Source organism: Vibrio sp. 10N.261.55.C5, assembly GCF_041470505.1.
GTDB lineage: Bacteria > Pseudomonadota > Gammaproteobacteria > Enterobacterales > Vibrionaceae > Vibrio > Vibrio crassostreae_C.
Genome location: NZ_JBFRMS010000039.1, coordinates 1 through 57,303 on the forward strand (window position 1 = coordinate 1; position 57,303 = coordinate 57,303).

Genomic DNA, 57,303 nt, shown 5'->3' on the forward strand with positions numbered 1-57,303 from the left:
TTAATTTTCCGGATTGGTATGAGTCTTATTATTCGTCTCAGAGTTTGTAGAGGCGCTTTACGTTGATCACGAGCTCTGATATTCCGACACTTATTATTAAGCTCTGCTCTCTCTAGCAGCGCTTGATTACGTAAGTTTATACTTGTGGCTATTGGTTCGTTGATTAACTTTTCCTGAGCGTCTTGAGAGCTCTATCTCCTACTAATTTGAACTGGCTGATAAAGATGCCTCGTTTCTAATAACAAGGTTTTGTTGGTCGGTAACTCTTGCTATCTCCCTCTACTTAATAGATTAATCTACAGGCAGTTACGTGAACTCCCCGGTTATAACGGTTTATAGTTGGAACGTTGATGGCTATTTAATTGTTAATTCAACGTGACTTTAAGTGGGCATCTGTCTGCGGGTAAATATCTTTAAGCGCCTTCTCTCAAGCTGATCTCCATTTGTTCTTGAACTTCAAGGTATCACTTTTCTCTATGACTCCTCTCGAACCTCTTATAAGGACTTGTTTATAAGAATGGTAAAACTACGTACAGACACAACTAAAGTCGTTCTCCGTGTGTTTGAGAAGCCCAGTTGAGCAATTTCATGGTTAGTTGGTATTGGGCAGGTAAGTGTTTGATGAGCTTGGTTTATAGCTATTGTAGAAGTTATCTAGGGTTAAATAGCAGATACAAAAAAGCCGATGCTAGACATCGGCTTAGTTTGAGTCGCTTAGAGTTAAGCGGGTTGAACTAGAGCGAGCGCTTTACGAGAAACCTCGTGAGCTGCTTTCGTTAAGTTTTGCTTCTCTAGTGCGTCAGATAGGTATCCGTAATCTGAAACATTTGAGCGAAGTGCTAGGGCTTTTTCGAAGTGGCTTTGTGCTTCCGCCCACTTCTGCTCTCTTAAGTAGAACTGAGCCAGCGCGCTGTGTGCTTCGGCATTACCACTGTCTTTACTAATTGCACGTTCTAGCATGACCACTACTGGGTGGTGATCGGATAAGTTCAGCTCTGGAAGCAACATGTAGAGTTCATTTGAACCACTCTTCGCAATGTTCTCTTTGATCACTGTGAACGCTTCTGAGTCAGCTTTGCGAGCGATCAGTTGCTTCACAAAGCAAGATACAAGGTGCGAACTTTGTTTCTGCTTTCTTGAAAGCTTGTTCCAATGGCTGATTAAACCTTCGCTACCTTGTTGTTGAGCTACATCATGAAGTAATCCACATTGTGCTTTCTGTTCTAATTCACGTTGCTCATCAGCTGTTAGAAGTTTGTTCTTAACTAATTTAGGCGTTAACTCTAGCAATGGCTGCCATAACTTCAGTTGCAAGTAAGTGGCTTTTAACAGGCCAAGTACAGCAGTGTTATTAGGGTATGTGCCTTTTAGGGTAGAAAGTGTATCGAATGCAGCTTCGTAGTTTGACTCGCTGATTTGCTGTTTAGCTTTAGTTAGCTCAACCGCCAGTAGAGAGTCGTCCTGTTGGCTAGCAAGCTCGATGTACTTATCTCGCTCACTCGTATTACCTTGTTCGTGCGCCGCTTGAGAAGCGACTAAATAACAAAGTAGAGGCATGTCGTGATGGTTAGCCCAACGTGTTACCTTCTTCTCAGCGCCTTTCCAGTCACCTTCAAGCAGCTTGATGATGCCTTCATTGGTATAACGACGAGAGCGTTTCAATTTACGAACACTGAACCAATTCCAAGTTGTCGAGCTCGCGTACATAAGCTTTTTAAATAGGTACTCTAAGCCGAATAGAGCCGCTAGAAGAGCGATGACGAAGATAACCAGTGTTGTCACGCTCATCTCAATGGTCTTATTCGCAATTGAGATCAGAACGTAGCCTTGTTGACCAGAGAACTGAGTACCAACAATTAACCCAGCACCTAGAACGAGAAAAAGAAAAATCCAACGAATCATTATTTTTCCTCCGTGGTCATAACGGTGACTTCACGACGTAGGCGCTCACGTATCACATCTGACAACTCATTTTGAGATTCAAGCTTTACAGGGTATTTCACAGAGATGTTCTGTTCACTTAGCTGTTTAATCGCTTTCTCAAATTCAATCACTGAGTTGTTATCTTGGTTTAGATACGCTTTCGACCACTCGCTAGCGGTATTAAGAGCTGCGCTATAGAGTTCACCTTGTTCTTTGTAGACGGCGCGAATCGCGGTTTCTAATTTACCTTTGATGTTTTCACGCAGGTAGAAGTGTTGTTCAGGAGAGAGTAGAGGGATAACTTCGCCATCACGACTACGGAAGGTAATGAAGTTTTCTGAGAAGTCTTTCATCGACGTCATCAGGTTGTTCTGCCAATCATTAATATCTTGCGATACCGCTTTTTTCTCAACAACCGCAGCTTCCGGAAGAATCGCATTGGCAAGCGGCAGTGTATCGACTTGCTGTTGCAAGCTTGTGATACGCAGAACTAAGCCGTCACGGTCGATCAGAGGAATAGTGCGAAGCTTGGTAATGTCATTGGTCATTGATTGACGCAGTGACACTAAGCTCGGGTCATTCAGTGCTGCGATACGTTGATCGGCGCTTTCCATTAACTTGGTTGCGCTAACGGCATCATGCTCGAGGAACAGTTTACGTCCTGCTAGTTTCACAAGGTAATCGGCTTCGGCAAGTAACCAGTCATTCGGGCGGCGACCTTTCACGTCAGCCACTGCTAACTGCAGGCTTTGAATGCTCTTCTGCTGTTGAGATTGCACGACCTGAGTTTTCTCCACCGCGTGTGAGGCTTCTTGGATAGTCTCTTGCTTGATGGTTTGTAGGTCTTTATTTACCGCAGATTGGGTATTTTGAAGTTGTGCTTGAAGAGCGGCTATTTGAGCCGAGTATTCAGCGCTCTTTTGCTGCATTTGAAATGCGATACCGCCACTGAAGATAATTGAAATAGCGATCGCAATAGCGCCTAGTTTGACACCGCGCTTACCTTGCTTTTCTGCTTTCTCTATTTGCTCTTTATGCTCAGCTTGAGGCTGCTCATTTTTAGTGGTATTTGAAGCAGAGGCATCAAGCTTCTGTTCAGGTTGTTTTGTCTCTGTAGAGTCAGCTTTTTCGTTTTCAACAACTACTGGCTGAGTATCTTGTTTCTTTTCAGGTTCAATATGCTCATTATTTTTTTTGCTTGTCATGCTTATTTCCTGTTTCTAGCTAGGGCCGGAGAGCAGCCAGTAATATTTGGTTCGTAGCACTGTGAGTATTGGTCACATTCGAGAAGCCGAGTTGTTGTGCTCGTTCTACAATGCGCTGGCTTGGGACAAATAGATGTCTTGTTGAAAGCCAAGCCAAATACTCATCAGGGGTAATTGAGCAGAGATACTCCAATTGTTCCTGACTAGTGATGACAACTTTGGACGTTTTTTTGTTTATCCATGTTTGATAGGTATTGTGGTCGCTAATAGGAATATATTCTCTACGGTAGGTCTCACAATAAGAGACTTGTGCACCTCGATTGAGTAGAGAATCCCTAATGAGCTCACGCCCACCATTGCCACGTAGTATCAAAATGGACTTATTTTCTACGCCATTAAGTTCAGTAAGTTTAAGAAGATGTTCACTATCACTAACTTGAGGATAGTTTACTTTTTGTTTACAGACTTTGCTTAAAACGTGCGCAGTTTTTTGACCAACGCCAAGATAAAGCGGCGAAGTAGGCCAAATGGATGAGGTTTTTGAAAGGATGCTTTGGGCAGCCGCCACGGCGTGGTGACTGACTGCAATAATGATATCGCTGTTATTAAGCTGGGTGCTTAAATCCGCAGAGTTGGGATTATCCACGATACGAATCAGCGGATGATGGATTGCTTGAACCCCTTCATCCGCTAGTTGTTGGCAAAGCGATTGTCCCTCTGAACCGGGACGAGTCACCAACACTGTCATGATTATTCTTGGTCAACGTAGAGCTTGGTTAAGATTTCTCTCGCGCCATCATCCAGCAATTGATTTGCCAGAGTCACGCCAAGTGCTTCTGCATCTTTGCGAGGGCCAGAGATCTCACCACGAACCATCTTAGAACCGTCCGGTTCACCAACTAATGCACGTAGCCAGATGTTTTCGCCATCTAATAATGAGTAGCTGCCGATAGGAACCTGACAGCCACCTTCTAGGGTAAGGTTCATTGCACGTTCGCACAGTACACGATCAGCCGTGTCTTTATGATTCAGTGGTTCAAGGAGTTTAATCAGACGCTCGTCATCAAGGCGACACTCAATACCAACAGCGCCTTGGCCAACAGCAGGGAGAGACTGCTCTGGTTCGATGAAGCTACGAATACGCTCTTCTAGCTCTAGACGTTTAAGACCTGCAGCAGCCAGTACGATCGCATCGTATTGACCATCATCGAGTTTACCTAGACGAGTACCAACGTTGCCGCGCAGCTCTTTGATGATCAGATCTGGACGGTATTCTAACAGTTGGCATTGGCGACGCAGACTGCACGTACCCACGACAGCACCTTGTGGGAGTTCGTCGATGTTGTTGTAAGTGTTTGATACGAAAGCGTCACGCGGATCTTCGCGCTCACAAATTGTTACCAGACCTAGACCTTCAGGGAAGTCGACAGGTACATCTTTCATTGAGTGAACCGCTAGGTCAGCACGACCTTCTAGCATGGCTACTTCAAGTTCTTTAACGAACAGTCCTTTACCACCCACTTTAGCAAGCGGAGTGTCTAGGATGATGTCACCTTTGGTCACCATAGTTACCAACTCAACCTCTAAACCAGGGTGAGCAGCTTGCAGTGCATCCCTTACAAAGTATGCCTGCCAAAGGGCAAGAGGGCTTTTTCTGGTCGCGATACGGATTGGTGCTGAATTTGTCATGGTGTTTCCGATATAGGTTCTGTAATAGCCTAATCCTACCATTATGAGGCGAGAATTCTTACTGTTTGATCATTCCATACTTTGATAGCTGAGAGATTTTCATGAGTTCACCAAAATAGTGTGATTAGTATCTCATTTGAAACATGGGCTATTATTAGAAATAGTCAATAAAGAGGACACTACGGCGCCGTGAGTTTAACTTTCTGTCATCAAGGAATTGACCAGTATGACGGGTTCCTTTGCTTTACCATTAAGGGTAAAAGTGTTAAATTGATCACGTTTTGTTGCTCCTTTCGTTCAGTAACTAAACAGAACTGCACTTAACCTCAAACCAAGGACTTACCTTGCAGGCTTACACTCAAACTTTGATTCAACGATTAGACAATCTAAATCAGCAGCGCATTGATCGTGCGTTGGCGTTGATGAATGTGCAAGGCCAGCGAGTATTCAACCTTATTCCCGCACTGCTTCACTTCAATCACCCGATGATGCCTGGTTATTATGACCAACAAGTTCCTTTTGGAATTCGTAGCTTCACGCTTAATGAATTCCAAAAGCAATTTGTCTCTGATACCGAATTAACGCTGGGTGGCAAACTCACCGAGACGGATGAACCAGCAATCCTTGGCTTGTACACCATGGGTAGTACTTCTTCTATTGGTCAAAGCACTTCAAGTGATCTTGATATCTGGGTGTGTGTTTCCCCGGATATGGATGGCGCCTCTCGCGATAGCCTAACCAACAAGTGTCTCTTGATTACTGATTGGGCTGAAACCTTAGGGGTTGAAGCGAACTTCTTCTTGATGGATGAAGAGCGTTTCCGTTCGAACCATTCAGAAGAGATGACAGGCGATAACTGTGGTTCTTCACAGCATTTATTACTGCTTGATGAGTTCTATCGCTCTGCGGTTCGTTTAGCTGGTCAGCGTTTGTTGTGGCAAATCATTCCGCCAGAAATGGAAGAGTGTTACGACGAGTATGTTCAAGGTTTGTGTCAGGATGGTTATCTTGATTGCTCGCAGTGGATCGATTTCGGCAAGCTGAATCGTATTCCCGCTGAAGAGTACTTTGGTTCAAACCTGTGGCAGCTCTATAAGAGTATCGACTCACCGTATAAATCGGTTTTGAAGGCGATCCTGTTAGAGGCCTATTCGTGGGAATACCCAAACACCCAACTGCTGAGTATTGATACCAAGCGCCGCTTCTTTGCGGATGAACCGGATCTGTATGGCATGGATAGCTACTATCTGATGCTTGAAAAGGTAACGCGCTATCTAGAACGCATTAACGACCACACTCGATTGGACTTGGTAAGACGCTGTTTTTATCTTAAGACCCACGAGAAGCTGTCACGAGATGCGGGCATTGGTTCTGTTGCGTGGCGTCGTGAAGCCTTGACTGAGATGACTAAGTCTTGGAATTGGGGACATGAAACCATTGCTGAGCTCGATAACCGCCGTAACTGGAAGGTTGAGCAGGTTAAAGTGGTGCACCATGCACTGCTTGATGCCTTGATGCTGAGCTACCGTAATCTGATTCAATTTGCGCGTCGTAACGACATCACTTCGGCAATCAGCCCACAAGATATCAGTATCTTGGCACGTAAGCTTTACGCTGCGTTTGAGGTATTGCCAGGTAAAGTGACACTGCTGAACCCACAAATCTCTCCGGATCTGCATGAACCCGACTTGAGCTTCATCGAAGTTCGTCAGGGTCAGTCGAATAAAGCAGGTTGGTACTTGTATAAGCAGCCACTGGTTGCACACCGCATTCTTGGTCAGCCTTCTCTAGAGCACCATGAGTACTTGAGTAAGTTGGTAGCATGGTCGTTTTTTAATGGCTTGATTACCGAGTCGACACGTTTGCACTCTGTGGTACGTGACGCTCACATCGATATCGATAAGTTCTATCAAATGGTGAGCGACCTGCGTAATACGTTTTCTTTGCGTAAGCGTCGCCCAAGTATGCAAGCACTGGCGAGCCCGTGTGAGATAAGCCAGCTAGCGATGTTCATCAACTTTGAAAATGACCCGACGTCTGAATTAAGTGGTCGTGCATTAAAAGTGGACCTCAAGAACGCCGATATCTTCAGCTTTGGTGAGGAAGGTAAGAGCTTAGTCGGCAGTGTCGACTTAGTTTATCGTAACTCTTGGCATGAAGTACGTACGCTGCATTTCCAAGGTGATACGGCAATGCTGGATGCGCTGAAGACGGTACTTGGCAAAATGCACCAAGATGCTTTACCGCCAGAATCGGTTGATGTGTTCTGTTACAGCAAAAACCTGCGTGGTGTGATGCGTAACATGGTGTATCAACTGCTTGCTGAGTGTATCGATTTACGATTGAAACCGATTGAACCCGAGAAGCGCCGCCGCTTTAAGGCTATTCGTTTAGCTAATAAGATGTTTGGTCTGTTCTTCGAACGTCGTGGTGTGTCGGTACAGATGTTGGAAAACTCGGTCGATTTCTACCGTAGCATCTCAACCAATAAGCTCAAAGGCTCACCTTTACTGATGCTCGATAAAGAGCAAGAGTATCAGCTACCAGAAGTGGTGGATGGTTTTGCGAGTGAGGGCTTGATTCAGTTCTTTTTCGAAGATACCGACAAAGGCTTCAATATTTATGTATTGGACGAGTCGAACCAAGTTGAGGTCTACCACCAGTACAGCGGTGAAAAAGATGAGATGATCGCGAGCGTGAATTCTTTCTACACATCGGTAAAAGATGAGTCGAAGATGTCGTCTAAGTTGATTAACTTTAACCTACCTCAGTACTACCAAATCGTTCATCCTGAAGAAGGCAATTCTTACGTTGTGCCTTATCGTAACGATGCAACTTTAGCTTCTCGGAGCTCAAAGATAGTCAACATCTAGTCTTACTAAGCCCGATTGATATTGAAAAAGGAGTGATTGATTCACTCCTTTTTAGTTTTGCTTACAAATGATTAGACCCAATCGATCGCTTCACCTGCGTGCTTCACGCATTCTTCTTTAACCATCTCAAACAGCTCCATGCCCGTCTTTGAACATGTCCACTTGTCGTCAACTAGCTTGAAGTGAAAGCCACCAGATTTAGACGCTAACCAGATTTCTTTCATTGGTTCTTGGCGGTTAATGATGATTTGGCTGCGGTTCTCAAACTCCAGCGTCATCACGTTACCAGTCACTTCGTAATCAATATCTGCCTCTGATTCATCGATAGCTTCTTCGATGTTTTGCATCTGTATATCGACCAGCTGATGAAATTCAGTCTCGTTCATCCTTTCTATCCTATTGCTTTTCCTGAGTGTGGTGCGATTATAGGGGGCATTGAGTTAATAATCACGATATGCAAAATGAAAAAATTAATTGCTGCTCTATTTATGATGTCCGTTATTGGACTTTCTGGTTGTGGTCAAACGGGTCCTTTGTACGATCCTGATGAAGTTCAGCAAACCGAACAATCACAATAAGTGAAAACACGCAGAAATCGTTATTTATAAGGGATAAGAACTTTGGATTACTTCAACTATCAGGAAGATGGCCAGCTTTGGGCTGAGGACGTCGCACTTTCACAACTAGCAGAGCAATATGGTACACCGCTGTATGTATATTCTCGTGCAACATTAGAACGCCACTGGAATGCGTTTGATTCATCGGTTGGTGAGCATCCGCACTTGGTGTGTTATGCCGTTAAAGCTAACTCAAACCTTGGCGTGTTGAATACTTTGGCTCGTTTGGGCTCTGGCTTCGATATCGTTTCTGGCGGTGAGCTAGAGCGTGTGGTTGCTGCCGGTGGCGATCCAGCAAAAGTTGTATTCTCTGGTGTCGGTAAAACAGCCGCTGAAATGAAGCGTGCGCTTGAGTTGAACATTAAGTGTTTCAACGTAGAGTCTGAACCAGAACTAGAGCGACTGAATAAAGTAGCTGGTGAGCTTGGTGTTAAAGCGCCGATTTCACTGCGTATCAACCCAGACGTTGATGCGAACACTCACCCTTATATCTCTACTGGTCTGCGTGATAACAAGTTTGGTATCGCTTTCGACCGTGCTCCTGCTGTCTATGAGTTTGCAAAAACACTCGATAACTTGTCTATCCATGGTATTGATTGCCACATTGGTTCTCAGTTAACGGATATCGAACCTTTCATCGATGCAACCGATCGCCTACTTGCGCTGATCGACCAGCTACGTGTTAACGGTATCAACATCAAACACCTTGATGTCGGTGGCGGCTTGGGTGTGGTTTATCGTGATGAATTACCACCACAGCCTTCTGACTACGCGAAAGCCTTATTGGCTCGCCTAGACAATCATTCTGATCTAGAGCTGATTTTCGAGCCTGGAAGAGCGATTGCTGCTAACGCTGGTGTATTATTAACGAAAGTCGAGTTCCTCAAGCCAACAGAGCACAAGAACTTTGCCATCATCGATGCAGCAATGAACGACCTAATGCGCCCAGCACTTTATCAAGCTTGGCAGGATATTGTTCCTGTTAGCCCTCGTCAGGGTGAAGCTGTGACTTACGATTTGGTTGGCCCAATCTGTGAGACAGGCGATTTCCTAGGTAAAGATCGTGACCTTGTTCTTGAAGAAGGTGATCTGCTAGCAGTTCGTTCAGCGGGTGCTTATGGCTTCGCGATGTCATCTAACTACAACACTCGTTCGCGTGCGGCTGAAGTGATGGTGGATGGCGATAAAACTCACTTGGTTCGTCAGCGTGAAGAGCTTACGAGTCTGTGGGAACTTGAAAACATTCTTCCGGAGTAATTTTAAGCGTTATGCACTTCCACTTTTCTAAAATGCATGGTTTGGGCAATGATTTCATGGTCGTGGACTGCATTACTCAAAATATTTTCTTTTCTCCAGATTTGATCCGTCGTTTGGCGGATCGTCACACTGGTGTGGGCTTTGATCAGCTACTTGTGGTTGAGGCTCCCTATGATCCAGAAACTGATTTCCATTACCGCATATTCAATGCGGATGGCAGTGAAGTGGAGCAGTGTGGCAATGGTGCACGTTGTTTTGCACGATTCGTTCGCATGAAAGGCTTAACGAATAAGTACAGCATCAACGTGAGTACCAAGAAAGGTAAAATGGTTCTCAAGATTGAAGAGAATGACCTGATCACGGTGAACATGGGCATTCCTGAGTTCGAACCCGGCAAGATTCCATTCAAGGCCAAGCAGCCAGAGAAGACGTATATCCTAAGAACGGATGTACACACCTTATTCTGTGGTGCGGTAAGCATGGGTAACCCACATGTGGTTACCGTGGTTGATGACGTCGACACGGCTGATGTGGACACCTTAGGCCCACTACTTGAATCACATGAACGTTTCCCTGAGCGTGTTAATGCTGGCTTTATGCAGGTCGTTAACCGTGAAGAAGTTCGTCTACGTGTTTACGAACGCGGCGCGGGTGAAACTCAGGCATGTGGCAGCGGAGCGTGTGGCGCAGTTGCAGTGGGTATCACTCAAGGCTTACTGGCTGAGAATGTGAAGGTTCGTCTACCAGGCGGTGACTTACACATTAGCTGGCAAGGCCCGGGTAAACCTCTGTTTATGACCGGCCCTGCAACGCATGTGTTTGATGGTCAACTTTCTTGCTAATAACGACCCAAAACAAATATATTCATAAAAATAAAGGATAGGTTTTGTCTTACGTTGAAGCCGACGCACTCACCGCAGAAGTGGTCGCGGAATATTTACGTGATAACCCAGATTTTTTCCAAGACCGAAAAGATTTGGTTGATCGCCTTGCTATCAATAACGTTGAGCAGGGCGCTGTTTCTCTGGTTGAGGTTCAGCTTAAACGCCAACGTCATCGAATCGAAGAGCTTGAAGAAGAGATCACTGGCTTGATGTCGTTGGCAGCAAATAACGATAAAACCTTCTATGAGTTTATGGATCTGCAAGCGCAAGTGCTGAAATGCAGTGACTTCATGCAGGTGATAAAAGCCGTTGAACAAAAAGCGTTAGATCTTGGGCTTAAGGCTCATGTTCGTATTCTTTCGCAATCTGGCTTTTATCAGTTGAGTGCTGAGGGTTACTCTAAGTTTTCGCTTAACCATTTCAATGGCAAAGATGCTTATCTTGGACGCTTGAGAAAAGCCGACAGACACGATTTGTTTGGTGATTATCCAGTTCCAGAGCTAGGCTCTTATGTAGTACTACCGCTTGCTAAGCAGTCTCCATTGGGTTTGCTCGCCTTTTCTAGTGAAGATGGCGGACATTTCCAACCCCATATGGATACGCTCTTTTTACGCCATTTAGCACTTGTTGTCGCTCATTTGGCGGACACCTTACCTTGGCAGATAAATAATGAGCCTAGAGCCCAAAATACCTCTTCCTAACAGCCTTCAAAAGCCACTTTCTCGCTTCTATGAATATCTCCGAAGCGAGAAGGGACTCAGCCTACACACCCAACGTAATTACAAACAACAACTTGAAACCATGGCCGGTCATTTAGTCACTCTAGGGCTAAAGGATTGGGGTCAAGTCGATGCGGCGTGGGTCAGACAACTGGCCAGTAAAGGCATGCGTGAGGGAATGAAAGCGAGCAGCATTGCAACGCGCTTATCGTCACTGCGCAGCTTCTTTGATTTCCTTGTGTTGCGTGGCGAAATGACCGCCAATCCAGCCAAAGGTGTCTCTGCACCTCGCAAACAACGCCCTTTGCCTAAAAACCTCGATGTTGATGAAGTGGGTCAACTGCTTGATGTGAATGAGGACGATCCATTGTCGATTCGTGATCGAGCGATGATGGAGGTGATGTATGGTGCTGGATTACGACTGGCAGAACTGGTCGGCATCAATCTGAAAGATGTGTTGGGTCGACAAGGCGAAATCCGAGTGATTGGTAAAGGCGACAAAGAACGCAAAGCGCCTTTTTCTGGTTTAGCTAAAGAGTGGGTCGATAAATGGCTCAAAGTTCGTGGTGAATTGGCTTCACCGGGTGAAACCGCGCTGTTTGTCTCTAAGCTCGGGACTCGTATCTCTCACCGCAGCGTGCAAAAGCGCATGGAAGAGTGGGGCAAGAAGCAATCTGTCGCGAGCCACATCAGCCCGCATAAACTGCGTCACTCCTTTGCAACGCATGTGCTGGAATCGAGCCAAAATCTTCGTGCTGTGCAAGAGTTGCTTGGCCATGAAAACATCTCGACGACCCAAGTGTATACCCACTTAGATTTCCAACACTTAGCACAAGCTTATGATCAGGCTCACCCGAGAGCTCGTAAGAAGAATAAAGATTAGATTAAAGGGTTTACTATGCGAATTTATCGAGGGTTAAAGCCCATCAAAGCCATGACCTTTGACTTGGATGACACCCTGTATGACAACTGGCCTGTGATCATGAAGGTTGAGAAAGAGATGGCACAGTGGCTTTATCAAAAGCACCCAGTGTCGGCTTCTTTATCGCTTGAAGAGTGGCAGGGCATTAAGCAGCAAGTCGCATCTGAAAATCCAGCTTTGAAACATGATGTCACCGTGTGGCGTGAAACTCAGATTAAGAGTGGTTTGCTGCAATTGGGTTACTCTCTGCAGCAAGCAGAGCAAGCGGCTCGAGAGGGCATTGAGCATGCCTTGTGGTTGCGTAATCAAGTCGATGTCCCTCAAGAAACGCATCGAGTGATGACTGAACTTAGCCAACGTATTCCTCTGGTTGCGATTACCAATGGCAATGTCGATCCACACAAAATTGGCTTAGGGCTGTACTTTCAATTAATCCTTAAAGCCGGCCCTGATGGCAGAGCAAAACCCTATCCAGATATGTTTGAAAAAGCTCAGCAACACCTAGGTTGTGACGCTGAGAATATTCTTCATGTTGGCGATCACCTCAAAACGGATGTCTATGGAGCCAAGCAAAATGGCTTCCAAGCGTGCTGGTTTAATGACACTGGTTCCAATTTATACCGCTCCCCGAAGGCGAGTGTGCTCCCTGATGTTGAAATAGACCAACTTAGCGATCTTATGCGACTAATTTAATGGCTCGGTAAGCTTATTGTGTCGCATTTATGCTATTGAATTGTTACATTAGTCGCCTATAAAAGCCTGATTAGGCTAGGATAATTGGCGACTACTTTTTATCGATTCATTTCAGTCATAGCAGTGGTTGCGGGTTGTTACTTCACTCGATTTTGAACAAGGGTTGGCATGCAAACATTTACATTTCTCGCAAATACTGAGGCGTTATTTAGAGCTCAATTTGATCAGCGAGAATGGTGTGACAGCAAACAGTACCTTATTCAAATTTTCTCAGCTCAATCTTCAGATCTAGCTCGTCAAATCGCGGGTGTTGCCCTCAATCGTTTAAATAATGCGACGCTAATTGGCCAGAGTGCTCGTCATGTTATCTGTGATAATTGCCTTGAAAGTGCATGCACCTTAGTCATCATCAGTGAGTTCAACGAAACCCATCTAACCTCTGCGGTCCAGCCTTTTTCCGGCAATCCAAATCAAGACAGCCAAGACTTAGCTTTTCAGCTGCGCCTTACAGAAGAAACCAAAACGGTCATCAGCTTGTGCGATCAGGTTGAAGGGCATGATTATCCTATTTATAGCGCTTTTGAAAATTTGCCTTACGCCTTGCCGATAGCTGGTGGACTGTGCCATGAGAATGAATTTGGCCGTTGGGTTATGTATAACGAGCAAACCTACCAGCACGCCTGTGTTGCTGTGGCTCTGACTAACCCAAGATTGAAGGTTTGGTCGGACGCGTACTCTGAGTGGAACCCGATTGGGATGAAGCTACGAGTCACACACGCAATCGGAAATCGCTTATACGCATTGAACGACAAGCCGGCTATTGAAGTATTCAAACATTACCTTGCGGATGGCAAAGACCTTCCTTTTAGTCAACTGATGAGCTTTCCACTTTATCGAGAACTTGGCAGAAAGAAGGGTATCTCGACGCCGCTACGTATTAATGATGATGGCAGTATTGAGTTTGATAGCCCTTGGCATGTCGGTGAAGAGGCGCAGTTTTGTTATAACCACCCATCGCTCACTGCAGAAAAGGTGCACCACGGTGCCGAGATGCTAGCCATGCATCAGCCTGAATCGGTGATCATTTATAACTGCGTATCTCGACTTGAATTTATCGACAGTAAACTTGAGCTCAAGCCATTTGAAGGGATAGTGAATACATGTGGTTCCTACTGCATGGGGGAGCTATACCGTAATGAAGACCGCCAAGAGATACTGCACCACAGCTTGACTTATATCGCTATGCGCGAGTCTGACGAGATTAAAGAGTTTCATTGCGAAGACTTTCAGTGTGGCTCAACCGTGTCGCCATTGCTTAACCTAGTCAGAAATGCAGTCGCTGATCTCGACAGTATGAATACTCAGATGGAAAAGAAACTCCATCAACAAGCGCGTCGCTTAACCGAAAGCTATCGCATTGACTCGCGTACTGGTTTGCCGAACCGTATCGTACTGAAAGAGCGCCTCAATACGATTCTGTTCAGTGAACATCTGCTGACCTTAAAGCTAACCAACTTCCATCAGGTTAACGAGAAGTATGGTTATCAAGTGGGGGATCAGCTGCTACTCGATCTGTCTAATCACTTTATCGAGCGATTACAGCTTCGTGTGGTTAAAGAGCCTCGCGTGAAGGTAGAGCTATTCAGTATTGGTGTTGGAGAGTGGGCGATTATCTTCAATGCTAGTGTTGGTAGTACGAAAATAAAAGAAGGTTTCGTTGAGTTCGCCGATGACATCGAACACATAAATTTTGAGCCATATGGTTTGGCTGATATTGATTACCTGTCAGTTTCTCTGTGTGGCGGCTTTGCTAGTCGTTGTGACTTCTTAACCGACAGTGGTGACCAGATCTTATTGAAAGCGATCGAAGCTCGACGCTATGGAGTACGTAACAATACCCACATCACCAATGCCAAAGATATTCAGGTGAGCGAAGAGGACCGCAAAGAGCAACTCGGTTGGTTGAGTTGTGTAAGTCGTGCGATTCTAGATCAGAACATCATCACCTATTCCCAGCCGATTGTGGAGTCGGTTACGCACGAAATGATTGGCCAAGAGTGTTTGGTCAGAATCATGGAGTCAGACGGTACCATTGTGCCACCAGGTAAGTTCTTACCTATCATTGCCGACACGCACCTTTACACTCGCCTCAGCCGACACATGATTAAGAACACCATAGGTTATATGGCGGATAAGCAAAGCCCATTTTCTATCAACCTATCCCCGCAAGATTTGTTGAGCGACAAGACGCTTGAGGTGCTCGAGACCGCCATCAGTGCTATGAACGATCCCACTCGACTTGGCCTAGAGGTTCTCGAGTCTGAGCAGATTAAAGATTATGGTCGCATGATTGAGGTGTGTGATCACTTCCGTGCTCTCGGGGCGAGAATCATTGTTGATGACTTTGGCTCTGGTTACTCCAACATCGAGGAAATCATTAAGCTTGAGCCACAGATCATTAAGCTCGACGGTAGCTTGATTCGTAATATCGACAAAGATCAAAAACAAAGAAACATAGCCTCTCAGTTGATTCGTTTGTGCCAAGTGTTCAATGCCAAAACGGTCGCTGAATTTGTCCATAACCAACAGGTTTGTGAGATAGCAGAGCAAATGGGTGTCGATTATCTGCAGGGTTACTACTTCGGTGAGCCTAAGCGACTGTTTTAGCAGTTAAAGCTTCCCGCATTGTGTAACGACTGGCTATAAAAGTACTGCGCCGCCATTAATGACTGCTTTTTGGCGGAATGAATGATGTCTAACTAAGGTCACATTATTCATAACGCGATCGCAAGTATTCCGTGCAAGCCTTATCTATAATAAGCACAATAATAAATCATTAACGTAACGATTAATGTGAATATGCAGTCGACTTCTCTCCTGATACAAGACATTGAGCAAACCCAACGTGAATTGGAAAAGATAGATTTTCATCAACATGAAAGCCTACTGATTCAGGTGTTTTCGTCTTTCGAGAAAGGTTCTGTTTTGGCTGCCTGCCAAGTGATTCAATCGACTTTTCCCAATGCCAAATTGATTGGTTGCAGTGCTAACCACTACATTAGTCAAGGTGTCATCCTGCACCAAGGTCTTTATCTGATTGTTACCCGCTTTGACGCGACGTCTTACTCTTGTGGTGTTGTCGAATATAGCGAACAACCATTGCTCGATAGCCACGCTATGTGGCAACAGCTTGAGTGCAATGATAATACTCAAAGCATCATCTGTTTCGCAGACCGCTTGCAGATAAATAACCGAGATCTATTTTCAGCGTTTGAGCAGTCGATGTATTCATTACCGATCTGTGGCGGTGCATCGACCATCACAGATAATGGGCGATGGGTGATGTTAGACGGCATTTGCTATGAAAATGCCTATGTGATGTTGGCGCTGCACAGTGTTGAGCTCTCCATCGCTAAGGGTTACTACACTGAATGGAATCCGATTGGTCGAACTTTTCGAGTGACAGGTGCTCAAGAGAACCGGTTGTTGGAACTGGATGGGATGCCTGTTCGCGAACTCTACAATCGTTACCTCGCTGATGGCCTCGAAGTGCCTTTTGAGCAACTGCATAACTTTCCCTTGATGGTCGGTGACCCGAAAGAGCAAAACATTCACTTACCACTCAAGGTAACGGAAAGTGGAGAGATAGAATTCAGCGGCCTGTTCCAAGTGGGCGATGAGGTCCGGTTTTGTTATGACCATCCATCACTGACCTTAGAGCAGATACGACTGGGCGTGCAGCAGATCGCCTCTCATAGGCCAGAACAGTTCTTCATTTATAACTGTACATCTCGTATCGACTTTATTGATGGCAACCAAGAGGTTGAGGTTTTCCAAAAATTGGCCGACAGCTATGGCGTTTACTGCATGGGAGAACTTTATCAAGAGAATGGCCAACAGCGAATCTTGCACCATAGCCTCACTTATCTTGCGCTTAGAGAAGGCGAGGGTAAGGCGGTATTGCCATTAGAGACGCAACCCGCGACCAACATATCCCCTCTGTTTTCATTGATCCGAAATGCACTGCTTGATGTCGATGACATGAACAACAGCATGGCGAGTAAGATTCAGCAGCAAGCCACTGCATTGACGGCAAGCTATCGAATTGATCACCGTACAGGTTTACCCAATCGAAGTGTGCTGCGTGAGAAACTGTCGAAGATGAGCAGTGATAGCCACTTACTAGCTTTGAAGGTCACGACCTTTGGTCAGATCAATGAGAAGTATGGTTATCGAGTAGGTGACAAGCTTCTGCATGATTTGAGTGAGTACTTTCAAAAGGCGCTGTGGCAGTTCTTTGATGAGGGCTGTCAGCTCTACAGTATCGGTATTGGTGAGTGGGCGGTGGTGTTTGATAGTTGGGCGAGCCAAGAACATATTCATCAGCGATTCTCGGAATTTGCCGATCAAACCGAGCATGTGAATTTTGAGCCTACCGGTTTACCCGATATTGATTACTTGTCGGTGTCTATCTGTGCGGGTATCGCCAGCCGTCGAGATTTCCCGACTACCTCTATTGATGACTTATTGTTGAAGGCGATTGATGCGAGGCGCAGCGCTATCAGCCAGAACAAGCACCTAGTGAGCGCCAAGGCACTCATTCAATTGGAGAAGCATCGCCAAGAGCAACTTGGTTGGCTGTCGTGCGTGAGTCGCGCGGTGCTTAATCAGAATATTGTGGCGTGCTCTCAGCCCATAGTTTCAGCACACAGTCATCAGGTAGAGAGCTACGAGTGTTTGGTTCGAATTGAAGAGGACGGTCAGTTAATTGCACCGGGTAAGTTCTTGCCAATCATTGAAGGAACCCATCTCTATACACGCCTCAGTCGTCAGATGATAACGCGCACCTTCGATTTTATGAGTCAGCGAACCGATTCGTTCTCAATTAATTTAGCGCCACAAGATTTCAGCAATGAGAAAACCATTCTTCACCTTGAACAAGCGATCAAGAAAATCAGTCACCCACAGCGTATTGGCTTGGAGGTGTTAGAAACGGAACAAATTCAGGATTACGGTCGCTTGATTGAGGTGTGTAATCACTTCCGCGATCTTGGTGTGAATATTATTGTTGATGACTTTGGTTCGGGCTATTCGAACATTGATGAGATATTGAAGCTAGAACCACAGGTGATCAAGCTTGATGGCAGTTTGATTCGCAATATTGATAAAGATAAAAAGCAGCGCAAGATCGCTCAGCAGTTGGTGAGCTTATGCCAGATTCTGAATGCTAAGACGGTGGCGGAGTTCGTTCATAATGAGCAGGTGTGCCGTATTGCTGAAGACATGGGGGTCGATTACTTGCAAGGGTATTACTTTGGTCAACCTCAGCGTTTGTTTTGATGGAGCGAGCGTTTCACGTGAAACACTGGTTGCCTCAATAACGAAAATACGATGTAAAAAGGGTGAGCTTATGGCTCACCCTTTTTGTTTTTAGTGTCTGTCTCGTCCCGAAATGTGTTTTTACCTTCCCGCGCGCCTGCTTGGTCTATTTGAGGGCGTGGCCACACTTGTCGGCGTGGAACACTTTTAGATAATGCTGGTAGTAGTCATCAATGAGCTTGGCAGATTCACTTTCACCTAAAGATTTGAGTAACTCAATACCCACTTCACAAGTACACAAGTGGCCACTGTCTTGGTTGCGGCGCAAGGTGTATGAAGATTCGCTGGTAATATCGAGGTGAACTTGCGGAACGGCTTGTAACCACGAGCTCTTGTTAAGCATCTTCTTCGCTTCTTGCCATGTGCCATCCAAGATGATGAATAGCGGCTTACGGCTCTGGGCTTGGGTCATTACAGCTTGCTGGCACTCGACACTTTGATCACTTGGGAATAAAAGAAACGGTTGTCGTGTTTCATCGTCAAGCAGTGCGATGAGCTCCGCTGGTGGTGTTTTCCTTTGCCATACAATGGACTGACACTGATCAAGGGATTGCTGAAGCAGCTTCCCTGTATTGGTATCGCGTGACAGTTCATTCTCATGAGTGAGCAGTACAAGATCGATTTGGCTTGCGACACTAGGTATCAGGTGACAAATACATTGGTGAGTGAAGCTACAACCATGGCAAGCTTGTTGGTTACTCATGTTTACAACTTAACTCCACTTTGTGCGGGTGAGATACCATCAGCAAACAAAACCACGTCGCTGATATCAGCATCATCTGCAACTGGAGCGACACTTGGGTTTAGCGGGTAGCTGACACCAGAGTATGAAAGTGTATGTTTCGCCGGTGTTGCACCGCCGCCACTGACATTGAAGATCAGATCCTGCCAGCCGTGGTTTTGCGATTTACCTAAGCGTATGTCGCCCTTAACCAGTGTCACTCGGCTATTGAAGCGCCAGTTATCTTGATGGTTTTCGAAAATTAGCAGTGTACAGCCACCAGAACCACACCAATCGAGTTGGGCGAACAGCTCTTCTTTACCGTCGCCGTTGAGGTCGTAGGTTAACCAGCGGTATTTAGTGTCGTCAGGTGAGCTGTTGTTGATCTTAAAGTATTCGCGGATCGCTTGGTCGACTTTTGGATCAAGTTGATCGCTGGAGTTCACCTGCTTTGCGGTTAGATCAACGTTAGTGGTGGTGTTTACTTGTGCTTGCGCACTCTTAGCTTCGAATAGCACCAGACCGCCATTGGCAATCGGATACACCACGTTGCCCACTTTCTCTTTTTCAGCGATTAGCTTTCCATTATCGAGTGTGAAGATGCGCTCGGAGATCAAATATTGTTGCTGGTGGCGAGTCATAACCACTTGTACCTGATTTTGGTTCAGTTGCTGCCAGAAGCCTTGTTCAACAATAGAAGGGTCTCCATTGCTGTATGAATAAGTCGTGATAGCACTGTGGTCATTGTTGAGTTCAAGGTTGATAGAGAACCCTGAGTTTTGCGTTGAGCTAGCGAAGTAGAGTCCGCTCCAGTCCAGCGTTGGATCTTGGTTAGAGACCGTCGCACAGCCATTGTAGTTACTGTCATTGAGGTTAAGCTTGGCATGCCATCCATAGATAGAATCGCTCATGCCGTCGCTACAGCTCTCTTTCGTAAGGTTGAGTTTGCCTTGTGCAGCTTTACCTTCTAATTGGTAGTCACGGCTGCTCGATGTGGTGCGGCTTGATTCAATATCGAGGGTCTGTGGCTGTTCGCCCATCTTGGTGTATTTCAGCTGGTCTTTATCGAAGGTTGCTGACCAGAAGGGTTCATTACCAAATACTCGTGTTGAGCGCAGCGGTTGGACGCAGCGATCTGGGTTCTCTGCGGTTAGGATGTTCACTTGGTCAACCACGAAACGCGCTGTGAAATCTGCGTTATAACCCGTTTGGCTCGGCACGGTTAGGTGACCAATCAGCTCGCCATATAAGGCTTGGTAAGGTCTCGTTGAGAGCCCTTGTGCTTCTAACGCTAACTCTGGAGATAAGTCTAACCAGTATTGTTGTTGGCTACCGCAAGGAGTGAAGGTTCGGCTTTCATGGCCAACCACCACCTGACCACGCATGATGAAGGTTTGCGGTTGAATGCTCAGTGGCTCATCCAAGTTTGCTGGGGGCTGTTCAGGTTGTTGCGGCGTATCAGGTGCCGTAACACAGCCTTGTAGAGCGAACGCGACTAGCCATGTCACTGGGTTTTTCATTACCTTCATGTTATATCTTCCTCGGAGCAACCGTTAATTGGATTTATTATGGCATATTGGTTATTTAAAACAGAACCCGACACCTTCTCTATTCAGACTCTTAGAGTACAAAAAACCTCTTGTTGGGAGGGTGTACGCAACTATCAGGCTCGAAACATGATGCGTGATGACGTCAAGCTTGGCGATCTGGTGATGATATACCACTCATCATGTAAAAAAGTTGGCGTAGCGGGGATCGCTAAAGTAACCAGAGAAGCCTACCCAGACCACTTTCAGTTCGACCCTGAGAGTGATTACTACGATCCTAAGTCTTCACCCGATAACCCACGCTGGATCATGGTGGATGTCGAGTTTGTGCGATTGACTGAGCGCTTGATTCCTTTGGTTACGCTTAAAGCCATGCCTGAACTCTCCGAAATGCCCTTGGTGAAACGCGGTAATCGCTTATCGATCATGCCGGTTACCGAACAAGAGTGGCAGGCAATCTTAAGCAAAGAAGTGTTAGGTTCTCGATAGCGTTAGAGAGAGCTTTTTACCTAAGGTTCAAAAAAGGCAGCCAGTTGGCTGCCTTTTTATTTATTCAGATCTGTTCAACGAGCGAGATTAGAGCAGATGCTTTTCTAGGTAGTGAGCAACGGCATCGTCTGCGTTACTGCCAATCACTTCATTGTCAGGTAGTGCTTTCATCACTTTCTCATGTGATGTACCCATGATTAGACCTTTACCCGCCATAGCCAGCATTTCAGCGTCGTTCATGCCATCACCAAAGGCAACACAGTTATCCAGAGTCAGGTTTAGTGATTTTGCAACAGCGTCTAGAGCGTGGCCTTTAGAGACTTCAGCGGCCATCACTTCCAGACACCAAGGTGTAGAGAAGGCGATGTTCAGTTTGTCGCCAAAAGCATCTCTTAGCTTTTGTTCAAACGTGACGAGATATTCGTGGTCTTGTTCTGGATGTGTGAAGAAGACTTTCGCGATGCCTTCGCTTGGTGCGTTTTCAGCTTCAAAGCGCTTGTAGCTAAAGCCAGACTCACTGTGGAATTTAGCCAACATTTCATCTTCACGGTCTAGTAACCAATCTTCATTCTGGTACATGTGAATAAAGAGGTTTGGATCTTGGCGCACAATATCAATAACTGGCTGAACGAGTTCCTGAGGTACGTTCTGGCTATACATCAGTTGATCGTTTTGGTCATGCACGCGTGCACCGTTTGAAGTGATCATGTACGCCGGAATACCTGCTATCTGACGAATACCCGCCACATCGACGTGGTGACGACCCGTAGCGAAGATGAAGGTATAACCTTGGTCGTGTAATTTCTTAAGCGTTAGCTTGGTAAAGTCGCTTAGCTGATGGTTGGGAGCCAAAAGCGTACCATCTAAATCAGAAGCAACAATTTTCACGGAATCTTTTAGTGCAGGAATACTCATTTAACCCTCATTGCAAAATGCTTAACCAATATTGACGCTAGCCAGCGCTAGAATCGTTTTAACTACAATATCTCTAGGTAGAAATTGTATGCCAAATTCATGCAAGAAAAGAGGGCAAAGCTCACTTACTTCTCTTCCTCTTTAGCGCTTATTTTCTTGGTAGGTTGCTTAGCCTATTAGCTCTAGGCGAAAAACTGATTGATCGCATCCAGTGTTTGATTGCGATATTCATCCTGCTCAAACAACACCTCATGCCTAGAACCCTCAATCAACTTAAACTGACAATCAGAGTTGGTTTTCTTCAGCTTAGAGATGAACTTTACTTGAGCACTGTTACTGACAATCTTTTCATCCCCAGCTTGAATCAATAGCAGAGGGATCTTGATTTGACGAGTTTGTTGAATTGCTTGCTTGGCGGCCATTAACCCTTGCCACACCCAACGCGTGCTTGGTCCACCCACCTGCAAAGATGGAGACTCGTCATATAAGCGACGGAACCACTGATAGCGAACCTTACTGTGGCTGAGTAAGTTGTTTTCAAAAGGCTTCGAATAATATGCTTGCTGGCCCGGCGCGTAAGTTGGCTTGGCATAAAAAGCGGTAAGCACTTGTCCAACGATCATCGCGATAGGTTTCAGGTACCACTCGGTATTGATACCAAACATCGGAGCGCACAGAGTCACCTTATCAAACGGGTGGTCTGGATGGGTTTGTAGGTAGCGAGTGGCTATGGTGCTGCCCATTGAGTGTGCGAGCAGGTAGCGATTGGAATACTTACTGAGATCAAAACTGGCAATGACGTCAGACATGTCAGATGCATAATCATCAAACTCATGAATGTGACCAATGTCAGAGTCTGTTACCATACGTTCAGACTGGCCTTGACCTCGGTGGTCAAATGAATAAACGTCATAGCCTTGTTGATAAAAATCATAAAAGATTTCTTGGTATTTTTGGCAGCATTCGATACGGCCATTTGAAATCACAATAGCTTTGCTGTGCTTTTCTGAGGTGAGGCTGCACCAGTACAGTTTCTTTTTACCAGACGATGTTAAATACCCCTCTTTTCTTTGTTGCCAAAGAGCGTTGATCGGGTGTTTAATCGCATGATCGAACTGAGGTTCTTGAGTGTAAGGGAAGGTGGCTTCGCTGTGGTTTTCCATGGGAAATTACCTGAACTGATGCGTGTGAGAGCTTTATTGCTACTAATGTTGTTAGATTAAAGAACTAGTAAGGAAATGCAAATGGATACTCATGTCTGGCTTGCTTATGTTGTCACAGCGATTTTGTTTAGCTTGGCTCCGGGCTCGGGTACCGTTAACTCAATCAGTAATGGGCTTAGCTATGGCACTAAAAAGTCACTCGCATCAATTGTTGGCTTACAGCTTGGTCTTGCGTGTCACATTATGCTGGTGGGCGCGGGTATCGGTGCACTCGTTGCTAAGTCTGCGTTGGCGTTCACCATCATTAAGTGGGTCGGCGTGGTGTACTTACTTTGGTTAGGTATTCAAAAGTGGCGTGATAGATCGAGCCTAGTAGCATCTGAAGAAAGCTCTACTCTGTCGAGTGGCAAACTGCTGAGAAACGCTGTGCTTATCAACCTAACTAACCCGAAATCAATCGTGTTTTTGGTGGCTTTGTTTCCTCAGTTTATTGACCCTACACAACCTCAAGCACCTCAGTTATTAGTGCTAGGTGTGACGACAGTATTCATTGATAGCGTTGTTATGTTGGCTTACACCTCATTAGCGTCACAAATGGGACGTTTTATTCGCTCTGATCGCATAATGGGTAAGATAAATAAAATATTTGGTGGTATGTTCATGGGTTGCGGTGCCTTGCTAGCTGCCGCGAAAGCTTAGATTAAGCGACTGAGTTATAGTTAAACCAATCAGAGTTATCAAGAAATGACCGCTACATACGTTGCTCGACAACCTATCTTAAATCGCAAGAGGAATACACTCGGCTATGAGTTGTTATTTCGCGATGGAGAAAAGAATGCGTACCCAGCGCATATTGAGTCTAATCGAGCAACGTATCGTCTGATTGTTGAGAACTTCTTGTCTGTTGGTCTTAACCCTTCTATTCCATCTTCACGCTGCTTTATCAACTTCCCTTATCAAAGTTTGATTCGTCGACTGCCCTTAAGTTTGCCGAAAGATAAGGTGGTGGTAGAGATTCTGGAAACCTGTAAACCAACAGATGAATTGTTGGAAGCGGTTAAAGACCTTTACCAAGCGGGTTACATGATTGCCCTAGATGATTTTACTTCGACCCCAGAATGGGAACGTTTCCTTAAATACACGCATATCGTAAAGCTCGATATTATGCAGATGGGTTTGGATGAAGCGTGTGATTTAGTTAGGGCGCATCAAGGGAAAAAGTTTAGCTTTTTGGCGGAGCGCGTTGAGACCGAACAAGAATTCCAGCAAGCCAAAGAGGCTGGCTTTAAGTTTTTCCAAGGTTACTTTTTCAATAAACCGGAAATCATCAAGAGTAAATACATTAGCCCTGAGCAAGTGATTGCTATGGAGCTGTTTCAAGAAGTGTGTAAGCCCGATGTGGACTTTCAACGGGTGGAGAGCATTGTCGCGAAAGATGTGGCGCTCTCATATAAGCTGCTGCGTTTTGTGAATACTATGTCGCCGCGCCTTGAAGTTACCATCTCTTCTTTTCGTCAGGCTTTGGTATATCTAGGTCAAGAGAAACTGAAAATGTTTGTCTCGTTAGCCGTCGCCTCTTATGTGTCCGATAAAAAGCCTAAAGAGCTGTATGGATTGTCTCTACAGCGTGCTCAGTTTTGTCAGCGTATGTCTCGCTATCAGGCATTTGAAGGGTATAGAGAACAGGCCTTTATGATTGGCTTATTCTCCTTGTTGGATGCTCTGTTGGACTTGTCGTTAGATAACTTAGTCGAGCAGTTGCCGCTGTGTAAAAGTATCAAGGTTGCTCTATTACGTAGAGAAGGGCCATATGGTACCTTGCTCGCACTTGAAGAGAGCTTTGAGCATGCCGATTGGCAACAGATTGATGAGCACTGCGCCGATTTAGGATTAAGCGTGGATCAGGTTAAAACGGAGCTTACTGAAGCGCGCCGTTGGAGCCATACCGTGACCAACAAGCTCTGATATTTCTTCGTTAAACTTTTATGACAATTGAAACGCACGCCTTGACGTGCTTTTTTTTATATCTAAGATATGTGCATATCCATATATGAGTATGTTTTTATGCTTCCTCACCAATTTTTTAAATTACTGTCCGATGAAACGCGAGTGCGTTGCTTAATGTTGATAGTTCGCAATGAGTGCTTATCGGTTGGTGAGTTGACTCAGGCATTGCAAGAAAGTCAGCCAAAGGTTTCACGCCATCTTGCGCAGCTGCGTTCAAACGGTGTTTTGACTGATGTTCGCCAGGGGCAGTGGGTGTTTTACCGCCTGTCACAAGATTTACCAGGTTGGATGCTAAAGTTAATTGACGACCTTATTGCATCGAACTGTTTGAAAACTGAATACCAGCAAGATATTGAGCGCTTAGAGTCGATGAACTCACGCCCAGTATGTTGCGTTTAAATACATTAAAACTTAATGCCGAAATAGTTGTAGTTGCAGCTAGGCGACAAGTGAACTTATCCCTATGAGCATAGTGGCTCTATGTAATTAGGGCGGCCGGCGCTCCGGTAAGTGAACGTAGTCAACAACGCTGCGGCTTCAAATATGAAGGCAATTAACTGAGAGAACAGAAAATGACAGTCAAAGTAGGTATTAATGGTTTTGGTCGTATCGGCCGTCTAGCGCTTCGCGCAGCATTCGATTGGGATGAGCTAGAATTTGTTCAAATTAACGATGTTGCTGGCGACACAACAACACTGGCCCACCTTCTAGAATTTGATTCAGTTCAAGGTCGCTTTCACCACGAAGTAACTGCAGAAGGCGATGAGATGATCATCAACGGTCAGCGCATCAAAACCACACAAGAGCGCGACATCGATGCGATCGATTGGTCTGGCTGCGATGTGGTTATCGAAGCGACCGGTGTTCACCGTAAGACTTCTTTCCTAAACAAATACCTAGAGCAAGGCGTGAAGCGCGTTGTGGTATCGGCGCCAGTGAAAGAAGAAGGCATCGCAAACATCGTTGTTGGTGTGAATGACAATATCTTCGACCCTGCGGTACACAAAATCGTAACGGCAGCGTCTTGTACAACGAACTGTATCGCGCCAGTGGTTAAGGTGATCAACGAGAAGCTTGGTATCGAGAACGCAGCCTTCACCACTATTCACGATCTAACTAACACGCAAACTATTCTTGATGCGCCCCATAAAGACTTACGCCGTGCACGTGCATGTGGCATGAGCCTTATCCCAACAACAACGGGTAGCGCTAAGGCGATTGTTGAGATCTTCCCAGAGCTTGAAAACCGCATCAACGGCCACGCAGTTCGCGTACCTCTAGCGAATGCTTCTCTGACTGACATCATCTTCGAAGTGAAGCAAGACACCACGGTAGAAGAAGTTAACGCGATGCTGAAAGAAGCGTCTCAGAATGAACTAAAAGGCATTCTTGGCTTTGAAGAGCGTCCACTGGTTTCTATCGATTACAAAGGCGACCAACGCTCAACAATCGTGGATGCACTATCAACGATGTTGGTCGGTAAGCGCATGGTTAAGATTTACGCTTGGTACGACAACGAGATGGGTTACGCGACACGTACCGCTGAGCTAGTTCGTACCGTTGGCCTTGCTTAATTAAGAATCTGGAGAAGATATAATGACACATCCAACATGGCAACTAGACCTAGAGCAAGGTGCGCTAATCCTGACTCCATGCCCAGGTACAAAAGAAGCAACGCTTGATGCATCACTGGCTCAGCTAAAAGAGCAAGGCGTTGAAGCTATCGTGACAGCACTTGATGACCATGAGCTTGCAAGCAAAGACGTGGCGGCACTTGGTGAAAAAACACGTGCGTTAGGTATGCAATGGTTCCAGATCGAAATTGAAGACGACTGTGCACCAGGTGCTGGTTTTGCTGCGAAGTGGCAAGCAGCTAGCCCTGAGCTACATAACATCGTCGATAACGGCGGCAAGGTTGCAATGCATTGTATGGGCGGCTCTGGTCGCACTGGTTTGTTCGCAGCTCACCTACTGTTAGAAAAAGGCTGGGATTTGAGCAAGGTAGTTCAAGAGGTGCAGGCACTGCGTCCAGGTGCCTTCACTAAACCTATCCAGGTTGAATACATTAATGGCGTAGCGAATAGCTAATAGTCATCAGTGTTAGACAGGGAGCTTTTGGTATCTGGAGTGTTGAACTTATCATGATCCAAAAGCTCTTTTTGTTTAGATTGCAGAGATAGCGTTATGTTTTCAAATCTAAGTAAGAGCGTTCGCCAATACATGTTGGTGACTTTTAACTACTGGAACTTCACCATTACTGATGGTGCACTTCGCATGTTGGTGGTTCTGTATTTTTACGACCTTGGCTACAGTTCGTTAGAAATCGCCTCACTGTTCCTTTTCTATGAATTCTTTGGTGTGGTGACTAACCTAATCGGTGGCTGGTTAGGGGCGCGTCTTGGCCTCAATAAGACCATGAACATTGGGTTAGGCATGCAAGTCGTCGCCTTGGGTATGCTCGCGGTGCCAACGGCAATGCTGACCATTCCTTGGGTCATGGCGGCGCAAGCCTTGTCTGGTATCGCTAAAGACCTCAATAAGATGAGTGCCAAGAGCTCAATTAAGACTCTGGTTCCTGATGAACAACAAGGCGCGCTTTATAAGTGGATTGCGATTCTGACCGGATCTAAGAATGCGCTTAAAGGGGCAGGCTTCTTTATTGGTGGTTTACTGCTTTCAACGATTGGCTTCCAATACGCCGTGCTCGCGATGGCAGCCGTGTTGGCATTGGTCTTCGTTGGCAGTGTGTTGAGCTTAGAAGCGGACATGGGCAAAGCGAAAACCAAGCCTAAGTTCAAACAGATCTTCTCTAAGTCTGAATCCATCAACATCCTATCCGCAGCACGTATGTTCCTGTTTGGCGCTCGTGATGTGTGGTTTGTGATTGCTTTGCCGATTTACCTAGGCAGTGTGTTTGGTTGGGATCACTCATGGGTTGGCGGTTTCTTAGCTGCTTGGACTATCGCTTATGGCTTTGTACAGGGCATAGCGCCGAAGATTACTGGTAAAGCTCAAGGTAAGGTGCCAGATGGCCATGCCGCGCTATTATGGGCGGGGGCGCTGGCTATAGTGACCGCTGCTATCGCTTATGCGGTACAGATTGGCTGGCAACCCGAGTTAGTTATTATCGGTGGCTTGATGGTGTTTGGTGTCATCTTTGCGGTGAACTCATCACTTCACTCATATTTGATTGTGAGTTATGCGAAAGGCGATGGCGTTTCTCTTGATGTCGGTTTCTACTACATGGCAAACGCGATGGGCCGTTTGATTGGCACGATATTGTCGGGCTTGGTATTCCAAATGGCAGGTTTGTCTGCGTGTCTGTGGGTTTCCTTCGCATTCTTGGCGATAACGACGGTGATCTCTCTGCGTTTACCGAAATTGCCGCAAATTTCAGCGGCATAAGCTTCAGCCACATGAGCCTCATTTGTGAGAGCTCAAGTCGCAGAAGCTAGAGTCGTATGAGCTAAATTCGCGATAAGTATCTCCTTTAACACTAAGCTGACTTGGTATTTATTCCGGTCAGCTTTTTTATTGCTATAGTAGAATGATTGAATATTAATCAGGCATTTACATGAAGCAGCGAATTCTCTTTTTTGATTTAGCACGATGTGTCGCGGCCGTAGCGGTTATCGCGATTCATGTTTTGGCGCCTTATCGCAATGAGTTGGGCACTATTCCTTTCGGTGAATGGCTTACTGCCATTACGGTAAACGGTTTCAGCCGCTGGGCAGTACCTGTGTTCATTTTGATTACTGGCGCACTGATGCTCAGTGATCAGCGCCCGTTTGACGCCAAATACTACCTCAAGCGTCGTTTGGGCAAGGTACTGATACCTTTCATTGTCTGGTCGCTTTTCTATACCTATCTGTCGGGCTGGTCGGCAATGGGCTTTGATGCCGACGTCAGTTGGGACGTGTTGCTTAATAGCTACCATCATTACACCTATTACCACCTTGGTTTCTTCTATTACTTCATCCCACTCTATTTTGTGATTCCGTTCTTGCAGATCATGGTTAGAAAGTACGGTGATAGATCGGTCTATGCCTTTACGGCGGTATGGTTGTTCACAACATTGCTGTTCTTACTGAAAATCGATGGCCCTTGGAGTCACGAATTGTGGTTGTACACCGGTTACTTACCATTGGGTTACTTGCTGTATAAGATTGTGCCACTTAACAAGATGACCGTTGGCGTGAGTGTGTTACTGGGTGGGCTCGCGTTACTAACCACGGTTTACATGGTGGTTGATGCAAGCTTGGTAGCAGAAGAGTACACGGTAGGGCGCTGGCTATCTTACAAAACGTTGAATACCGTATTAGCCGCGAGCATGGTGTTCATGGTATGCCGTTACTATGGTGAAGGCCTGTCTGAGAAGAGTAACCAAGTGGTTGGCTTTATCAGTAAGCACAGCTTAGGTATTTACCTGCTGCACCCGATTTTCTTGTGGCCGATGAAAGAGTTTGGTTGGTACCAAGGACATCCGGCATGGGTTATTCCATTATGGATTGTGATCAGCGGAGCTGGCGCATTATGGATGAGCTGGTTGGTGTCTAAGTCAGAGAAAACGCGTTGGTTATTGCCTTAGCGGTGATTGCTAAGGCTTTCTGATGGATTGCTTAGGGACGACAGTTGAAGCGGCTGACGTTTAGCGCTTCAACGCAAAGTGTAAGAACTTATCGCCTTGGTAGGTTAAGGTTCCTTTGTCGCCAGGGTTAAGGGCGTGGAAATAGTGGATGCCGACTTGGAATTCTCGCTTCGGACCAACCACACCACGTTGAACGTAAATCCAGTACTCTTGATCTTCTTGGCCCGGTTCTGCGTCAGGAAGGTCGATCGATTGTTTGTCTAACACCGTGACATTCACTTTCTTCTCTGGCGCATTTTCACCTTGCGAGTGTTTTCGATAGAAACCAATAAATACCCAAGCCGCTAGAGCAGCGAGAGCAAAGATGGCAAAAAAGAGTGAATTAGGCATATAACCTCCATGTAGTCGTGATGGTTATTCTAGTCTTTCAGGCAATAGGGATATGTGTTTAAAGCCGTTATTCGTGAACTGTTGTAAGCCAAGCTGATTATTTTTCGGCAGACATCACATTTAATGGTCAGTTTGGGATAAAGCATTGTTATTTATTGTCTCTTTCTCTCGTAAATAACAGTGATTTTGTATAAGAATAGGGAAATGCTCGACTAGAATTATAGTGTGGAGTGGGAGGGCTAAGATGACCGATATTGAAAAAGTGGTGACAAGAACTCGCAATATAGAGAAATTATTGAGGCTTCAATATCATGCCGAAGGCGAAGGATTGCATGAGCTTGTAACAAGCTGTGAAGAAAGGCTACCGCACGATATGGTGAGCAAGCTGCGCTATATCGCAACGTGTCGTAATAAGGTAGTCAATGAACATGAGGCTAAGTTGGAAGACCAACATAAGTTCATCATGATGTGTAACGACTGTGAGAAGGAGCTGACTCCACGTAGTGGTCGTTTTATCTGGCGAGTTGCGATCTTACTGATGATGGCAATGACTTTAGCTGCCGCAGGTTTCTATTACGCGAACTGGGATGTGCTAACACTGCATCTGTTTTCGAAGTGAAAAAATTGAACAAAAAAAGGGACGCTCATGGCGTCCCTTTTTTTATCTGTAACTTGCTTAGTACATCATCGGTAGTGTCATTAGACCTACAACTACCGCGATCATTACAAGTCCTTGTCTTTGCGAAGATGAAATCATAACACTACTCCTAAATTTGGTTGTCTCTCGCTATGTTTTAAAGAATAGCACTACTTATGGCCTTAGATCAAGAATTACTTTCGAAAGCTTTAAAAGTAGTAGAAAACTATGAGTTTTTGGCTTGTTTGGCAGTGTTTAACTGTGTTTTATGGTGTGTTCTTAATTTGTTCGTTGTGATTTATGTTTGTTCTAATTTGATTTAACTTGTTGTTTTGTAATGGTTGTTTTGTGTGATTTATATTGTTAAAGGTTGTTAAACTGTATTAATAGAGGTTGGTGGTGGCTAGGTTGGTTTTGGTTGGTTTTTTAAGTTTTCGGCTTGGTTTTTGTGGCGATTTTTACCGGAGGCTTGAAATAACCTGACAAAACTGGGCGTTAAAAAAGAAAACTGGCTACTTTACAAGTCTAGGCTTGGTTGGCGTTTTTATTTTCCTATTAATCTTGAGTTTGTTTATTTAAGTTATTGTTATTATTTACTTTAAATGTGGTTATTTTAATTTTTTAAGTGTGGTATTTTACGGAATTAGGCCGGTTTTGGTGGGGTCGATAGGTTAGAATTGGCCAAAATTCAAGTATGGCGACTTTAATGCCAGTTTGAATGGGTTTTATGATGATTCGTTCTAGTTTTAAACGAATGGCCATTGTCATGGTGGTAATTGTTACGACTTCAATCTAAAGAGACTCTTTTTAGTGGAAGCGTAATCAAGATCCAATTTTGAGGGGCTGAGGCTTTACATCAACACTCGTGTGCCTAGACTGGCGACGATTTAAAGCAATAGGGCAAGTGGTATGTGGAGTTGGTTAGCGGTTTCCTTATCTGGTATCGGAGCAATAGCAGGAACGAAACATGGACATATCGGTCAGGCCTTATCGTATAAGGTTTTTACCTATGTATTATTAGCGACCATTGCTTTAACTCAATCTGTCGTTGCTGATTTTACCTATTGGGTCGTTGCTGGGTTGGCGGTCTCTGCGATCGCAGATGTCCTGCATGCTGTTACTCAAAAACGTCCTCTGCATTTTGTTTGCTTCTTGCTGGCTCAGCTCTGTTACAGCAAAGCATTTTGGCTACAGCTATCAGGAGAAATGGTCTGGTGGTTGTTCGCGCTGCTTTTGGCGGCTTGTGTCGTTGCTTTCTTCTTACTTCTACCTCGCTTAGACAAACTCGTCTTTCCTGTCGTTATCATGGGTATCGTGCTTATTCAGCTTGCATGGGCTTCTGGTGAGCTCTGGTTGCTTGATCCTCAACTGTCGCATGCGGTCGGTTTTGCCGGTTGTGCCGTGTTGCTGCTTTCAGCATTGGCGTACGCGCTAAATTTCTATCGTAGCCCAATTAAGGGTGCCTACTTTTGGGTGACGGGCAGCTACTTTCTGGCGCACGCTCTCATTGTTGCTTCCCTTACCATTTAGAGTAGAGCTCGCTTAACTCTGAGCTACATCAAGGCAGCTCAGATGAAAGTAGGTACTCTACGTCTACTTCATTAAACATGAGATAGAGTTATGACTACCGAAATTCATGCACACAACGTTTTAACCCTACTGAGTGAAAAGCCACTGACTCGCGAAGAGCTAACATTAGCGCTTGCTCAAACCTATGGCGAAGAAGCTCGCTTCCATACTTGTAAGCTCAATGGTCTGGATTTAGATAGCCTGTTGAAGTTTTTCTTGAAGATGGAAAAGGTTGTCGTTGTCGATGATAAGCTTTGCACTGACCGCGAACGTGTGTGTAATCACTAATTCTTAGTGGCTTGTTTTATTCGTGAATAAAGAGTGGGTGCATGTTTCGGCTCCACTCTTTTCATTACCTTTCAATCTGCTTTCGCTAATTTGCCTTCTTATAACATCCCCTTTTAAAAGCATCAGTTAACCCGCTTATCACTGCGTTCGAAAATCAATGTTGAGGCTGCTATACTCCGCGCACTTACGCTTTTCGAGACAAACTTATGGAAATCTTATCTGCAGCAACCATGCTGTTTCTTATCATGGACCCGCTTGGCAACTTGCCAATCGTGCTCTCTATCCTTAAGCATATTGATCCGAAGCGTCGCCGTATTGTTCTTGTTCGTGAACTGATGTTTGCGCTGATTATCCTGCTGTTGTTCTTGTTTGCCGGTCAAAGCATCATGAACTTCCTGCACGTGCAGCCTGAAACCTTGAGCATTTCTGGCGGTATTATTCTGTTCATCATCGCGATTAAGATGATTTTCCCAAGTGCGGGCAGTATTACCGGCCTAGCGGCGGGTGAAGAACCGTTTATCGTGCCGATGGCGATCCCTATGATTGCAGGACCGTCGGTGATTGCTGCATTGATTCTGTTGTCGACACAGCACCCTGACAACATGTTAGAGCTTTCAGGCGCAGTGATGCTGGCTTGGGGCGCGACCTTCTTTATTCTGATGTTTAATGGTTTCTTCCTGCGAGTGCTGGGAGAGAGAGGGCTTAAAGCCACCGAACGCTTGATGGGCTTGTTGTTGGTCATGCTGTCGACGCAAATGTTCCTCGATGGTGTGAAAGGCTACATGGGCTAACATCAATATCATTGCTGAATAAAAAAACGCCGCTCAAATGAGCGGCGTTTTTGTCTCTACTGTTTCTGTCATGATGTTTTCTGTAGCTAAGCGTTTTATATCTGGGCTTAAGCTCGATTACATCATGTGTTTGCGTCGGATATCGAGTAAGGCGAAGACACCGAAAATCAATATTGACCACTTCTCCCAACGTGACATCTCGATCTTGTCGCCGAAAGCACCGATGAAAATCAGCATCTGCAGGCCGTGCATGAAGAACAAGAATGCTGTCATGATATAAAGCGCAATCGCAGCATTACCCGGGAACGGGTAGAAAATATTTACGATCAAGATAAACCAAACAAAAGCGATGGCTGCTTTTGCTAGTGGAAGCAAGAACTTCATTCAATAACTCCTATTCTTCAGTAATTCGATTGAACAGTCGGTAGCTTGACTGTCCGGTGGTCTTATCGCGATGCAATTCCCAGTTCTCTGGCATAGCTTCGAGTTTCAGTTCTTTCTCTGTCTCGACGTAAATGATGGCATTGTCTGCAAGCCAACCGTTACTCTCAAGCAGTTGTACTGTTTCTGCCAGTAAGCCTTTGCGAAATGGTGGATCAAGGAAAACCATATCGTAAGGAGTGCCTGGTTTCTTAAGGAAAGAGATAGCATCAGTATTCACGACATTAATGTTGTCTGCCTTGAGCTCTTTCGCGTTATCAGAAAGCTGTTTAGCCGCCTTTTGATTCATTTCGAGCAGTGTCACCATTTTGGCTTGGCGAGAAGCTGCTTCAAAACCTAGACCGCCAGAACCGGCAAATACATCCAAGCAAGTTGAATGTGGGATATCTTGAGCCACCCAGTTAAAGAGTGTTTCTTTTACTCGGTCAATGGTTGGGCGTAATCCTTCTAAATCATGAACAGGCAGCTTTCTACCTCTCCATGAGCCACTAATAATTCGAACAAAGCCTCCGGATGGCTTTTTTTGTGATGTGTTTTGCTGGCGACGTCTTACCATAGATTTTTTGACCGCTAATAAAGTGATACTATACCGAGCCCAATTTAAGTGGGTTCGTGTATTAAATAAATTTGCAATGACAAAGTGTATCAAGCTAAAAGCAAACTTATCACTGCTTTGTCATTTTTCTTTACTATTCGTTTGTACAAGCTTGTATTGTATAACAATAGCAAAGAGTCGACGTGTATTAAGTCAATACAGCTAATTAGTAGATCTAGGAAACTCCTCTGATGACGGAAAAAAAGAAGCGCGGATTATTATCGTGGCTTGGTTTTGGTGAAGAAGAACAAAGCCCAAAAACTCAGAATGAAGCGAACGTAGAAAGCGTTGAAGATCAAACTGAAGTTGAATCACAAGTTGAGGCTGAACAGGTCGCGCCTGAAGCTGAACAAGTTAAGCCAACTGAATCTGAGCAAGCACTTGAAGAAGCTCAACAAGAGCAGCAACCTGTCGCAGCAGAAGCAGAAGCAGAAGCAGAAGCAGAAGCAGAAGCAGAACAGGAAGAAGTGGCAGTTCCTCAAGCTAAGGTTGAAGAAGTACAAGAGAAGCCGACAGAAAGCTTCTTTGCTCGTCTTAAGCGCAGCCTAAGCCGCACTAAAGCAAACATCGGTGCTGGTTTCTTTGGTCTGTTCAAAGGCAAGCAAATCGATGAAGACCTGTTTGAAGAGCTAGAAGAGCAACTTCTGATTGCTGACGTGGGTATGAATACCACGGTTAAGATCATTGAAAACCTGACAGAAAAAGCATCTCGCAATGACCTAAAAGACGGTGAAGCGCTTTATGGTCTGCTCAAAGAAGAGATGGCAGACATCTTAAGCCAAGTGGAACAGCCACTGGTTGTTGATACCACTAAAACACCTTACGTTATCTTAATGGTGGGTGTGAACGGTGTAGGTAAGACAACTACGATCGGTAAGCTGGCGAAACAATTCCAAAATGAAGGCAAGAAAGTGATGCTAGCTGCGGGTGATACCTTCCGTGCTGCAGCCGTTGAACAGCTTCAGGTTTGGGGTCAGCGTAACGATGTGCCAGTTATTGCTCAGCACACAGGTGCGGACAGTGCGTCTGTTATCTACGATGCGATTGAAGCTGCGAAAGCGCGTGGCGTTGATGTTGTGATTGCCGATACTGCAGGTCGCTTGCAGAACAAGAGCAACTTGATGGAAGAACTGCGTAAGATTGTTCGTGTAATGAAGAAGATTGATGACTCTGCACCACACGAAATCATGCTAACGCTCGATGCCGGTACAGGTCAGAATGCTATCAGCCAAGCGAAGTTGTTCAGTGAAGTGGCTCCAGTTACGGGTATTACACTGACTAAGCTAGATGGTACGGCGAAAGGTGGTGTAATTTTCTCAATTGCTGACCAGTTCCAGATTCCAATCCGCTACATTGGTGTGGGTGAAGGTATTGATGACCTGCGTCCATTTGAATCTAAAGACTTCATTGAAGCACTATTTAGCCGCGAAGAGTAACGCGAGTAGCAAAGTGGTTTATCCTTAATCTGCTACCGTTTTTAAATTTGATATTAGTGATCGTAAGAGGAATTTTCGGTGATCAAATTTCAGCAAGTGAGTAAAGCCTACCGAGGTGGAAGACAAGCGCTCCAAAAAGTGGACTTTCACCTGAAACGTGGAGAGATGGCTTTTTTGGGTGGGCACTCTGGGGCTGGTAAAAGTACCTTGCTGAAGTTGATCTGCGCGATAGAGCGTCCAACTGATGGACGTGTCTGGTTCAACGATCACGATATCACTCGTATCCCAGCCAAAGACATTCCTTTCTTACGCCGTAATATTGGGATTGTTTTTCAAGACCATCGCCTGCTGATGGACCGTTCGATTTTCGATAACGTCGCTCTGCCTATGCGTATTGAATCTATTTCTGAAAACGAAATAAAACGCCGAGTCAGTGCTGCGTTGGATAAAACCGGTTTATTAGATAAAGCCCGTTGTTTGCCAAGCCAACTTTCTGGTGGTGAACAACAACGCGTGGGTATTGCTCGCGCCGTGGTTAACCGTCCAACTCTGCTTTTAGCCGATGAGCCTACCGGTAATCTAGACCCTGAATTATCTAACCGTGTGTTGCGATTATTTGAAGAATTCAACCGCGCAGGTGTGACGATCATCCTAGCGACGCATGATATCGGGTTAGTGAACACTCGCCCTCAGTACCGCCATCTTGAATTAAACCAAGGATTTTTGAGTGAGGTTGAAGACTATGGCCGCGAATAAGCGCATCAAAAAACCTCAATCTAATCGAGCAGCAAACCGCGCTTCAAGCGACGGCTTCTTTGCTGTTCACTGGAAACAAGCCAAGTCATCGTTCTCGCAAATGTGGCAGCGCCCGTTAGGCAACTTACTGACCCTTGCGGTGATCTCTATGGCGTTGGCGATGCCAGCTTGTTTGTACCTATTAGGTAAAAATGTAGGGGAAGTGGCGCAAGATGTCACTAGCCCGTCACAAATAAGTGCTTATGTAGAGGATGGTATTCCTGAGCCACGAGTAATGGTGCTTAAGGATGAAATCGAAAGTTGGGATCAAGTTGAGCTGGTGGAGTACATTTCTCCGCAGCAAGGGCTTGCAGACCTCAGCCAGTATTCTGGTTTTGAAGACGCCCTAACCATTCTCGACGATTATTCACTGCCAGGTGTGCTGGTGATTACGCCAAGCGTGCACAGCGATACCTTAATTAAAGAGCTGGCAGGCACAGTTAAACAACAAGAATTAGTGACCGATGTTCGCCTAGACGAAGATTGGTTAGCGCGATTAGATGCGATCAAAGCATTAGCGGCTGTCATCGTGATTACCTTAACGGTATTGATGCTGGGCGCGGTATTTCTGATTATCGGCAATACACTACGATTTAATGTGTTGGCGCATAAAGAAGAGATTCAAACCATGAAGCTGATTGGTGCGACCGACAGCTACATTCTTCGACCATACCTTTATGCTGGGATGTGGTTTGGCGTTTTAGGTTCGATTAGCGCTTGGGTAATGACGGCATTGATTACCGTATTGCTGAACAGCGCGGTGGATGACTTGGCTCAGCTATACGACAGCCACTTCCGTTTAATTGGCCTGAGTTGGGATGAATCTTTACTGCTTTTGATCGTCGGAACTCTGCTTGGTAGTGTGGCTGCAAAGCTTTCTGCACAGCGTCACCTAAAAGAAATTGAACCAGTTTAGGTGAATAGAGTCATATTTAGACGAAAAATAGGCACTTCTTAACCAGTTTTTGCCTTGTATAGACGAATTGATTATGCATAATTACTTCCCCCTCCTTGAAACCTGTTCATTTTAGGTTCAAGATTGTAGGGTTTTAATAGATGTATTACTCCAGATCAGAGATTGATGAGGAACCGAATGGCAAACCAAGCGTATCAAATGGCTTTAGTCACACAAGATAGTTTAGATAGCTATATCCGCTCAGCGAACAGCTACCCTATGCTGACTCCTGAAGAGGAACGTGGACTTGCAGAGCGATTACATTACAAAGGTGAGATCGACGCTGCGAAAGGCTTGATCCTTTCCCACCTAAGATTCGTGGTGCACGTTGCAAGAGGCTACTCTGGCTACGGGCTACCAATGGCTGATCTCGTCCAAGAAGGTAACATCGGCTTGATGAAGGCTGTTAAGCGCTTCAATCCAGAAGTTGGTGTTCGTCTCGTCTCGTTTGCTGTTCACTGGATCAAAGCTGAAATCCATGAATACGTTCTACGTAACTGGCGTATCGTTAAAATTGCGACCACTAAGGCACAGCGTAAACTGTTCTTTAACCTTCGTAAGTCTAAAAAGCGTTTGGGTTGGTTCAATAACGGTGAAGTTGAGACGGTTGCTCGTGAACTGGGTGTTGAGCCTTCAGAAGTTCGTGAGATGGAATCTCGCTTAGCAGCACAAGATGCGACGTTTGAAGCGCCTATGGACGATGACGATGGCGGTTCTGCTTACACTGCTCCAGTTTACTACCTAGAAGACAAGGCGTCAGACGTTGCTGAGACGGTTGAAGCGGCTAACTGGGAGTCACACACCAATAATCGCCTAGGGCTAGCACTAGCAAGCTTAGACGAGCGTAGCCAACACATTGTTCGCTCACGTTGGTTAGACGACAACAAGGCAACCCTGCAAGACTTAGCGGATACCTACAGTATATCAGCTGAGCGTGTTCGCCAGTTAGAAAAGAATGCGATGAAGAAATTGAAACAAGCCGTTGGTGATTTCTAATAGCATCTAGTTTCTATTAGCTTCTACTTTCTAGTAGAGCTAACAAATAGCTGAATTTTGAAAAGGCCGAGATCGAGAGATCTCGGCCTTTTTGTTTTGGATCGATTTCTCAACTTTTGCGATCGAAATTTGCAAAATGATTTTGTGGATAACTCTGTGAGAAGTTTATTCGTCAGCTATCTAAAAGCAGTGTGTAGTAAGGCTTTGACGGGGTTTTTCGAGTGGGGATATGTTTCAGTTAACCCACAGTTAGATCAGGATCATTACTACATGTTGTGGATCTATTTTTGAAAAGACACTTTATTCACGCAATTCACAGATTTATCCACAAATGGTGTAAAAGTGATCGCTGGTGGATAACCTTATTAAGTGGATGTGAATGTTAGCCTTGGGATAGGTTACAATGGCAGCAAAGTAAATCAGTATAAAAAGAGAAAGTCATGGACCAGTTTAAACATATCGATGTTAAAGGCGCTCAAGCCCTCATCGAACAAGGCGAAGCTCGACTTGTCGATATACGTGACCCGCAGTCTTTTGCGGTTGCCCACCCAAAAACAGCCTACCACCTGACTAACGATACGATGGTGTCATTCATGGATGAGGTTGAGTTCGAACAACCTATCTTAGTGATGTGCTACCACGGCATCAGTAGCCAAGGTGCGGCACAATATTTAGTGAACCAAGGCTTTGAAGAGGTATATAGTGTTGATGGTGGTTTCGAAGCTTGGCATCGTGCTGAACTTCCAGTGATCGCAGGTTAATGACTTTCATCACCTGAACCGCCTCAAGCATCCCTCATAGAATGAATAGGAAGTAACAATGATTAGATTGATGGTGTTAGACAATCCACGTCTTGCTCAAGCATTTATTGATTATATGGCCTCTCGTCAGATCCCTATTCAGATGTCTCCAGAGGGAGAAGGGCGTTTTGCTCTTTGGCTTCTTGATGGCCAATTTCAGGTTGAAACCGAAGCTGAGCTGAATCGTTTTCTGGCTGAGCCCAATCATAAGCGCTATCAAGCTGCATCTTGGGACATGGCAGAGACCAGAAAGAGCAACTTCCATTACCACACGCCAAGCTTCATGGGCATGATCAAAGCCAAAGCAGGCCCAGTGACACTAAGCCTGATGTTGGTGTGTGTGGTGATTTTTGCGCTGCAACAGATCGGTTTTGGCCAAGCTATTTTCAATGCCCTACATTTCCCAGCGGTGGATGGACAGCAATGGCAGCTGTGGCGTTGGTTGAGTCATGCCGTTCTACATTTCTCTGTTATGCACATCGCATTTAATATTTTGTGGTGGTGGCAGCTAGGTGGAGACATTGAGAAGAAACTTGGCAGCCTCAAGCTACTTCAGATCTTTGCTGTCTCTTCTGCGCTTTCAGGTGCTGGGCAGTATTGGGTTGAAGGGGCGAACTTCGGTGGTTTGTCTGGTGTTGTGTATGCCTTGGTTGGTTACTTATGGGTGGTTGGTGCGAAGGCGCCACAACTTGGTTTAGGTATCCCAAGACAGATTGTCGGCTTTATGTTGGTGTGGTTGGTGCTTGGGTACATGCAGCCATTTATGGCTATCGCCAATACGGCGCATTTAGCTGGCCTAGCCGCCGGTGTGATTATTGGCTTTATCGATGCGATGAAAGCACCAAGCTCGGCAAGAAGCTAACTCATATCTTCTAGTGAATAGCCAAACGATAGAGACAAAAAAGCGGCCAGATGAGCCGCTTTTTTATTGGGATTCGTTTACATCATTACTGATAAAGGTATTTGGTAAACAGTAAGTCAGCAATCAGGGTTTTACCTGTCTCTGGAAGCAAAATCTTGTTGAGGTGTTCAACTAAGGATTTTCTCAAGTCTTCACGGCCAGATAGAGACTTAATGGTTTCTTCGTTTTGTTTGCCAAGCAATTCAATCACCGCATCGCGAATCAGTGGTTGGTGATGCTCAATAGCGGCCAAGTCGTTACTATTTGCCACCATGATGTCGAGGCGAACCTGAATGTAGCCCAGTTTTTTACCTTTAGTGTAAAAATTGGTGGTCAGGTCTGGCTCTAGCGTGAAGTAGGCGAGTTTAGCTGCCGACTCCTCTTCAGCGAAACTTGATGCTGAAAAGAGTAGGGTAATCGCAAGAAATATTTGGGCTACATAACGTTTGTGCATATTTGTGACTTTTCTTTAGTTTATTCGCGATATTCGAAACGCATTAGTCTTGTTACAATGAGCGGTCTAAATCTAAATACGTTTACAATTCGAAGAACGCTTTAATTTTGTTCGAAAGTTGAAGCTTTATTGTACGTGTAAAGTCACCTATTGAATACTAGTATGAATCAGCCAATATCGCTGTATCTTAATTCGTTAATGAATGTAGATTGGCAAAGTACAGAAAAATTTGATTTTCCTAATAAAACCACCAAAGAGTGGCTTATGGAGCAAGGTTCTCTTTCCCGCAAGTTGGGGAAGTGTTGTCAGCACCTGTCTGTTGAGTTGCTTCATAATCAAGTTGTAGAACGCTCAATGTTGCAACAAGACGAGGAACATCTTTTATCATCATTTGATTGCTTGCTGCGTAAAGTGATTTTGAAGGGTGATGATGCCCCATGGGTGCTAGGTCGAACCTTGATTCCCCGTGTGACGTTAGAAGATCATCAACACTCCGACCTTTCTCAACAAGGAAATGTCCCGCTTGGACTAACGGTGTTTAGTGCTGAGAATGTCGAGCGGGATGCGCTGCAAGTCGGTTGGGTTATCGCAGGTGATGAGTGTTTACTCGCGCGTCGCTCTCGATTATGGATGAACCATAAACCGATGCTTGTGGCAGAACTGTTTTTACCAACATCACCCATTTACTCTAAGGAGAGTGTGTAAATGTTTGCCACCAAAGCGAAGGCGTACTGGCAATTAACGCGAATGAATCGCCCGATTGGTACTCTGTTACTCCTTTGGCCGACTTTGTGGTCGCTGATTATCGCCGCACAAGGTATGCCTGATTTTGATGTCTTGGTTGTTTTCGTACTCGGCGTCGTGTTGATGCGTTCAGCTGGCTGTGTGATCAATGATTTTGCGGACCGTAAAGTGGATGGCCATGTTAAACGCACCAAGCAGCGTCCATTACCCTCAGGTTTGGTTTCCAGTAAGGAAGCGATTCTGCTCTTTTTAGTGCTAGCCGTAGTTTCATTTTTGCTAGTACTCACCATGAATCCACTGACCATTAAGCTCTCATTTATTGGTGTGGGTCTGGCGTTCATTTACCCTTTCATGAAGCGTTTTACACATCTTCCACAGTTGTTCCTCGGTTTAGCGTTTAGTTGGGCGATACCAATGGCATGGGCTGCACAAACCAATGAACTACCAAGTATTGTTTGGTTTATCTTCGTTATTAATGCTTTGTGGACGGTTGCTTACGACACGCAATATGCGATGGTAGACCGAGATGATGACCTGAAGATTGGTATTAAATCGACGGCTATTTTATTTGGTCGCTTCGATAAGCTTATCGTCGGCTCTTTGCAACTTGTTACTCTAGCGATGCTGATTGTGTTAGGTATGCACTACCAATTGGGTGATACTTTCTATTGGGCATTGTTAGCCGCAGGCAGCTTGTTTGTGTACCAACAACATTTGATGCGCCACCGTGACCGAGACTTATGTTTTCAAGCTTTTCTAAATAACAACTATGTTGGTATGGCCGTAACGGTCGGTTTGTTCGTTACCTTCTGGTAAGCATCAGTTTTTATCAAACGAATATTCAAGAAAAAGGCACCCAGTGGGTGCCTTTTTTGATCGCGTTGAATCTGCTATCAGAGCCCTGCTATATACAGGAATTACTCGACTTGGTGGATACTCTCTTGAATCGTCAAACGTACTTCAGGGTAAAGCATTGAGTAGAGAAGCTTAGCGAATTGCTGAGTCTTGTCTAAATCACAGTTACCATCGTTATCCAGATATTGCTGTTGTTTCAGAGTTGCGAACATCGACGCAAACACGCCTTTATCGAAGAACTCTGGTGCATTGATGCCTTGCAGACGACCAAGTCGCTGTGCAATGTCTTGGCTCTTCTGTTCAAGATCGGATTTATCCAGATCAGGGTTCTCTGCTAACAGGTTCAAAGCAATAGAGTAGCGTTGTAGCGTTTCTGAAATCGTACGACCTAACAGCATCAGTGCTTGGCTGTTTGATTGGTTGATGGTGACTTCATTATCAGAAACCACAAGCATACCTTGGTTAACCAGCTCTTCAATGATGTTAGAAACCACGCCTTCAAGCTTGTCTTCGTCGTAGCTTAGGAACAGCTCTTTCTTCAAGAACGGGTAGATAGCAGCAACGTTCTCTTGGATCGCGTCAATTGATAAACCGCGTTGACGAATAGTCATCTGTGCAATTAACGATGGCAGAGCAAACAAGTGAATGATGTTGTTTCGGTAGTAGGTCATCAGAATTGACTGGTGACGGTCTAGCGAAATGATGTCGCCCATTGAGTCTGATTCAATCAAGAACTTGTTCAGTGATTCAGCATGTTTTACTAAATCTTCAGCGCTGTCTTTTGGCACAGTGAACGTTGCCGAATATGGAACATTCTTAAGCAGAGACAGGTAGCAATTAATCTGAGAAACCAAAGAGTCACGAGACAATGCGCGCTGTCTTGAAGCCAATAGTGCCGTTGCACAAAGGGTCAGGGCATTGGTCGCTGCCGCATCGTTAATGTGCGTCATCATTTTGGTCGCCAAGTCATTAACCACCGGGTTCATCCATTGTGGTTTGCTAGTGCCCATTGGGTCGATATCTTTAGTCCACTCTGGAGCGTGCTCGTTCAGATATTGGTTAAGCTGAATCGGCTCACCAAAGTTGACGTAGCCTTTACCAAAGTTACGCAGCTTACGAATGGTACGAATCACTAAGCTCGCGTTTTCTTTTTCTTTACGCTTACCACGAAGTTCTTTTGCGTAAGTCGCCACTTCCATCACGTGCTCGTAGCCGATGTACACAGGAACCAAAGTCACCGGGCGATTCATGCCGCGCAGCATCGCTTGAATAGTCATCGCCAACATGCCGGTCTTCGCTTGCAATAAACGACCTGTACGAGAACGCCCACCTTCACTGAAGTACTCTACTGAGTAACCTTTAGCGAACAATTCTGCCAGATATTCACGGAAAATCGTCGAGTACAGCTTGTTGCCTTTGAAGCTACGACGAATAAAGAACGCACCACCATGACGGAAAATAGGACCGGCAGGGAAGAAGTTCAGGTTGATACCCGCAGCGATATGCGGCGGCACCATGCCTTCGTGGTAAAGCACGTAAGAAAGCAGTAAGTAATCCATGTGACTACGATGACAAGGCACATAAACAATCTCGTGACCATCTTGAGCCAGCTTACGAACTGTTGAAGCGTTGCTGATATGCAGGCCTTGGTACAACTTATTCCACAACCAACCAAGAATCTTCTCACCGCGTTTGATTAGCGAGTAAGAGAAGTTCGCAGCAATCTCGTCCATGATGTCTTGAGCTTCTTTGCTCGCTTTCTCGATCGAGATGTTCTTTGCTTGTGCTTCATCTTCAATCGCTTTCTTGATCGCTTCAGATTTTAGTAGGCGGTCAAACAGAGCTTGGCGACTTGGCAGGTTAGGACCTGATGCTGCAAGTTTTTGGCGAGAAAAGTGAATACGTGCCACGCGCGCCAATTTGTGCGCGATGGTGCTGTCGGTACCGTGTGAGTTAGCCATGTAGCGTAGAGAAACCACTGGGCTGAAACGAACCAGACAGTCACGACCGGCTAGCAATACAGCTTTTGATTTCTCTAAGCCGTTCATTGCCTGTAGGTAAGGCTTCTGGTTATTCTCTTTACCAGGCTTACGTCCCCACAGCACTGTAGCAGGGATAACTTGAACATCGAGTTCAGAGTCGTCAGCGTGCAGTGAAAGCAATTCAGAGAACACTTCAATTGAAGAGCTTGGTACATAATCATCGTCTTGTAGCAGAGTTTTGCGAGAAGAGATGAAAACGTAGCGTTGCAGTGATTTGCCGTTGATTTCAAGCTTGCTCAACGGATCGGGTAGGCCTAATTCAAGTGCATGTTTTTGCAATGTAAGAATGTCGACACTTGAGCGAAACGGTAAGGCGTATACAATCGGTTTGCTCAAATCAATGTTCAAATCCTCAACAGGGTTTGAAGGAATTGATGTGCCCTTTACCAATACGGATAAAGGTAGCTTCATTAATGAACGTGAAAAAGATTGTCCAGAAGACATATAGGTTCACTGCCTCAATAGTTATTTCAATGTGCTGAAGCGTATCTCTATTTCTCTGATAAAAAGGATAAATCCTATGAGTGAAATAGGGATAAGCCTAGGCGTAAATTTAATCGATGCAAGAATACCAGAAACTGGTCTAACCTTTTAATGGAAATAGTCATATTGCCGTTAAGTTTGTGGAAAATCATTCATCGACTGATTGAGTATAGGGTTAAAAATGACCAAAAAATCAAACACCGGATTCAAACGCATCATCAAAGCAGCAGGCTTTTCATGGCAAGGCATTACGAGTTCGTTTAAAAATGAGGCTGCATTTCGACAGGAAGTGTTCATGGCGGTCGTGCTTATTCCGTTGGCATTTTACCTAGATGTAAGCCAAGTTGAACGAATCTTAATGATCTCATCGGTGGTATTGGTGATGGTTGTCGAGCTAATCAATACCGCGATTGAAGCGGTTGTCGACCGAATCGGCAGTGAACATCATGAGCTTTCTGGGATGGCGAAAGATGTCGGTTCGGCAGCAGTTTTCATCTGTTTGGCACTCGCAGGTTATGTGTGGCTAGAGATCCTGTTTTTGTAATTTGCTAAAAATGAACTAAAAACAACCAATTGCTTTGCTTTTGTTCAGTTACTGGATATACTCACAGTCAACTGTATAAAAAGACAGGTGAATCATGAAGCCGTTAACGCCCCGCCAGCAACAAGTCTTTGACCTTATCAAAGGTAAGATCGAAGATTCCGGTATGCCACCGACACGTGCAGAAATCGCGCGTGAACTAGGCTTCCGTTCTGCTAATGCTGCAGAAGAACATTTGAAAGCTCTTGCTCGTAAAGAAGCGATTGAGATTATCCCGGGTGCGTCTCGCGGTATTCGTATTTTGCTTGAAGATGCAGCAAACGAAGAGCAAGGTTTACCATTAATCGGTCAGGTTGCCGCTGGTGAGCCTATCTTGGCTCAAGAGCATGTAGAAATGCATTACCAAGTTGATCCAGGCATGTTTAAACCACAAGCTGACTTCTTACTTCGTGTAAATGGCGAAAGTATGAAAGACATCGGTATTATGGATGGTGATTTATTAGCTGTTCATAAAACACAAGATGTACGCGATGGTCAGGTTGTAGTGGCTCGTGTCGATGATGATGTAACGGTAAAACGCCTAGAACGTAAAGGTTCAACGGTTCTGTTACATGCTGAAAATGAAGAGTTTTCTCCAATCCATGTCGATCTAGAATCTCAACACTTGTCTATTGAAGGGCTTGCGGTTGGTATTATTCGCAACACCGACTGGATGTAGTCAGTACAAACAGCTTATTGATATTTATTCTCAATAACTTGTCATTGTAATTGATATTCATTATCATCTTCTTTGTCGAGATACAAGGAAGATGATGATGCCAAACCCAACCAAACCTCAAATGAAGCCGCTTACTCGTAAGCCGCGCTCCTCTGTTCAAAAGGCTTCTTCTGAACAAGGGTCTGCACATCAAGAATTCCAAGTTCCGACCAACCTCGTTCAGCATCTTTGGTTTCGTAGCCGTGAAAGCCTAGCTGATGATGGTCTCGTTTATGATCCTATCGCAGCTCAAGCCTGCAAGCGTTGCCAGCTCGCACCAGAATGTCTTACCGGTGAACTCGACCAACAGCAACTCCTTTACGCGACACTGACTCAACTTTGTGATTCTCAAGTTCAACAGTTTTTATCTCATAACCCAGATGCTTGGATTATTAACGTGGGAGCAGGGCTCGATACCCGTTTCTACCGTTTAGATAATGGCCGCTGTCATTGGGTTGAGTTAGATGTAACCGAGAATCTGCTTTGGCGACAACGCTTGTTCCACAAAAATGAACGCTATCGCTTAGAGTGTGGCTCTGTCGATGACCTAACTTGGTTGGATGAACTTAATATTCCAGAACAAGCCTCGGTGATGGTGGTGTGTGAACATGCTTTGCTGGATTGTAATGAACAACAGACCGCGAACTTCATTCAGTCTTTGAGTCGCTACTTTACTCATGCACATGCGTGTTTAGTCTTAGCTGGAGATAAAAGCTCAAGTACGTTGGGGCAAAAACTTGGTTCAGGAAAGTATGCGCATGGCCTATCTTCTCCAATAGACAGTGTTCTCAATTGGTTGCCATGGGCACAATGGGTAAAAGCGTTTTCTCCACTAGACCAAAAATGCAACCGTTGGAAATTGTGGCAGCGACTTCTTTGTAAGATCTCTCAGGTCAAAAAGCGTTTAACGCCGCAGTTAGTGCTCGTTAAGTGGTAACCCTAGTGGTTCTGTATTTCGAGTAACTGAGTACATAGCCGGTATAAGTAAAATTCCACAACATAGTGAAAGCCCACCCACTAGGTTAAACTATCGCCTCTAATCTAAGAGGTGATCGTGAAGCTATTTAATCCCCAAACTATTTTTCAAACGCTATCCAATCAGGCGATGCACAAAAAAGTGCTGCTGCTCGCGATCCCGATGGTTCTCTCTAATATTACTGTTCCACTGCTGGGCTTAGTCGATGCGGCGGTTATCGGTCACCTCGAGCACTCTTGGTATTTAGGTGGTGTGGCGCTGGGCGGCACAATGATCAGCGTGACCTTTTGGTTGCTTGGTTTCCTGCGCATGTCGACAACAGGGCTAGCCGCACAATCTTATGGTGCGAATGATGGCAAGCAACTTGGTTTAGTCTTTGTGCAAGGCGTGACCATGGCCTTAGGGTTTGCTGGTGTCTTTTTGCTTTTACACAGTCTAGTCGCCGATTTAGTTTTCTCATTGAGTAGCGCCAGTGATCAAGTTAAGCACTATGGTCAGCAATATTTCTCAATCCGCGCTTGGAGTGCGCCTGCTGCGCTAACTAACTTTGTGATTCTAGGTTGGTTACTCGGGACTCAAAATGCCAAAGCGCCCATGTGGATGGTGATCATCACCAATATCACCAATATCGTTTTGGATATTGTTTTTGTTATCGGCTTAGGATGGCAAGTGGAAGGTGCAGCATTGGCATCTGTAATGGCTGATTATGCCGGTCTAACATTTGGCTTGATTTGTGTTTACCGAATCTGGGCGAAGAAGCAGTTACCATCGCCATGGGATTTGCTTAAGAAAACCAGCCAAGGTTTGAGTCGTTTCGTGAAATTGAATCGCGATATCTTTCTTCGTTCATTGTATCTACAAGCGACTTTCACTTTCATGACTTTCCAAGGTGCAAGCTTTGGCGATGATGTTGTTGCGGCCAATGCCGTGTTGATGAGTTTCTTGATGATCATCTCTTATGGGATGGATGGCTTTGCCTACGCAATGGAAGCGATGGTCGGTAAGGCGATAGGCGCGAAAGACCAAGATGAACTGAACCAGTCATTGATTGGTACTTTCTTCTGGAGCTTTAATATTTGTTTGGTACTGACCATAGCGTTCGCACTCGCTGGCTCGAGTTTGATTAATATGATCACTACCATTCCTGACGTGAAGAACCAAGCCGAGGTGTATTTACCGTGGTTAGTCGCAATGCCATTGGTGTCTATGTGGTGCTTCTTGTTGGATGGTATTTTTGTTGGAGCAACCAAGGGCAAGGATATGCGCAATAGTATGTTTGTTGCGACCTGTAGTTTCTTCGCGATTTTCTATTTAGCATCAGGTTTAGAGAACCATGCACTGTGGTTAGCGATGCTGAGCTTTATGGCAATGCGCGGAATTGGTCTTGGTGTGTTGTTTGTTTCTCAGTGGAAGAAAGGGGAGTTTCTCGCTTAGCTCTGAGGGCTCTGTTTGTGGAGAGTAAATGAGGCTGTACAGGTAGAGGGGTATTTAGAACATCATGATCTAATTACTATCAATGCCTTAATATTCAGTGTTTTAAATAAAAACAGCAAGCGCGTGGCTTGCTGTTTATGTATTTGGCCTATGGGTGGTCAAATACTCCTATTGGTTCTTTATCTAGAATAAACGGTTAAGCCCGTTGAGTGCTGCAACACGATAAGCTTCCGCCATCGTTGGATAGTTAAAGGTCGTATTCACAAAGTACTCGATGGTATTTGCTTCACCTTTCTGTTCCATGATCGCTTGTCCGATATGGATGATTTCAGCGGCACGCTCACCAAACACGTGGATACCTAAAATCTCTTTGGTTTCGCGATGGAACAGAATCTTCAAGCTACCAATGTCTTTACCCGCAATTTGAGCACGAGCTAGGTGTTTGAATGAAGAACGTCCTACTTCATACGGTACTTTAGCTGCGGTAAGTTCTTGCTCGGTTTTACCAACAGAACTGATCTCCGGGATGGTGTAGATGCCGGTTGGAATGTCTTCGATAAGGTGGCGTTCAGCTTCACCTTTCACAATTGCTTGAGCCACAAATCGACCTTGGTCATAAGCAGCACTTGCTAGGCTAGGGTAGCCAATCACATCACCGACAGCGTAAACATGGTCAACATTGGTTTGGTAATTGGTATTTACTGAGACTTGCCCACGCGAGTCCGCTTCTAAGCCAACAGCACCAAGGTTCAGTTTATCGGTATTACCCGTTCGGCCATTGGCATACAGTAGGCAATCAGCGCGCATCTTTTTACCTGACTCTAGGTGAATGATCACGCCATCATCAGTGCCTTCAATTTTCTCAAAGGTTTCATCGTTGCGAATCACGACACCGCTGTTCCAGAAGTGATAAGAAAGTGCATCTGAGGTTTCATTGTCTAGGAATGACAACAGACGGTCACGAGTATTGATAAGATCGGTTTTTACACCCAAACCGCGGAAAATCGACGCGTATTCACAACCAATAACGCCAGCACCATAGATGATGATGTGTTGCGGGTCGTGTTTAAGAGAAAGAATCGAGTCACTGTCGTAGATACGTTCATGCAGGAAGTCGACGTTATCTGGTTGGTAAGGGCGAGAGCCTGTCGCGATAACAAATTTGTCTGCACTGTAATGTTCTTCAGTGCCATCGCTTTGCATTACCGAGACAGTGTTGGTATCGATAAAACGTGCAGTACCAAAGACCAACGTGCACTGGTTGCGGTCGTAGAAGCCTTGGCGTAATCGAGTCTGTTTGTCGATGACTGATTTAGCATGACCCAGAATGTTGGAGAAGGTTGAGTGAATACTTTTATTGTTCTGACAAAACAGCGGATTACTGTTGAATTCGATAATACGACTTACGGCATGACGCAGTGCTTTTGAAGGAATTGTTCCCCAGTGAGTACAACCACCACCAACGCTGCTCTCTTTCTCAATGATTGCAACGTTCAACCCGGCTTTGGTTAATCCCATCGCTGCCCCTTCTCCTCCGGGGCCACTACCAATTACGATTACATCAAAGTGGTTGGAGTGCGGCATAGATATCTTCCTTGTTATATTTGATTAACATTGCTTTAGCGAGATTTTAACCGATTCTGTTCTCGGGTACATGAAAAGGGCATCAGAGAGTCGGTGGGATCACGCAGTGTTATCGAAAAAATAATATTTGGTATGTCGTATGTCTCCAAATGACAGCGTGGATATTGAAATTTTTTCTTCGAACGTATTTACTTCGGTACGTGAACAAAGAGGTATGTTTAGTGTCTTATATAACCAGAGTGCCTTATATAAATAAGTGATTCGCGTTATATTGAATAGAGTATTAGACATGCCTGTTTAGGCTGTAAAAGAAGAAATTGATAAAGTATGAAACCAATGGGCATTCGCGCACAGCAAAAAGAAAAAACTCGTCGCAGCTTAATCGATGCAGCATTTAGCCAACTCAGCGCCGATCGTAGTTTTTCCAATCTAAGCTTGAGAGAAGTCGCTCGTGAGGCTGGAATAGCACCGACTTCCTTTTATCGTCACTTCAAAGACATGGATGAGCTTGGCTTAACCATGGTTGATGAAGGTGGCTTACTGCTGCGCCAGTTAATGCGTCAAGCTAGGCAACGCATAGTAAAAGAAGGCAGTGTGATTCGTACATCGGTTGAAACCTTTATGGAATTCATTGAAAGCAGCCCTAACGTATTCAGACTGTTATTGCGAGAGCGCTCAGGAACTTCATTTGAGTTTCGTGCAGCGGTAGCTCGTGAGATACAGCACTTCTCTGCTGAGTTAACCGAATATTTGATAACGACTGGCATGACACGAGACGAAGCTTTTACTCAAGCTGAAGCCTCCGTTATCTTGGTCTTCAACTCAGGGGCAGAAGCATTAGATTTAGATCGACGTCAGCGAGATGAACTGGCTGAACGCTTGATCATGCAATTGCGAATGATGGCCAAAGGGGCTTTTTGGTATCGTAAAGAACGTGAACGTAACCGATTAAAAGGCGGGATTGAATAATGTCGAATGAAAATAATACTGTAAACCGTGGTTCAGAAAGAAAGACACTCGTACTTGCTGTTATTGCCGGTGTGTGTGGTGATGCTCTGTTATCTTGGGTAACAATGAGCGAAGTGGGCTTCTCTATTTTCCCACTGATTGCTTTAGTCTTGGCTGTACAAGCACTTTACCAAGAGTACCTAACTAACCCAGTATCTGAAGATATTCCACTAGTAGGTTTGGCTTGTTTCTTTGTAGGTGCATTTGGCCACTCGGCTTTTGTGAAGGCACAACACCCTGATGCTGGCTCAAACTTCTTTGCGATTATTGTCGCGATGTTGCTTCTTGCATGGGTAGGTAAGAAACTCGGCTTTATCGGCAAAACTGCTTAAGCTGATTTAGAAATTAAAAAAACGAGCCAATGGGCTCGTTTTTTTGTATCTGCTGTTTGGCTTAGACCTGAAAGCGATACTTACGCTTTACGCTCTAGGAATACGCCAGCTTCCATGTGGTGCGTGTAAGGGAACTGGTCAAACAGAGCAAAACGAGTGATGTCGTGCGTTTCGCTTAGGATGTCTAGGTTCTCTTTCAATGTTTCAGGGTTACAAGAGATGTACATGATGCGCTCGTAGCCTTGAACCATCTTACAAGTATCAACGTCCATACCTGAACGCGGTGGATCAACAAAGATAGTGTTGCAGTTGTAGCTCTTCAGATCGATGTTCGCTTGCTGTAGACGACGGAACTCACGCTTGCCTTCCATTGCTACAGTAAAATCTTCTGCAGACATACGGATGATCTGAACATTTTCAATGTTGTTCGCAGCGATGTTGTATTGCGCAGATTCTACTGACGGTTTCGCCAGTTCAGTTGCCAGTACACGCTCGAAGTTTTGTGCTAGCGCTAATGAGAAGTTACCGTTACCACAGTAAAGCTCAAGTAAGTCGCCTTTGCTGTCTTGAGTACAATCGACAGCCCATTCCAACATTTTCTCTGCCACTTTGCCGTTGGGTTGAGTAAAGCTGTTCTCTACTTGTTGGTAGATGTAGCTATCACCATTCACATCTAGCTTTTCAATTACGTAGTCGCGGTCCAGTACGATTTTCATCTTACGCGCACGGCCAATCAGGTTTAGGTTAAAACCTTCATCGTTTAATTGCTGCTTAAGTGCTTTAGCATCTTGAATCCACTGTTCACCTAATTGACGGTGGTAAAGCAATGACACCAAAATTTCGCCGCTTAACGTAGAAAGGAAGTCTACTTGGAATAGCTTGTGGCGCAGAGAGTGGTTGTCCTTCATTGCATCTGTTAATAGAGGCATTAGGTCATTGATAAGACGGCTAGCTGCAGGGAACTGGTCTACGCGATATTTTTCTTTAGTCTCTTGATTGAACATGACGTAATACATATCGTCACCTTCATGCCACACGCGGAACTCAGCACGCATGCGGTAGTGTTGTTCTGGAGATTCATACACTTCCAGTTCAGGCACATTATATTCTGAGAACATTTCAGTAAGACGCTCAGTCTTTTCTGCCAGTTGTTCTTGGTAGCGTTGCGGGTTTACATCTAAATTCGCCATTGTTATGCCTTTTGCTGTCGTGCTTTTAAATCAAGAGCGCAGATTTTATTCAATCACAGGCGCTTGTCCAGTGTTGAGAGCCAATCAGTGTAAATAGGCCATGAAAACTATAGCTTATAACTATCTTAGACTAGACAAATGATTCAGAGGTCAATACTATCTTCGGCAAGCTGGTGCCATTTAGATGTATAGATGGCTGAAGAGGGAATCTGGTGTGAATCCAGAACTGACGCGCAGCGGTAAAAGAGAACAAGTATTCACAAGACACTGCAAATAGCTTTTTGTGGGAAGTCGAATATAAGGTAACCAAAAGGTTGTGCTCTTGAGTCCGAATACCTGCCAGTAGCTAAACCATAAGATGTGGTTTGGTAGGAATTTACGCGATTTAGGATAACAACATGAACAAATCCCTTTTAGCGATAGCTGTAGCATCGCTGCTTTCACCTATCTCCAATTTACACGCCCAACAAGCCTCTGCCGACGAAACCATGGTGGTTACGGCTAACCGTTTTGAGCAAAGCACGGAAAGTGTTGTCGCTCAAGTTGAAGTAGTAACACGCCAAGATATCGATCGAATTCAAGCTAAGTCTCTAACAGATGTGTTTAGACGATTGACGGGTATTCAGGTTTCACAAAATGGAGGCCGAGGACAGCAAGCTTCGATCTTTGTTCGTGGTGCTAATTCTGATCAAGTGCTTGTTCTCATTGATGGTATTCGTTTTGCGCGAGCTGCAAAGGGTGGTGTCGATTTTAGCCAGTTACCAATTACATTCGTTGACCGAGTGGAATACGTTCGAGGAGCTCGTGCCGCTATGTATGGCTCAGAAGCTATTGGTGGTGTGATTAATATCATTACAGTTGCCAGTTCTGACAACGAAGAAACGGTAGTGAGTGCGGGATTAGGCAGCCGTGATTATGAAGAGTTAAGTTTTGTTAGTGGTACCAAAGTTGGCGAAAATGGTCATTTGAATGTATCGGTTGGTTACGATTCTGATGAAGGCTATAACGTTCACCCCATGCCCGGAGTAAACGATGGCGACCGTCATGGGTTTGAATCACGTAATGCTTTGATTGGGTACGTACATAACTTCGACCAACAGTGGAGTGGCTTTGCGAACTTCCGCATGTTTGAAACCATTTCTCAATATGATGGTTCGTATGTTGATTTTAATACCGGTAACCCAGTCCATTCTTACAAAGAAGCTGAAGTTCAAAATTCGACCTTTGCTACTGGTGTTAAATATAGTGGCAGTGAACTTAAGTCTGATTTCTTAGTTAACTATCAGAATCAAGATAACTGGAACTACGAACAGTCTTTAGGCAAGAACTCAGCGTCAGCAACATCTGATGAGCTTGAACAGCTAAATGTTCAATGGGTGAATTCATACAAACTAACGTCGTCACTGACTCTTAGTGGTGGTGTAGATTGGCGTGATGAGGCTTATATTGTTAAGCCTTCGAATACTGAATACGACAGAACGAATGTTGCGTACTTCGCTGCATTAAACGCAGATGCGGATAAAGTGTTCGGAGAACTGAGTCTTCGTGTTGATGACAATGAGCAGTTTGGTACAGAAACTACTTACAACACAGGGTTAGGCTATCGTTATGCTGAGTGGCTTGTTGTAAAAGCAGCTTATGGCACATCCTTCAAAGCACCTAACTTGTATCAACTATATAGCTACTACGGTAATGCACAGTTAGAAGCTGAAAAGGCAGATTCATTTGAACTGACTTTTGGTGGCTTAATCAAGGATGTTGATTGGTCGATTACTGGCTATGACACGAACGTCGAAGACTTAATTGATTACAACTACGCGACAAGTAAGTACTACAATACCGATGGCGAAAGCCAATTACGTGGTGTGGAAATGGTCGTTGGGTTTGATACTAGCTTTATTAACCACCAAGTGAGCGCTAATTTCCAAGACCCAGAAGATCAATCTGGTGAGCAACTGATACGCCGAGCTAAGAAGATTTACAAGTATAATGCAGTGGCTAGTTTCGATGATGTTGATGTTTCATTAGGTTTCCAATTTGTAGGTGAGAGACCGGACTTCTCTGAAGATCTCGCAGCGTATAGCTTGTTTGATGTTTCAGTGAACTACTATGCGAATGAAAACCTTACTTTAAATGGTCGAGTGGATAACTTAACTGACGAAGAGTACGAGACTGCTGGTGGATACCCATCACCAGAGCGTACATATTACGTGAATGCTACTTACCAATTCTAATTATCACCTAAACCGCCTTCGGGCGGTTTTTTCTTATTGGGTATATCAATGAAAAAGAAAGTCGTCATAAGTTGGTCGTCAGGCAAAGACTCTACATTAACCCTAGAACGTCTACTTGAAAGCACCGAGTATGAAGTTGTTGCTCTCTATACTACGTATGTTGGAGATGAGGTCCCTTTCCAAGTCACGCCAATCGAGGTTGTCGGAATGCAGGCTACATTGATCGGTTTGCCTCTAATAACGATTGAGCTGCCGGAGGTGTTCCCAAGTAACGAGATCTATCAAAGTACGATTGTTACGGCGCTTAAAGGATCGGGTTTATCTATTGATGCCGTGGCATTCGGCGATATGTTTTGCAATGGTATTGCTGACTACCGAATAAGTTATATAGAACCTGCGGGCTGGGAGTGTGTATTTCCTCTACTGGGAGAGAGTAGCCAAACTCTGGCTAAAGAAATCATAAATAGAGGAATCGAAACCTTTCTCGTCACAGTTGATAGCGATGCATTAGACATGAGCTATTGCGGGAAAGAATACACGCCTGAACTAATAGACAGTTTGCCAAGTCACGTCGACCCATGTGGAGAAGATGGTGAGTTCCATACCTTAGTCACGTCAGCGCCATGCTTTAAAGGTAAGCTTAAGATAGAGCTAGAAAATGTAGAGCAGGGTGAGCGCTTTGGGCATCAACGCTACCGAGCTTGCATTATGTAGAGTGATGATTGGCGAAAACTAGGTGAAGGGGTATCATTGCTGCGGAACTTATTACAGGTAATGGTTGTGTCGGAAAGCATACAAAAAAACATATTGGTCTTTGATTCTGGAGTTGGCGGTCTGTCTGTATATAAAGAGATAAGCCAGTTACTACCCAATCACAACTATATCTATGTATTCGATAACGAGGCTTACCCTTATGGTGAGCTCGATCAGCAAGTCCTCATTCAGCGAGTCCAAAGTATCGTCGCCAGTTTTGTGGCGAGTCACGCTATTGATATCGTGGTGATAGCTTGTAATACGGCCAGTACGATAGTCCTGCCGACACTTCGCGCTAATAACCTTATCCCTATTGTCGGCGTAGTCCCGGCAATCAAACCTGCTTCGTTACTGGCTAATAAAGCGGTTGGCCTTATTGCGACTCCCGCGACGATTACTCGTGAATACACACACGAGCTCATCAAAAACTTCTCGAGTAATAAAAGAGTAGAGCTGTTGGGTTCTACTCGGCTGGTGGATATGGCCGAAGATAAACTCAGAGGTGAGGAGATTAGCCTTGAAGAGTTACAGCAAATCCTTCAGCCGATGATCAACACAATTGATGTGGCTGTATTAGGATGTACTCATTTCCCATTGATCAAATCAGAGATTCAACAAGTACTAGGTGAAAGTGTAGTGCTGATAGATTCTGGTAAAGCGATAGCTAAGCGGGTTCAAGATTTGTTGGGTTTGGAAAGCGTTAATAAAGAAGGGGGAGTACGTGAAGTTTTTTGTAGTGCACTTCCTAAAAAAGAAAGTGCACTAAATAGTATGTTAAAGCAGTTAGGGTTTAGCTCAGTTCAGATTCGTCCGCTTCAGGATGTTTAGGATCATTTGCAACACGTACTTTTAAAGTGCGTTGCATGTAATCTTTATCGTTAAGTGCAGAGATTGCATGATTCACATCATTACTTGCCATAACAACAAATCCAAAGCCTCTTCTTTTACCAGTACGTTTGTCTTTCATTAAACGTACTGCAAATACTTCACCATGCTCTGAGAATAATTCACGTACATGTGATTCGTTCGCTTTGTATGGAAGGTTACCCACATAAAGTGTTTTGGTTGAAGCCTTAGGTTCTGAATCTGATTTTGAGTCGGTGCTTGAAAAGTTAACAACAAAAGCGGAAGCCAAGACACCAAGGATAAAGGTAATTGCAGGCGATATATCTACCTGAGAGAAAACAATGCCGCCTAATACAGCCAGTGCGACAATTAACAACATCGATTTTTTTGAGTTCATATCGGAATACTACATATTAATAAACGAAATAGACGCATCTACCATTAACAAAATAGACACATGAATCTTACGTTCATGGCTTCCATTTTTCCAATGTATTGCTGTGATACGTCTCAAATGTTTAGTTTTTATTCGAAAAATGCGGATCTGGTGGCTTTTTAGGCGAACAAAACTTTTATTTCAAAAAGCCCTTGTGCTCCATCTCAATCTCTCTATAATGCCGCCTCACCGACACGGAGTGAGACGAAAGTCACACAGCGAAATCGGTAGAGAAAAAGAGTTTGAAAATAACCCTTGACTCTCAAAGTGGTGCAGGTATAGTACGCACCCCTAGCGACTGAGATGTGAATCACAAAACGCTAGCGCTCTTTAACAATTTAAACCTATCAATCTGTGTGGGCACTCGTTGATGAATATCAAAACGTTTTATCGTTAGATAAAACAGATTCTTCGGAATCAAAATTGATTTCAATGAACTGAGTGACCAA

55 protein-coding genes and 1 riboswitch are annotated in these 57,303 nt (G+C 44.9%); of the genes, 38 read left to right on the forward strand and 17 right to left on the reverse strand.

Features of this window, described 5'->3' with window-relative positions:
- Positions 1–720: 720 nt before the first annotated feature.
- The 4 genes from AB4263_RS15220 to hemC are packed head-to-tail and all read right to left on the reverse strand — an operon-like array spanning position 721 to position 4,817.
- Complete coding sequence (locus AB4263_RS15220; protein WP_017061005.1) at positions 721–1,902, reverse strand: heme biosynthesis protein HemY; 1,182 nt, start codon at positions 1,900–1,902, stop codon at positions 721–723.
- Positions 1,902–3,128 carry a uroporphyrinogen-III C-methyltransferase gene (locus tag AB4263_RS15225; protein WP_372098452.1) on the reverse strand — a complete coding sequence of 409 codons (1,227 nt, stop codon included), beginning with the start codon at positions 3,126–3,128 and terminating at the stop codon, positions 1,902–1,904. Before AB4263_RS15225 ends, AB4263_RS15220 begins: the two co-directional genes overlap by 1 nt.
- Positions 3,129–3,147: 19 nt before the next feature.
- Positions 3,148–3,876, reverse strand: coding sequence for a uroporphyrinogen-III synthase (locus AB4263_RS15230; protein WP_017061007.1), 729 nt, complete (start codon positions 3,874–3,876; stop codon positions 3,148–3,150).
- Positions 3,877–3,878: 2 nt separating this feature from the next.
- Complete coding sequence (hemC, locus tag AB4263_RS15235) at positions 3,879–4,817, reverse strand: hydroxymethylbilane synthase (protein ID WP_017061008.1); 939 nt, start codon at positions 4,815–4,817, stop codon at positions 3,879–3,881.
- Between the two features lie 344 nt (positions 4,818–5,161).
- Here hemC and AB4263_RS15240 point away from each other — a divergent pair, with 344 nt between their 5' ends.
- A complete protein-coding gene (locus AB4263_RS15240) occupies positions 5,162–7,690 on the forward strand; it encodes a class I adenylate cyclase (protein WP_017066755.1) in 2,529 nt (842 codons plus the stop codon).
- Between the two features lie 71 nt (positions 7,691–7,761).
- On the opposite strand, the gene cyaY is transcribed toward AB4263_RS15240, so the two are convergent.
- A complete protein-coding gene (gene cyaY, locus AB4263_RS15245; protein ID WP_017061010.1) occupies positions 7,762–8,076 on the reverse strand; it encodes an iron donor protein CyaY in 315 nt (104 codons plus the stop codon).
- 75 nt (positions 8,077–8,151) lie between these two features.
- Between cyaY and lptM the strand changes: the two genes are divergently transcribed.
- The 8 genes from lptM (at position 8,152) to AB4263_RS15285 (ending at position 18,122) form a co-directional block, all read left to right on the forward strand.
- Complete coding sequence (gene lptM / locus AB4263_RS24380) at positions 8,152–8,268, forward strand: LPS translocon maturation chaperone LptM (protein ID WP_017063757.1); 117 nt, start codon at positions 8,152–8,154, stop codon at positions 8,266–8,268.
- A 42-nt stretch (positions 8,269–8,310) separates the two neighbouring features.
- Positions 8,311–9,564, forward strand: coding sequence for a diaminopimelate decarboxylase (gene lysA, locus AB4263_RS15255; protein WP_372098453.1), 1,254 nt, complete (start codon positions 8,311–8,313; stop codon positions 9,562–9,564).
- 11 nt (positions 9,565–9,575) lie between these two features.
- Positions 9,576–10,406 (forward strand): diaminopimelate epimerase, encoded by an 831-nt coding sequence (gene dapF / locus AB4263_RS15260; protein ID WP_017061013.1) that lies wholly within the window; start codon positions 9,576–9,578, stop codon positions 10,404–10,406.
- A 44-nt stretch (positions 10,407–10,450) separates the two neighbouring features.
- On the forward strand, positions 10,451–11,149 hold the full coding sequence (locus AB4263_RS15265) for a DUF484 family protein (RefSeq protein ID WP_017061014.1): 699 nt from the start codon (positions 10,451–10,453) through the stop codon (positions 11,147–11,149).
- Entirely contained in the window at positions 11,118–12,050 is a 933-nt protein-coding gene (gene xerC, locus AB4263_RS15270; protein WP_017061015.1) for a tyrosine recombinase XerC, read from the forward strand. Before AB4263_RS15265 ends, xerC begins: the two co-directional genes overlap by 32 nt.
- Positions 12,051–12,065: 15 nt before the next feature.
- Positions 12,066–12,782, forward strand: a complete 717-nt coding sequence (yigB, locus tag AB4263_RS15275; RefSeq protein ID WP_017068593.1) for a 5-amino-6-(5-phospho-D-ribitylamino)uracil phosphatase YigB — start codon at positions 12,066–12,068, stop codon at positions 12,780–12,782.
- A 168-nt stretch (positions 12,783–12,950) separates the two neighbouring features.
- Entirely contained in the window at positions 12,951–15,449 is a 2,499-nt protein-coding gene (locus AB4263_RS15280; RefSeq protein ID WP_372098454.1) for an EAL domain-containing protein, read from the forward strand.
- A 192-nt stretch (positions 15,450–15,641) separates the two neighbouring features.
- A complete protein-coding gene (locus AB4263_RS15285) occupies positions 15,642–18,122 on the forward strand; it encodes an EAL domain-containing protein (protein ID WP_372098455.1) in 2,481 nt (826 codons plus the stop codon).
- Positions 18,123–18,267: 145 nt separating this feature from the next.
- Here the strand turns inward: AB4263_RS15285 and AB4263_RS15290 are convergent, their stop codons facing one another.
- Positions 18,268–18,864, reverse strand: coding sequence for a tRNA-uridine aminocarboxypropyltransferase (locus AB4263_RS15290; protein WP_017061019.1), 597 nt, complete (start codon positions 18,862–18,864; stop codon positions 18,268–18,270).
- Positions 18,865–18,866: 2 nt separating this feature from the next.
- Positions 18,867–20,411 (reverse strand): COG3650 family protein, encoded by a 1,545-nt coding sequence (locus tag AB4263_RS15295; RefSeq protein WP_017061020.1) that lies wholly within the window; start codon positions 20,409–20,411, stop codon positions 18,867–18,869.
- A gap of 39 nt (positions 20,412–20,450) precedes the next feature.
- Here AB4263_RS15295 and AB4263_RS15300 point away from each other — a divergent pair, with 39 nt between their 5' ends.
- Entirely contained in the window at positions 20,451–20,918 is a 468-nt protein-coding gene (locus AB4263_RS15300) for an EVE domain-containing protein (RefSeq protein WP_372051979.1), read from the forward strand.
- Between the two features lie 87 nt (positions 20,919–21,005).
- Here AB4263_RS15300 and AB4263_RS15305 read toward each other — a convergent pair whose 3' ends face one another.
- Positions 21,006–21,833 (reverse strand): Cof-type HAD-IIB family hydrolase, encoded by an 828-nt coding sequence (locus AB4263_RS15305; protein WP_017061022.1) that lies wholly within the window; start codon positions 21,831–21,833, stop codon positions 21,006–21,008.
- Between the two features lie 182 nt (positions 21,834–22,015).
- Positions 22,016–22,996, reverse strand: coding sequence for an alpha/beta fold hydrolase (locus AB4263_RS15310; protein WP_229648281.1), 981 nt, complete (start codon positions 22,994–22,996; stop codon positions 22,016–22,018).
- A gap of 81 nt (positions 22,997–23,077) precedes the next feature.
- On the opposite strand from AB4263_RS15310, the gene rhtB reads away from it, so the two are divergent.
- The 7 genes from rhtB (at position 23,078) to AB4263_RS15345 (ending at position 29,591) form a co-directional block, all read left to right on the forward strand.
- Complete coding sequence (rhtB, locus tag AB4263_RS15315; protein ID WP_372098456.1) at positions 23,078–23,695, forward strand: homoserine/homoserine lactone efflux protein; 618 nt, start codon at positions 23,078–23,080, stop codon at positions 23,693–23,695.
- Positions 23,696–23,740: 45 nt separating this feature from the next.
- Complete coding sequence (locus AB4263_RS15320) at positions 23,741–24,961, forward strand: EAL and HDOD domain-containing protein (RefSeq protein ID WP_017061025.1); 1,221 nt, start codon at positions 23,741–23,743, stop codon at positions 24,959–24,961.
- A 99-nt stretch (positions 24,962–25,060) separates the two neighbouring features.
- Positions 25,061–25,402 carry a metalloregulator ArsR/SmtB family transcription factor gene (locus AB4263_RS15325; RefSeq protein WP_017061026.1) on the forward strand — a complete coding sequence of 114 codons (342 nt, stop codon included), beginning with the start codon at positions 25,061–25,063 and terminating at the stop codon, positions 25,400–25,402.
- A 173-nt stretch (positions 25,403–25,575) separates the two neighbouring features.
- Positions 25,576–26,577, forward strand: a complete 1,002-nt coding sequence (locus tag AB4263_RS15330; RefSeq protein ID WP_372098457.1) for an ArsJ-associated glyceraldehyde-3-phosphate dehydrogenase — start codon at positions 25,576–25,578, stop codon at positions 26,575–26,577.
- A gap of 22 nt (positions 26,578–26,599) precedes the next feature.
- Positions 26,600–27,091 (forward strand): cyclin-dependent kinase inhibitor 3 family protein, encoded by a 492-nt coding sequence (locus tag AB4263_RS15335; protein WP_372051976.1) that lies wholly within the window; start codon positions 26,600–26,602, stop codon positions 27,089–27,091.
- A 96-nt stretch (positions 27,092–27,187) separates the two neighbouring features.
- Complete coding sequence (gene arsJ, locus AB4263_RS15340) at positions 27,188–28,408, forward strand: organoarsenical effux MFS transporter ArsJ (protein WP_372098458.1); 1,221 nt, start codon at positions 27,188–27,190, stop codon at positions 28,406–28,408.
- A gap of 169 nt (positions 28,409–28,577) precedes the next feature.
- Positions 28,578–29,591: an acyltransferase gene (locus AB4263_RS15345; protein WP_017061031.1), complete on the forward strand. Its 1,014-nt coding sequence runs from the start codon at positions 28,578–28,580 to the stop codon at positions 29,589–29,591.
- Positions 29,592–29,651: 60 nt separating this feature from the next.
- On the opposite strand, the gene AB4263_RS15350 is transcribed toward AB4263_RS15345, so the two are convergent.
- A complete protein-coding gene (locus AB4263_RS15350; RefSeq protein ID WP_017061032.1) occupies positions 29,652–29,981 on the reverse strand; it encodes a DUF2500 domain-containing protein in 330 nt (109 codons plus the stop codon).
- Positions 29,982–30,225: 244 nt separating this feature from the next.
- On the opposite strand from AB4263_RS15350, the gene AB4263_RS15355 reads away from it, so the two are divergent.
- The 4 genes from AB4263_RS15355 to AB4263_RS15370 all read left to right on the forward strand — a co-directional run bounded on the left by AB4263_RS15355 (position 30,226) and on the right by AB4263_RS15370 (position 33,266).
- On the forward strand, positions 30,226–30,600 hold the full coding sequence (locus tag AB4263_RS15355) for a hypothetical protein (protein ID WP_004736595.1): 375 nt from the start codon (positions 30,226–30,228) through the stop codon (positions 30,598–30,600).
- A 927-nt stretch (positions 30,601–31,527) separates the two neighbouring features.
- Positions 31,528–32,148, forward strand: coding sequence for a lysoplasmalogenase (locus AB4263_RS15360; RefSeq protein ID WP_372098459.1), 621 nt, complete (start codon positions 31,528–31,530; stop codon positions 32,146–32,148).
- A 90-nt stretch (positions 32,149–32,238) separates the two neighbouring features.
- Positions 32,239–32,475 carry a YecH family metal-binding protein gene (locus AB4263_RS15365; protein WP_372098460.1) on the forward strand — a complete coding sequence of 79 codons (237 nt, stop codon included), beginning with the start codon at positions 32,239–32,241 and terminating at the stop codon, positions 32,473–32,475.
- Between the two features lie 206 nt (positions 32,476–32,681).
- Positions 32,682–33,266: a YhgN family NAAT transporter gene (locus tag AB4263_RS15370; RefSeq protein WP_372098461.1), complete on the forward strand. Its 585-nt coding sequence runs from the start codon at positions 32,682–32,684 to the stop codon at positions 33,264–33,266.
- A gap of 117 nt (positions 33,267–33,383) precedes the next feature.
- Here the strand turns inward: AB4263_RS15370 and AB4263_RS15375 are convergent, their stop codons facing one another.
- Together AB4263_RS15375 and rsmD are read right to left on the reverse strand one after the other, a co-directional pair.
- Complete coding sequence (locus AB4263_RS15375) at positions 33,384–33,650, reverse strand: DUF1145 domain-containing protein (RefSeq protein ID WP_016784000.1); 267 nt, start codon at positions 33,648–33,650, stop codon at positions 33,384–33,386.
- Between the two features lie 10 nt (positions 33,651–33,660).
- Positions 33,661–34,263, reverse strand: coding sequence for a 16S rRNA (guanine(966)-N(2))-methyltransferase RsmD (gene rsmD / locus AB4263_RS15380; RefSeq protein ID WP_017061036.1), 603 nt, complete (start codon positions 34,261–34,263; stop codon positions 33,661–33,663).
- A gap of 230 nt (positions 34,264–34,493) precedes the next feature.
- Between rsmD and ftsY the strand changes: the two genes are divergently transcribed.
- The 6 genes from ftsY (at position 34,494) to glpG (ending at position 40,146) form a co-directional block, all read left to right on the forward strand.
- Positions 34,494–35,738, forward strand: coding sequence for a signal recognition particle-docking protein FtsY (ftsY, locus tag AB4263_RS15385; protein WP_102321184.1), 1,245 nt, complete (start codon positions 34,494–34,496; stop codon positions 35,736–35,738).
- A 78-nt stretch (positions 35,739–35,816) separates the two neighbouring features.
- The gene (ftsE, locus tag AB4263_RS15390; protein WP_004736585.1) at positions 35,817–36,494 is read left to right on the forward strand and encodes a cell division ATP-binding protein FtsE; all 678 of its coding nucleotides are present in this window, start codon (positions 35,817–35,819) and stop codon (positions 36,492–36,494) included.
- On the forward strand, positions 36,481–37,449 hold the full coding sequence (ftsX, locus tag AB4263_RS15395) for a permease-like cell division protein FtsX (protein ID WP_372098462.1): 969 nt from the start codon (positions 36,481–36,483) through the stop codon (positions 37,447–37,449). The genes ftsE and ftsX overlap by 14 nt, the downstream gene beginning before the upstream one ends.
- A gap of 177 nt (positions 37,450–37,626) precedes the next feature.
- Positions 37,627–38,484, forward strand: coding sequence for an RNA polymerase sigma factor RpoH (gene rpoH, locus AB4263_RS15400; protein ID WP_017055518.1), 858 nt, complete (start codon positions 37,627–37,629; stop codon positions 38,482–38,484).
- 440 nt (positions 38,485–38,924) lie between these two features.
- Complete coding sequence (gene glpE, locus AB4263_RS15405; RefSeq protein WP_017061039.1) at positions 38,925–39,245, forward strand: thiosulfate sulfurtransferase GlpE; 321 nt, start codon at positions 38,925–38,927, stop codon at positions 39,243–39,245.
- A gap of 58 nt (positions 39,246–39,303) precedes the next feature.
- A complete protein-coding gene (gene glpG, locus AB4263_RS15410) occupies positions 39,304–40,146 on the forward strand; it encodes a rhomboid family intramembrane serine protease GlpG (protein ID WP_017063770.1) in 843 nt (280 codons plus the stop codon).
- Positions 40,147–40,231: 85 nt separating this feature from the next.
- On the opposite strand, the gene AB4263_RS15415 is transcribed toward glpG, so the two are convergent.
- Positions 40,232–40,639, reverse strand: a complete 408-nt coding sequence (locus AB4263_RS15415; RefSeq protein ID WP_048610748.1) for a flagellar basal body-associated protein FliL — start codon at positions 40,637–40,639, stop codon at positions 40,232–40,234.
- 162 nt (positions 40,640–40,801) lie between these two features.
- Here AB4263_RS15415 and AB4263_RS15420 point away from each other — a divergent pair, with 162 nt between their 5' ends.
- Positions 40,802–41,344, forward strand: coding sequence for a chorismate lyase (locus AB4263_RS15420; RefSeq protein WP_372098463.1), 543 nt, complete (start codon positions 40,802–40,804; stop codon positions 41,342–41,344).
- On the forward strand, positions 41,345–42,199 hold the full coding sequence (gene ubiA, locus AB4263_RS15425) for a 4-hydroxybenzoate octaprenyltransferase (RefSeq protein ID WP_010438705.1): 855 nt from the start codon (positions 41,345–41,347) through the stop codon (positions 42,197–42,199).
- A 101-nt stretch (positions 42,200–42,300) separates the two neighbouring features.
- Here ubiA and plsB read toward each other — a convergent pair whose 3' ends face one another.
- Positions 42,301–44,724, reverse strand: coding sequence for a glycerol-3-phosphate 1-O-acyltransferase PlsB (gene plsB, locus AB4263_RS15430; RefSeq protein ID WP_372098464.1), 2,424 nt, complete (start codon positions 44,722–44,724; stop codon positions 42,301–42,303).
- A gap of 220 nt (positions 44,725–44,944) precedes the next feature.
- Here plsB and AB4263_RS15435 point away from each other — a divergent pair, with 220 nt between their 5' ends.
- From AB4263_RS15435 to dinF, 4 genes are all read left to right on the forward strand, one after another.
- Positions 44,945–45,307, forward strand: a complete 363-nt coding sequence (locus AB4263_RS15435; protein ID WP_017061045.1) for a diacylglycerol kinase — start codon at positions 44,945–44,947, stop codon at positions 45,305–45,307.
- A gap of 94 nt (positions 45,308–45,401) precedes the next feature.
- Positions 45,402–46,022, forward strand: coding sequence for a transcriptional repressor LexA (lexA, locus tag AB4263_RS15440; RefSeq protein ID WP_019820514.1), 621 nt, complete (start codon positions 45,402–45,404; stop codon positions 46,020–46,022).
- 97 nt (positions 46,023–46,119) lie between these two features.
- Positions 46,120–46,998, forward strand: coding sequence for a class I SAM-dependent methyltransferase (locus AB4263_RS15445; RefSeq protein ID WP_372098466.1), 879 nt, complete (start codon positions 46,120–46,122; stop codon positions 46,996–46,998).
- Between the two features lie 117 nt (positions 46,999–47,115).
- Positions 47,116–48,471 (forward strand): MATE family efflux transporter DinF, encoded by a 1,356-nt coding sequence (gene dinF, locus AB4263_RS15450; RefSeq protein ID WP_372098467.1) that lies wholly within the window; start codon positions 47,116–47,118, stop codon positions 48,469–48,471.
- Positions 48,472–48,654: 183 nt separating this feature from the next.
- Here dinF and sthA read toward each other — a convergent pair whose 3' ends face one another.
- Positions 48,655–50,055 (reverse strand): Si-specific NAD(P)(+) transhydrogenase, encoded by a 1,401-nt coding sequence (gene sthA, locus AB4263_RS15455; protein ID WP_017061048.1) that lies wholly within the window; start codon positions 50,053–50,055, stop codon positions 48,655–48,657.
- A 327-nt stretch (positions 50,056–50,382) separates the two neighbouring features.
- Here sthA and fabR point away from each other — a divergent pair, with 327 nt between their 5' ends.
- A complete protein-coding gene (gene fabR, locus AB4263_RS15460; RefSeq protein WP_010438693.1) occupies positions 50,383–51,024 on the forward strand; it encodes an HTH-type transcriptional repressor FabR in 642 nt (213 codons plus the stop codon).
- Complete coding sequence (locus AB4263_RS15465) at positions 51,024–51,395, forward strand: YijD family membrane protein (RefSeq protein ID WP_017061049.1); 372 nt, start codon at positions 51,024–51,026, stop codon at positions 51,393–51,395. Before fabR ends, AB4263_RS15465 begins: the two co-directional genes overlap by 1 nt.
- An 80-nt stretch (positions 51,396–51,475) precedes the next feature.
- Here the strand turns inward: AB4263_RS15465 and trmA are convergent, their stop codons facing one another.
- Positions 51,476–52,585: a tRNA (uridine(54)-C5)-methyltransferase TrmA gene (trmA, locus tag AB4263_RS15470; RefSeq protein WP_372098468.1), complete on the reverse strand. Its 1,110-nt coding sequence runs from the start codon at positions 52,583–52,585 to the stop codon at positions 51,476–51,478.
- A gap of 154 nt (positions 52,586–52,739) precedes the next feature.
- Positions 52,740–52,944: riboswitch (cobalamin riboswitch) on the forward strand.
- 39 nt (positions 52,945–52,983) lie between these two features.
- On the opposite strand from trmA, the gene btuB reads away from it, so the two are divergent.
- Genes btuB through murI form a run of 3 tightly spaced genes read left to right on the forward strand, consistent with a single transcriptional unit; the run spans position 52,984 to position 56,400 of the window.
- The gene (gene btuB / locus AB4263_RS15475; RefSeq protein WP_372098470.1) at positions 52,984–54,819 is read left to right on the forward strand and encodes a TonB-dependent vitamin B12 receptor; all 1,836 of its coding nucleotides are present in this window, start codon (positions 52,984–52,986) and stop codon (positions 54,817–54,819) included.
- Between the two features lie 48 nt (positions 54,820–54,867).
- Positions 54,868–55,533: an ATPase gene (locus AB4263_RS15480; RefSeq protein ID WP_372098471.1), complete on the forward strand. Its 666-nt coding sequence runs from the start codon at positions 54,868–54,870 to the stop codon at positions 55,531–55,533.
- A gap of 60 nt (positions 55,534–55,593) precedes the next feature.
- Positions 55,594–56,400 carry a glutamate racemase gene (gene murI / locus AB4263_RS15485; RefSeq protein WP_017061053.1) on the forward strand — a complete coding sequence of 269 codons (807 nt, stop codon included), beginning with the start codon at positions 55,594–55,596 and terminating at the stop codon, positions 56,398–56,400.
- Here the strand turns inward: murI and AB4263_RS15490 are convergent.
- A complete protein-coding gene (locus AB4263_RS15490) occupies positions 56,363–56,815 on the reverse strand; it encodes an RNA-binding protein (RefSeq protein ID WP_017061054.1) in 453 nt (150 codons plus the stop codon). The two genes, murI and AB4263_RS15490, sit on opposite strands and share 38 nt — an antisense overlap.
- Between the last annotated feature and the right edge of the window lie 488 nt (positions 56,816–57,303).

What these genes read in the sequence shown, in the direction of transcription:
- AB4263_RS15350 (WP_017061032.1), bottom strand. Translation starts at nt 29,981, where the DNA reads ATGCCTAATTCACTCTTTTTTGCCATCTTTGCTCTCGCTGCTCTAGCG.
- lptM (WP_017063757.1), top strand. Translation starts at nt 8,152, where the DNA reads ATGAAAAAATTAATTGCTGCTCTATTTATGATGTCCGTTATTGGACTT.
- AB4263_RS15300 (WP_372051979.1), top strand. Translation starts at nt 20,451, where the DNA reads ATGGCATATTGGTTATTTAAAACAGAACCCGACACCTTCTCTATTCAG.
- AB4263_RS15465 (WP_017061049.1), top strand. Translation starts at nt 51,024, where the DNA reads ATGTCGAATGAAAATAATACTGTAAACCGTGGTTCAGAAAGAAAGACA.
- AB4263_RS15280 (WP_372098454.1), top strand. Translation starts at nt 12,951, where the DNA reads ATGCAAACATTTACATTTCTCGCAAATACTGAGGCGTTATTTAGAGCT.
- AB4263_RS15490 (WP_017061054.1), bottom strand. Translation starts at nt 56,815, where the DNA reads ATGAACTCAAAAAAATCGATGTTGTTAATTGTCGCACTGGCTGTATTA.
- rpoH (WP_017055518.1), top strand. Translation starts at nt 37,627, where the DNA reads ATGGCAAACCAAGCGTATCAAATGGCTTTAGTCACACAAGATAGTTTA.
- AB4263_RS15415 (WP_048610748.1), bottom strand. Translation starts at nt 40,639, where the DNA reads ATGCACAAACGTTATGTAGCCCAAATATTTCTTGCGATTACCCTACTC.
- lexA (WP_019820514.1), top strand. Translation starts at nt 45,402, where the DNA reads ATGAAGCCGTTAACGCCCCGCCAGCAACAAGTCTTTGACCTTATCAAA.
- AB4263_RS15360 (WP_372098459.1), top strand. Translation starts at nt 31,528, where the DNA reads ATGTGGAGTTGGTTAGCGGTTTCCTTATCTGGTATCGGAGCAATAGCA.
- AB4263_RS15445 (WP_372098466.1), top strand. Translation starts at nt 46,120, where the DNA reads ATGCCAAACCCAACCAAACCTCAAATGAAGCCGCTTACTCGTAAGCCG.
- ftsY (WP_102321184.1), top strand. Translation starts at nt 34,494, where the DNA reads ATGACGGAAAAAAAGAAGCGCGGATTATTATCGTGGCTTGGTTTTGGT.
- xerC (WP_017061015.1), top strand. Translation starts at nt 11,118, where the DNA reads ATGAGCCTAGAGCCCAAAATACCTCTTCCTAACAGCCTTCAAAAGCCA.
- AB4263_RS15325 (WP_017061026.1), top strand. Translation starts at nt 25,061, where the DNA reads ATGCTTCCTCACCAATTTTTTAAATTACTGTCCGATGAAACGCGAGTG.
- yigB (WP_017068593.1), top strand. Translation starts at nt 12,066, where the DNA reads ATGCGAATTTATCGAGGGTTAAAGCCCATCAAAGCCATGACCTTTGAC.
- AB4263_RS15370 (WP_372098461.1), top strand. Translation starts at nt 32,682, where the DNA reads ATGGAAATCTTATCTGCAGCAACCATGCTGTTTCTTATCATGGACCCG.
- trmA (WP_372098468.1), bottom strand. Translation starts at nt 52,585, where the DNA reads ATGGCGAATTTAGATGTAAACCCGCAACGCTACCAAGAACAACTGGCA.
- hemC (WP_017061008.1), bottom strand. Translation starts at nt 4,817, where the DNA reads ATGACAAATTCAGCACCAATCCGTATCGCGACCAGAAAAAGCCCTCTT.
- AB4263_RS15285 (WP_372098455.1), top strand. Translation starts at nt 15,642, where the DNA reads ATGCAGTCGACTTCTCTCCTGATACAAGACATTGAGCAAACCCAACGT.
- cyaY (WP_017061010.1), bottom strand. Translation starts at nt 8,076, where the DNA reads ATGAACGAGACTGAATTTCATCAGCTGGTCGATATACAGATGCAAAAC.
- AB4263_RS15290 (WP_017061019.1), bottom strand. Translation starts at nt 18,864, where the DNA reads ATGAGTAACCAACAAGCTTGCCATGGTTGTAGCTTCACTCACCAATGT.
- AB4263_RS15330 (WP_372098457.1), top strand. Translation starts at nt 25,576, where the DNA reads ATGACAGTCAAAGTAGGTATTAATGGTTTTGGTCGTATCGGCCGTCTA.
- glpE (WP_017061039.1), top strand. Translation starts at nt 38,925, where the DNA reads ATGGACCAGTTTAAACATATCGATGTTAAAGGCGCTCAAGCCCTCATC.
- ubiA (WP_010438705.1), top strand. Translation starts at nt 41,345, where the DNA reads ATGTTTGCCACCAAAGCGAAGGCGTACTGGCAATTAACGCGAATGAAT.
- plsB (WP_372098464.1), bottom strand. Translation starts at nt 44,724, where the DNA reads ATGTCTTCTGGACAATCTTTTTCACGTTCATTAATGAAGCTACCTTTA.
- AB4263_RS15355 (WP_004736595.1), top strand. Translation starts at nt 30,226, where the DNA reads ATGACCGATATTGAAAAAGTGGTGACAAGAACTCGCAATATAGAGAAA.
- ftsX (WP_372098462.1), top strand. Translation starts at nt 36,481, where the DNA reads ATGGCCGCGAATAAGCGCATCAAAAAACCTCAATCTAATCGAGCAGCA.
- AB4263_RS15365 (WP_372098460.1), top strand. Translation starts at nt 32,239, where the DNA reads ATGACTACCGAAATTCATGCACACAACGTTTTAACCCTACTGAGTGAA.
- fabR (WP_010438693.1), top strand. Translation starts at nt 50,383, where the DNA reads ATGAAACCAATGGGCATTCGCGCACAGCAAAAAGAAAAAACTCGTCGC.
- AB4263_RS15435 (WP_017061045.1), top strand. Translation starts at nt 44,945, where the DNA reads ATGACCAAAAAATCAAACACCGGATTCAAACGCATCATCAAAGCAGCA.
- arsJ (WP_372098458.1), top strand. Translation starts at nt 27,188, where the DNA reads ATGTTTTCAAATCTAAGTAAGAGCGTTCGCCAATACATGTTGGTGACT.
- AB4263_RS15320 (WP_017061025.1), top strand. Translation starts at nt 23,741, where the DNA reads ATGACCGCTACATACGTTGCTCGACAACCTATCTTAAATCGCAAGAGG.
- AB4263_RS15480 (WP_372098471.1), top strand. Translation starts at nt 54,868, where the DNA reads ATGAAAAAGAAAGTCGTCATAAGTTGGTCGTCAGGCAAAGACTCTACA.
- rsmD (WP_017061036.1), bottom strand. Translation starts at nt 34,263, where the DNA reads ATGGTAAGACGTCGCCAGCAAAACACATCACAAAAAAAGCCATCCGGA.
- AB4263_RS15305 (WP_017061022.1), bottom strand. Translation starts at nt 21,833, where the DNA reads ATGAGTATTCCTGCACTAAAAGATTCCGTGAAAATTGTTGCTTCTGAT.
- murI (WP_017061053.1), top strand. Translation starts at nt 55,594, where the DNA reads ATGGTTGTGTCGGAAAGCATACAAAAAAACATATTGGTCTTTGATTCT.
- AB4263_RS15230 (WP_017061007.1), bottom strand. Translation starts at nt 3,876, where the DNA reads ATGACAGTGTTGGTGACTCGTCCCGGTTCAGAGGGACAATCGCTTTGC.
- btuB (WP_372098470.1), top strand. Translation starts at nt 52,984, where the DNA reads ATGAACAAATCCCTTTTAGCGATAGCTGTAGCATCGCTGCTTTCACCT.
- AB4263_RS15220 (WP_017061005.1), bottom strand. Translation starts at nt 1,902, where the DNA reads ATGATTCGTTGGATTTTTCTTTTTCTCGTTCTAGGTGCTGGGTTAATT.
- AB4263_RS15310 (WP_229648281.1), bottom strand. Translation starts at nt 22,996, where the DNA reads ATGGAAAACCACAGCGAAGCCACCTTCCCTTACACTCAAGAACCTCAG.
- AB4263_RS15225 (WP_372098452.1), bottom strand. Translation starts at nt 3,128, where the DNA reads ATGACAAGCAAAAAAAATAATGAGCATATTGAACCTGAAAAGAAACAA.
- rhtB (WP_372098456.1), top strand. Translation starts at nt 23,078, where the DNA reads ATGGATACTCATGTCTGGCTTGCTTATGTTGTCACAGCGATTTTGTTT.
- sthA (WP_017061048.1), bottom strand. Translation starts at nt 50,055, where the DNA reads ATGCCGCACTCCAACCACTTTGATGTAATCGTAATTGGTAGTGGCCCC.
- AB4263_RS15335 (WP_372051976.1), top strand. Translation starts at nt 26,600, where the DNA reads ATGACACATCCAACATGGCAACTAGACCTAGAGCAAGGTGCGCTAATC.
- AB4263_RS15345 (WP_017061031.1), top strand. Translation starts at nt 28,578, where the DNA reads ATGAAGCAGCGAATTCTCTTTTTTGATTTAGCACGATGTGTCGCGGCC.
- AB4263_RS15295 (WP_017061020.1), bottom strand. Translation starts at nt 20,411, where the DNA reads ATGAAGGTAATGAAAAACCCAGTGACATGGCTAGTCGCGTTCGCTCTA.
- glpG (WP_017063770.1), top strand. Translation starts at nt 39,304, where the DNA reads ATGATTAGATTGATGGTGTTAGACAATCCACGTCTTGCTCAAGCATTT.
- AB4263_RS15420 (WP_372098463.1), top strand. Translation starts at nt 40,802, where the DNA reads ATGAATCAGCCAATATCGCTGTATCTTAATTCGTTAATGAATGTAGAT.
- AB4263_RS15375 (WP_016784000.1), bottom strand. Translation starts at nt 33,650, where the DNA reads ATGAAGTTCTTGCTTCCACTAGCAAAAGCAGCCATCGCTTTTGTTTGG.
- dapF (WP_017061013.1), top strand. Translation starts at nt 9,576, where the DNA reads ATGCACTTCCACTTTTCTAAAATGCATGGTTTGGGCAATGATTTCATG.